We start from the raw sequence: 49,489 nt of genomic DNA on the forward strand, positions 1-49,489 counted from the left end.
ACTTCGGTTCGGACTGGGTAGGAGCGCTTTGGCAGCGCCGTTAAGGGTGAAAATCTCTTAAGAATCCCTGTCTCTTCTAGAGCAGGGAGTGTCAACTAGGAGCTAGAATTGTTACGATAATTTCAGATTAGATGTTGAAACCTTGATCCAATCTGAAACCTTAGAACTATTAGAATGGCATCGCCTCTGCCAGCACCTTGCCACATTTGCGGCAACTAAGCTGGGGGCGACAGCTGCGCGTCATCTGAAAATACCCGATTCTCAGATCCAAAGCCAAGAGTTGTTAGAGCAAACCAAAGAAGTCTACCAACTGGAAACTCGCCTAACCACGGGACTGTCATTTGAGGGAATTCAAGATATTGGCGATTCCTTAGAACGGGCAGAACGCAGTGGAGTTTTGGCCGGAGATGAACTGTTAGCGATCGCCACCACCCTCGCTGGTGCCAGAAATTTGCGCCGTGTGATTGACAATCAAGAAGATTTGCCCATACTGACTCTTTTGGTTGCCGATTTGCGGACTTATCCAGAATTAGAGCAAGAAATTCACCGATGTATTGATGAACGAGGCCAGGTAACTGACCGCGCGAGTCAAAAACTGGGAGAAATTCGCACAGATTTGCGCCGATTACGCACTCAGATTACTCAAAAACTGCAAAATATCTTACAAGCAAAATCTGGAGCAGTTCAAGAACAGCTAATTACGCAACGGGGCGATCGCTTTGTCATCCCCGTAAAAGCACCCCAAAAAGATGCCATCCCTGGTATTGTCCACGATACCTCTACTAGCGGTGCTACCCTGTACGTGGAACCGAATTCAGTAGTACCGTTGGGCAACCAATTGCGGCAGATAATTAGAAAAGAGCAAACCGAAGAAGAAGCAGTTCGCCGTGTTTTAACACAACTTGTAGCCGCAGTCAAACCAGATTTAGAAAGGTTGTTAGCGATCGCTACCACTTTGGATCTGGCAACAGCTAGATCGCGGTATAGTTACTGGCTAGGAGCGAATCCGCCGCGATTTATCCAGCGTGAAGATAGAGAAATCATAACCTTACGAAATTTGCGACATCCTCTGTTAGTGTGGCAGCAACAGCACGAACAGGGGCAACCAGTAGTTCCTGTAAATTTGCTGATAAGTCCGCAAATTCGGGTAGTGACAATTACCGGGCCAAATACTGGCGGTAAAACTGTAACCTTAAAAACTCTAGGGTTAGCAGCATTAATGGCCAAAGTGGGTTTATTTGTCCCCGCCCGCGAACCAGTAGAAATACCTTGGTTTGATAAAGTGCTGGCAGATATTGGCGATGAACAATCCTTACAGCAAAGTTTATCCACATTTTCTGGACACATCCGCCGCATTAGTCGAATTTTAGAAGCATTGGAGACTGTAGAATCGGGAATCGGGAATGGGGAAGAACAGAATTTAGACCACTCCCCACTCCCCACTCCCCAATCACTCGTATTACTCGATGAAGTCGGCGCAGGAACCGATCCAGTTGAAGGTAGCGCCCTAGCGATCGCCTTGTTGCAATATCTCGCCAACCACGCCCAACTAACGATCGCCACTACTCACTTCGGGGAATTAAAAGCCCTGAAATACGAAGACGATCGGTTTGAAAATGCCTCTGTAGAATTTAACGAAAGTACTCTCTCGCCTACTTACCGTCTGCTGTGGGGCATACCTGGACGTTCTAACGCCTTAACTATTGCTCTACGCTTGGGATTAAAACCAGAAGTGGTACAACAGGCGAAAACGCAAGTGGGAGAGGCCACAGATGAAGTTAACCAGGTAATTGCAGGGTTAGAAGCGCAACGCCGCCGTCAGGAAACCAAAGCAGCCGAAGCCCAAAGTTTGTTGCAGCAAGCGGAACGTTTATACAAACAAGTATCCGCAAAAGCCGCAAGTTTGGAAGAAAGAGAAAGCAGTTTGCGGGCTTCACAAGAAATAGCAGTCCAACAAGCGATCGCTCAAGCAAAAGGTGAAATTGCCCAAGTGATCCGCCGTTTGCAAAAAGGTACGCCCACAGCCCAAGAGGCGCAGCAAGCAACTAATGCTTTGAATCAAATTGGCCAACTTTATCAGCCAGCAACGCCAGCAAAACCAAAAGCTGGATTTATGCCCAAAGTAGGCGATCGCGTCCGCATTCCAAAATTAGGACAGATCGCGGATGTGATCGCCGCCCCTGATGAAGATGGCGAGTTAAGCGTTCGATTTGGGCTAATGAAGATGACTGTGAAGTTGCAAGATGTAGAATCTTTAGATGGTCAAAAAGCCGAACCAGTCGTCAAACCCAAGCCAGCCCCCGCAGCAGTAACCCCGCCACCGCAAAATGTCCCAGAAATTCGGACTTCCCAAAACACCATCGATTTGCGTGGTAAACGGGTAGCTGATGCCGAATACATTTTAGATAAAGCCATCTCGGAAGCTACAGGCCCAGTCTGGATTATTCATGGGTACGGCACTGGTAAGCTACGGCAAGGTGTTCACGCCTTTTTGCAACAGCATTCCAGAGTGAACAACTACGAACCAGCAGAACAAGCAGACGGCGGCACCGGTGTTACCGTAGCTCACATCAAATAAACTGGCAATAAATATAACTAGTACAGCACAGCGTAAATCCAGCTACCACATAGCATATCTTATGCTATATAGTATTTAAGAATTAAATAATGTAATTATCAATACCTTCGCCAATTTACGAGCCTTGATATAGAACAAACATAAGATTTTATACCCTTGTTTTTGCCGGATGGCAAAAAACTGAGCCAATAAAATCCTGTATTGCCATTAATAAAGAGCAGGAAATTTGCTATGTTACTTGAACTCAATCAACTAATTGTTAAAGCTGGTCATCAGTTGTTGATTAAGGATGTCTCCTGGTCGGCATACAAACGCATTTTAGCAGAATTGGGAGACAATCGCAGTTCTAGAATAGGTTACAGTCAAAGGATGCTGGAAATAATGGCTCCATTACTAGAGCATGAAGTAGCTAAAGTTATTATTGGCGACTTGGTAAAAGTTTTATTAGAAGAACTCGATCTGGAATTTTGGAGTTTGGGTTCTACTACTTTTGATAAGGAAAGTATGGATGCTGGAGTAGAACCCGATGATTGTTTCTATATCCAAAATGAAGCTAGAATTAGGGGCAAAGATCGAATCAATTTAGAAACTGATCCGCCTCCAGATTTGGCTATTGAAATTGATATTACCTCCCGCACTCGTTTCAATAATTATCAAGATTTGAGAGTACCGGAACTGTGGCGATGGAATGGAATAAAACTGGAAATAAACGTGCTGTTCAATGGTAAATATCTAGAATCAAATACCAGTTCTATTTTCCCCACTTTTCCAATTCAGCAAGTAATTCCCGAATATTTAATGCTGAGTAAAACCAATGGCAGAAATGCAACAATAAAAGTCTTTCGTGCCTGGATAAGGCAGCAAATTAGTAGCCAGATTTAGTTCAAATTGTTAGAATTAGCTACTCCAAAAGGTTGTGGATAGTGGTATAAAAGTATTGTTAGCTTCGGGGAATTAAAAGCCCTAAAATACGAAGATGATCGGTTTGAAAATGCCTCTGTAGAATTTGACGAAAGTACTCTATCGCCTACTTACCGTCTGCTGTGGGGCATACCTGGACGTTCTAACGCCTTAACTATTGCTCTACGCTTGGGATTAAAACCAGAAGTGGTACAACAGGCGAAAACGCAAGTGGGAGAGGCCACAGATGAAGTTAACCAGGTAATTGCAGGGTTAGAAGCGCAACGCCGCCGTCAGGAAACTAAAGCAGCCGAAGCCCAAAGTTTGTTGCAGCAAGCTAAACGTTTATACAAACAAGTATCCGCAAAAGCCGCAACTTTGGAACACCATCCCAGAGTCAATAACTATGAACCAGCAGAACAAGCAGACGGTGGCAGTGGTGTTACCGTTGCTTATATAAAAAAATAAAGTGGGAATAAATCTGAAGGCTGCTACTACCGCAGGGTAGCTATTGTATCCACCCCTACCTTAGAATAACCTTGAGCATCCCCCCCAATCAACTCAGTTTATGGTCTTGAAAGGCGAGACGCAAGGAATAGGGGGAGTAATCCCACAGAATGAGATTTATAATTTTTTAACTTTTACAAAATATCTAATGTTTAGTAATTACAAAAAGAGCGATAATTAGTCTTACGATACTTTTTTGCTAAAGCTTGATATTCCTTTTTGCTTGACAAAAGGGGTAATAGCCTCTTTGTGAAATGGCGATGAGGGTTTAGGCGATAACGAATATATTTAAGAGAAAAGTATTGATTTTTAATGTGAATGTGATTTAAGCGAATTTATTGAGAGCAGTTATACCAAAGGAGGTTGAGATGAGTCGTCTTATTTATGAAAATTCAGTCTCATACAAAGGATATCTCATCATTCCATTTGTTTTTGGGAAGCTTGATAATTACGAGATTTATTCGTATAAATTGCTATCAGAGGTTGGACACACAAGCCAATTTCATAAAGCAGAAAATCCAGCAAAAATCTATGGAAGTAGCGTTAGTAATATCATTGATATTGCTAAAGAACATATTGCTCAAAATTCAACGTTTGTTAGTAAGAGAGATAGTTTTAAGTCTCGCTACATTTACCGAAACAATTTGATCATCATTTTTCAAGAAGGAGACAAATATTTTTATGACCATTATCCACCAGACTTATTGAATAATATTGCAGCTCCAAAATTATTCAAATCCGAATATGAATGTCTGAGTTGGATTAAACAAGGGCTTAATGGGCAACATCTGCGCCAAAGAGCTATTTGAACAAAGCAGGAGTTAGTCCTTAAAACAAACTTATTCTGGTTTTGAAGACTAACTTCTGTACCTTACTAAGTTAAAATATGCTATGGATTTTAACTTTGAAGAAGAACCAGCACGAACCGAAGTTATTTGCTCCACACGTTGGCAATTAAGTATTTATACTGCTGCGATCGCTATCTCAATCGAGTCTCAATTTAGTTGATCAGCCTTGGTTTTGCTCTATTTAACTGGGATATTATAGCTGAATTCGGACGGTGAAACTGATGTTCTTTCGCTACCGCACAGCGAATGTTACTCAACGAATTTAACGAGCTATGCAAGAGCTAGACTTTCCAGTTTTAAAAAAGTTGTTTAATAACTTGTTTAACAACTTCACAGATTAGGCTTAGGGTGATAGAAGTGGTGAATTATCAGCATCAATTGAGCATGATAAACAGGTATAAAATAATGCTCAAAATATCTATTAAATCACTGAAAATAGCTGATTTGAGCATTATATGAGCATTTTAGGGGAAGTAAAAGCTGAAAATGTTGATATTATAGTTAATTTTTTATTCCATGAATAATGATTAAGAGAAACGAGTATAGACAAACATGATAAAAATGCTAGCTGAAAACTTGATGGGAATTAAGACAATATTACAAATTAATTGGGTTTGGTTAAATGCCAGCTTGCAGTTTGTTAGTTGGGGACTTTTTTCACTTTTACTCGCTGAGGTGTTGAGAGACAGCTACCATGCTTTGTGTCACCAAGTCAATTGGCTTGCTAAATGGCACAACAAGCACCACATGGCTTATCGCCGCGATTTATCAATAGTTTCGGTAAAAGTTTACCAAGAATCCCAGCTGTATCACGACATTTTAGAATCGAGTCTACTGCTAGTAGTATTGGTAGTCATTGCCTTAATTGTCCAACAAATGGGGTTATGGCTGGGAGTAGCTTATGGTTGCACGTTCTTGTATGGCGCGTCTGTGCGATATTTCCAGGGAAAAATTGATACAGACTACAACCATCTACCCGGCCCTTTAGAGACAATTCCATCCATTTGGTGGGTGAATCGGTCTTACCATTGGCGGCATCATTTTGATGATGTCAACGCTTACTACAGTGGTGTCTTTCCTGTAGTGGATAAAATTCTTGGTACAGGATTGTCTCTCAAGGGTAAAACCATCGCTTTAACCGGAGCATCAGGAGCGTTGGGACAAGCATTAGCGGCTGAACTTGTCAAGAATAATGCTAAAGTTGTCGCATTAACCACTAATCCAGAAAAATTAGTAGAGCTTGGGGTGAAGGTGGTTCCTTGGCAATTAGGTAATGAAGCCGAACTCAGAGATAGTTTAGAGAAAGTAGATATTTTAATTATCAACCACGGAATCAATGTCTACGCCAGCCGCACCTCGGAGGATATCAACTCTTCTTATGAGGTGAATACCTTTTCAGCATTGCGGTTGATGGATATATTTTTGACAACTGTAACAGGGCCACAAGCAAAAGCAACCAAGGAAATCTGGGTAAACACTTCTGAGGCTGAGGTTTCTCCAGCACTGAGTCCGCTTTATGAACTCAGCAAAAGAGCGCTAGGAGATATTGTTACCCTCAAGCGTTTGGACGGGGATTGTGTAATTCGCAAGTTAATTCTTGGCCCATTTAAGAGTCAACTGAATCCTTATGGAGTGATGTCTGCACAACAAGTTGCTCGTGCTATCTTATTTTTCGCTCGGCGCGACTTCCGAAATATTATTGTGGCAATAAATCCTCTCACCTATCTGTTGTTTCCCTTAAAGGAAATTAGTACGTCGCTATACTATCGAGTCTTCAGCCGGACAGCGAAAAGTGAACATAACTTAAGCAAACAATAGCCGAAAAGAATGATTTTCAGGTAGGGGCAATTCATGAATTGCCCCTATCGCGTGTAGTTTTGCTCTAAGTGAGTACTGATTATTTAATATCGTAATATAAGATATATTGCCCTAATGCATTTTCTCCAAAAATTATGAATAACCAAACAAATGCTCCTCCTGCTGTTGATTATGCACCCCTAGAATTACAAGGAGAATTAATTGCTATGCAAGAATTAACGATTGAGGAATTATTAACTGTTGGTCAAAGTCAAGTTCCAGAAACTCAACAAGAACTACATTTACAACTTTTAGAAAAAAATCAAAATCATCAGTTAAGTGAATCAGATAGATTATTGTTGCGATCGCTCCGAGTAAGTGCTGATTATTTAATGTTAAAAAAAGCATACTCTTATGCACTTTTAAAATGGAAAGGCTATTCTATTCCAGACTTTCAGCAATTAGTAGATTAATCCCAGTGTCATCTATCCCCAAATCGGTTCGTCAACAAGTTATTAATGAGGCTGGATATAGATGTGAATACTGTCGCACATCTAGCCGTTTAATAGGTATGCCTTTAGTTATGGATCATATTTTGCCTAGTTCATTAGGGGGAAGTGATGAACGAGAAAATTTATCTGCTTGTTGTTATCGCTGCAATGAATTTAAAGGAGCAAAAACAACTGCTAATGATCCTGTAACTAATGAGTCTGTATCTTTGTTTAATCCTCGTCAACAAAGATGGTTATATCATTTTCAGTGGGCAAATGGTGGTACTCATATTATTGGGATAACTGCTTGTGGAAGAGCAACGGTTTTAGTTTTAAGATTAAACAATGAAGATATTGTACAAGCTAGAGCAATTTGGATTAGTTTAAATTGGCATCCTCCTAATGATTAATGCTGGGGATATTTTTGGTTTTTATTTCGCGCAAAGGAAGAATGAGCATCTGTATAGGATCTAATAATAGTATAATGACAGATTACTTATTTGTGCGAAACGCAAAAAAAGGATAAGCCAAAAGCCTATCTCCAAAAAATCAACTATACTTTCCACTGTCAGAATTTAACGTCTTTGTCATTCTGACCAACCTTCAAGTTCAGTCGGTATAGAATGCAAAAAAATTAAACAGATGCAAAACCCGTAAATTGCCGGACATAAGGTGATCTAAAACCTAAAACAATATCTGTTGTCGGCACACCTAATTCTACTAACTGATTAGCTATTCCTTCTTCTGTAAAATCGCGCTGAATCCAAATTTTATCATCCTTGATGCTAATATGAATTGGGCATCCATAGACTCTTTCTTCATCATTCCATCCCACATATACTAATAAATAGCGATCGCGTTTTGTATCAAAGACAATTTCGGTATTTTCTAAATCTTCCTGGGGTTGTTCATTTGCATATTTATAGATGATTCTTGTCACTAATTCCTGATAATCTAATTTTTCCATAATACTATCTCCTGTTTCTGAACATGAAAAACAAATAATTTGATTTCATACCGTTCTAATACACTTTGAATAAAAGAATCTATAAAAAACTCTTGGTAGATGTCTTTAGATATTGCTAAATATAATACTCGTTCAGAGTCCTTTTGTTCTAATGCTACCCTATAGTTCAAAAATTGACCTATAGCTGTATGAAACTCTGAGATTGCTGACACCCCAATAAAACTTTTTACCTCTACTGCTATTTTTTGCTCATCTTTTTCAGCCGAAATTAACTTTTTCGCTCCTAAGTCTATTTTAATTCTAATTTGTTCAGAGAGTTTAAAAAACAAGGGATCATGTGTAATTTTCCAGCCATCTTTTTCTAAGGCTACTTTCACAATATTATGAAAAATATCTTTTGCTGACATAATATGCAAAAAATTAAACAGATGCAAAACCAGTAAACTGTCTCACATGAGGTGATCTAAAACCTAAAACTATATCTGTTTTCGGCACACCTAATTCTACTAATTCATTAGCTACACCTTCCTCTGTAAAATCGCACTGAATCCAGATTTTTCCATTGATAATATCTATATGAATCACCGAACCATAAGTCCGTTTTTCACCTTCCCAACCTAGATGAATTACTAAATAGTGATTTTTTTGATTATCAAATATTAATTGTATTTCCGTTCCCTTGGCTAAATGACTTTCTGTATGTCTTGCTAATACTGTCTGTACTAATTCAGGATAATTCATTCCTTCCATAAAATAATCTCCTCTTTGCTACTTTCAAATATCAATAATTTTAATTTATGTTCAGCAATTATTTCTTGAATCACAGGTATCAGAAAAAAAGCTGTATATATTTCATAACTAATTGCTAAATATAAAATACGATCAGGTTCTTCTTTTCTTAAAATAGAACGGTAATTAAGTGTTTGTCCTAAAGCTGTATGAAATTCACTAATCGCTGATTTTCCCAAAAAAGATTTTATTTCAACTGCTATTTTGTGTCCTTATTTTTCTGCTGCCAAAAGCCTTTCTGCACCTAAATCAAGACGAAATTCTATAGTATCTACTAGAAATATTAAAGGATCATCAGTAATTAACCAACCATCTTTCTCTAAAGCTAACTTAACAGCATTATGAAAAAAATCTTTTGCTGACATACAAACTTACAATAACACCCTCCATCCTATTATATCCTCGCTCTGTGCCTGTGCATCTCTGTGAGATAAACACAAAAAAAGGGATAAGCAAAATGCCTATCCCCTAAAAAATCAACTAATCAATGTATCAAGTTCCCGAAGTCCAAGAATTGATGTACTCAATTTGATCTGCTGTCAAACTATCAATCGTGATCCCAATAGCTTCCAACTTCAACCGAGCAATTTCTTGATCGACTTCAAGAGGAATTGAGTGCAAACCAGGTTCCAACTTACCTTTATTCTTCACCAGGAATTCACAAGCCAAAGCTTGGTTTGCAAAACTCATATCCATTACTGCGCTAGGGTGTCCTTCAGCCGCAGCTAGGTTAATCAAGCGTCCTTGTCCGAGAACGACAACTGATTTACCATTTTTCAATTTATACTCTTCAGTGAAAGGACGAACTTCTTTGACTTCCTTAGCTTGTGCAGCCAAGTATTTCAAATCAAGTTCCAAGTCAAAGTGACCGGAGTTACAAACGATCGCACCATCTTTCATGACATCGAAGTGTTCACCACGAACGACGTGCTTATTACCAGTCACAGTGATAAAGATATCACCTTCAGGTGCAGCTTTAGCCATTGGCAGGACGCGGAAACCATCCATTACGGCTTCAATTGCCTTGATGGGGTCGATTTCGGTAACAATGACGTTAGCACCCATTCCACGGGCGCGGAGGGCTGTACCTTTACCACACCAGCCATAACCGACGACGACAATGTTTTTACCAGCCAACAAAATATTTGTGGCGCGGATAATGCCATCTAAGGTTGATTGCCCAGTACCATAGCGATTATCAAAGAAGTGCTTGGTATCAGCGTCGTTGACGTTGACTGCGGGGAAGGTGAGAACGCCTTCTCTAAACATGGCGCGTAACCGCACAATACCAGTGGTGGTTTCTTCGGTGCTACCAATCAAATCAGCGATTTGGTGTTGGCGTTCTTGTATCAAAGTTGCAACCACATCGCTACCGTCATCAACAATAATGTTGGGGCGATGATCTAAAGCTATTTGAACGTGGCGGTTATAAGTTTCGTTATCTTCGCCTTTTTGAGCAAAGACGGGAATTTCATGATCGAGGACGAGGCTAGCGGCTACGTCATCTTGCGTTGATAAGGGATTGCTAGCAATTAAAAGCGCATCTGCACCACCGGCTTTCAGAGCGATCGCCAAATGTGCTGTTTCTGTTGTAATGTGGGCGCAAGCTACAAGGCGTAAACCAGCGAATGGTTTTTCGATAGCAAAGCGATCGCGGATTTGCCGCAAAACTGGCATTTCGCGTCCAGCCCATTCAATACGCTGTCTACCCAAGGCAGCTAGGCCGAGGTCTTTAACCTCGTGCTTTAATCGGGGAGAAGTTGCGGTCATCAAAAGTTACCTCAAAATATTAAAAAAGCTACGTAAATTTTACGCACTCTACTAGGTTATTCTACGACTGGCGATTTTTGCTTGTAAAAAAAGCAAACTACTAGTCAATAGTCCCCAAAACTAGCTTGACGTTTGATCGGCATAATGTCAACTTTATCCCCAGGTTCTTCCTTTTTGTTTTATCTTTGGCTAAGAGTCAGACACTTCTAGGCTTTTATGCGTAATCATAAGTACATTGTCACCTCTCTAAAGATAGAAGACACTCAAAAAAAACATCAAAATTTCATCATCTCAAGAGAAAACCTCAACTTTAGATAGGTACATCTACCCAAAGTAATTACGCAGGATAGTTGAAGTAATGATTAATAGATTTTACTCAAGGAGGTGTTTGAGTGCGCTTTCAATTTTTGGCGTTGGCTTTGCCCGCCGTAGGCATCGCTAGTTCAATGGCCATAGCTGTTGTATCTGTGCCAAAAGCCACAGCCCAGATTCCTTTGTTAACGCAGCTACTGCAATCTCCCAGCAGTGTGAGTAATGATGCAAATAATAGACTTGTTACAGGCTGGATTTATTTAGATGGTCGTCGGTTATTTCAGATAGCGGCATCAAAAAGCAATTTTCCTGAGCGTTCAGAAGATATCCAAAAGAAGTTGCAGAAAATTGCCCAAAATTACTTTCACTCACCAGCAAAAACACCAGTCAGGGTAGATATTCGCCAAGTAAACGAATTACCAGTAATTTATGTCAACGACCAATATTTAATGACCGTCACTTCCGAGGATGCTGGATTGCGAGAGGTAGATATATCGACATCGGCAAATCAAGTCAAAGAATCGTTACAAGAAGACTTGCAACAAGCAAAGCAAGAAAGACAAACTCCATTTTTAATCGACCAAGGCAAAATTGCTGCGGGCATTGGACTGACAATGATTGTGATCAGTTGGGGGGTATATAGCTGGCAAAGGCGTTCCAAAAACGATGCAATATACCCCTTTGCCTCCCAACCCCGCAGTGACTCCCTAAACTCCCCAACACCAGCAGCCCAACCAATTACAACACAACTGAATCAACAGCAACATCGACATATCCAAGAAGCCAAGAGACGATTGTTTCAGCTAACTCAAACCGGAATTTGGGGAGGTGGAAGTTTCATTATCTTGGGTCTATTTCCCTACACACGACCATTTCAGGTGGGGATTCTCACAGCAGCCCAATTTCCTTTGCGATTAGGTGTTGTGTTTCTGGGAACTTACGTAGCAATCCGTCTCATCTACGCCCTAATTGACCGCTTTACCACTACTCTGATTAGTAGTGGTGCTTTATTGACTCCAGAAAGTTCTGAACGGCTGCAACTGCGTGTTTCTACATTTTCTGGCGTGACTAAAAGCATTGCTACTTTCATGTGCGTAGGAGTAGGCTTTTTGCTCGCGCTAGTGTCATTGGGGATAGATATTGTTCCCTTGTTAGCGGGTGCGAGTTTAGTTGGTGTTGCAGTGTCTCTGGCTTCGCAAAACTTAATTAAAGATGCGATTAACGGTTTCTTAATTATTTTAGAAGACCAGTACGCTTTAGGGGATGTGATTACTGTCGGAAACGTGGGAGGCTTAGTAGAAAATCTAAATCTGCGGATGACCCAAGTCCGCGATTCCGAAGGGCGTTTGATTACGATTCCCAATGGTGAAATTAAAGTTGTTGCCAATCTTTCTAGCCGTTGGTCACGAGCCGATTTAACGATCCCTATCGCCTACCAAGCTGATATTGAAAAGGCTTTGAAGTTGATTGAAAGTATTGGCTTGGAGATGGATAAAGATCCGCAATGGGAGCGTCAAATTCTGGAAACACCACAAGTTTTGGGAATAGATCAATTTGGCGATCGCGGTTTGATTATTCGCGTCTGGATTAAAACACAGCCCCTCAAACAATGGGATGTAGCACGAGAGTTTCGCCGCCGTCTGAAAGTTGTCCTAGATGAAGCTGGAATTTCTATCTCTGTGCCTCAGCAAGCGATTTGGGTTAATGACGAGCAATCGTTAAATTTTCCGAGTAATGGCAATGGCAAAGCTCATTAGTTAGAAATTTGGATTCATTACCGCCTTTTTCAATTGATTAGACCAAACCCTGAGTTATCCTAGCTGGGGACTGGGGACAAGGAGAATAACATGCCAAATAACCAATGCCCAATGCCCAATTTTGTGCGATCGCCTACACTAAGCCTTAATAATCCTTATATTAATAAAAAGCTACTACCTCACTAACGAGTCTTGAACTTTTCCGTAATTTATGTTTGTCAATACCTTCATCAGACGTCCAGTACTGACGACGGTCTGCACGTTCATTATTTTGCTGTTGGGGAGTATTTGTATTCCGATCCTTCCCATTTCTCAGCTACCGGATCTCGCGCCGGTGCAAATCACGGTTAGCTCCAACAATACTGGTGCGGATGCTCAAACAACAGAAAGTACTGTCACCAACATCATTGAGCGACAAATTAATGGTGTTAAAGATGTATCCTATATATCTTCTAATACGGGTAATGATGGTTCCAGCAATATAACTGTCTCCTTCCCAACTGATGTCAATAGCGATATTGCTCAAGTAAACGTTCAAAATAAAGAAGGACTTGCTTCACCTCAATTGCCAGATACTATTCAGCGAACAGGTGTCACCGTTGAAACAGCATCAAGCAGTCTGCTTCTGGTTTATGGGTTTTACTCAGATAATAATGAGTATGACAACATTTTTATCAGTAACTATGTCGATCTGTATATTCTCGATCAGGTTAAACGGCTTCCGGGTGTAGGAAAAGCTACGATTTTTGGGGAGCGCAAATATGCGATGCGTCTTTGGCTTGATCCCAATAAGCTTGCCCAACATCAACTAACTCCTCAAGATGTGACAACTGCCCTGCAAGAACAAAATATACAGGTAGGTGCAGGGGCAATTGGTAAGGAACCAGCACCAGCTAATCAAAGCTTTGAATTTGCTTTACGGGCAACCAGTCGATTTAAAGATGCGGCTGAATTTGAGGATATGGTGCTGAAGGTAAGTCAAGGTGGCACTAGTAATAGCACCACTAATAATACCACCAATAGCACCAATAGCACCCTAGTAAAGGTCAGAGATATCGGTCGAGTTGAACTGGGAGCCGAGAGCTATCTGGCTGATGCTAAATTCACCATTCCAGGGAATGCTCCCAAGCCAGCCGTCGGTTTAGGGATATATCAACTTCCCGGTAGTAATGCCCTGGATGTTGCCCATGCTGTTGAAGACCAGATCAAAATACTAGAGAAGAATTTTCCACCTGGACTAAAAGGACAGGTGGCATTTGATACCACTCCATTTGTAGAAATTTCTTTAGAAGAAGTTCTCCAGACTCTGGTTGAAGCGATTATCCTGGTGGTCTTGGTAATTTTTGTCTTTTTGCAAGACTGGCGTACCACGATCATTCCCACTGTGGCAATCCCCGTTTCCCTGGTTGGGACGTGTGCGGCTCTGTTGGTATTAGGATTTCAGATTAATACACTAACTTTATTTGGTTTTGTGCTGGCGATCGGTCTTGTTGTCGATGATGCCATTATTGTGGTAGAGGCAGTTGCAGTCAAACTGGAGCAGGGGTTGAGGCCCTTGGAGGCTGCGATGGAAGCCATGAAAGAGTTAACTGGGGCAGTCATTGCTACTTCACTTGTACTCATGGCGGTATTCATTCCAGTTACATTCATTCCCGGCACAACTGGGATTGTCTACAAGCAATTTGGGTTAACCGTTGCTTGCTCTATTGCCATTTCGACCTTCAATGCTTTAACTTTCTCTCCGAGTATGGCAGCCATCCTCATGCGCCCGGCTCAGACTCCACGGGGGCCTTTGGGGTGGTTTTTTGGGCTGTTTAATCGCGGATTTAGCTGGTTTACGCGCCGCTATGTCGGGTTTGTTAGTTACCTTACCCATATTAAGCCGATTGTAATTGGGGTTTTCATTGCTGGTTTAGTAGCAACGGTTTTCATGTACAAAGCAGTGCCTACTGGATTTATTCCAGAGGAAGATCAGGGTTACTTCTTTGTAGTTGTGCAAGGGCCTGATGGGGTTTCTTTGAAATACACCGAATCTGTGATGGATCGGGTTGTCAAAGAAGTAACATCGATTCCTGAAGTTAGAGCTAGTTTTATGATCAGTGGCTTTGGTTTCGATGGCAATGCTTCTAATTTAGGCATTGCCTTTGCTAACCTGAAACCCTGGAAAGAGAGACCTGATGAATCTCAGTCTGTCTATGGAATCCTTCAGAGGATGAACAAAAAGCTCTCTACAATTACAGATGCTAGAGCGATCGCTGTGAATGCTCCTCCAGTTAGAGGATTAAGTAGTACAGGTGGTTTTGAGTTTATCATTCAAGATAAAACCGGGAGTGCGCCGATTCAAACCCTGCTTGATACTGCTCAAAAATTCATTGGGGCGGCCAATAAAAACCCTGCTCTGCAACGAGTCTTCACTCAGTTCACCGCAGATACTCCTCAGTTTGACATCCAAGTGAACCGCAATCAAGCCAAAGCTCTCGGCGTTGAACTCAACGACATCTTTGGGGCATTGCAAACTTACTTGGGGTCGCAATATGTGAATGACTTTGTGCAGGGACAGCGACAGTATCGAGTATATGTCCAAGCAGATGGAATTTTCCGCTCTAATCCAGATGATATTGGCAAGCTGTATGTTCGCTCTGCAAGTGGGGCGATGATTCCGTTGAGCAATCTGGTGAAAGTTACTCCCTTTGTAGGGCCGAAAACCATCTCCCATTACAACTTATACAGGTCAATCAAAGTTCAGGGTTCTCCGGCTCCTGGCGCTAGTTCTGGACAGGCGATTCAAGCGATGGAAAAACTAGCAGCAGAGGTCTTACCTCAGGGGTTTGGTTATGAGTGGACTGGGACTTATCTCCAGGAAAAGACATCTGGGGGATCTACCGGCTTGATTTTTGCCTTCGCCTTCGTTATTGTCTTTCTGGTGCTAGCGGCTCAGTATGAAAGCTACATTGACCCGATCATTATTTTGCTGACAGTTCCCCTCGCAGTATTGGGAGCAATGACGGCGATTTGGCTACGTTCTAATATTTTCATGGCAGGTAGCCTCTTCCCCAAAGTGGTGGATGATATTTATTGCCAGGTAGGTCTAGTGACTTTGATTGGTCTAGCCGCAAAGAACGCGATTTTAGTCGTAGAATTTGCCAATCAGCAGCATGAGCAAGGCATGAGCTACACACGGGCGGCGGTGAAAGCGGGGCAAGAACGTCTGCGACCGATCTTAATGACTTCCTTTGCAGCGCTGTTAGGATTTTTGCCCTTGGTGATTTCTCAAGGGGCTGGAGCCAGTAGCCGTTGGTCTTTAGGAACAGCGCTCTTTGGCGGGCTGATGCTTTCAACGTTCTTGAGTTTGTTCTTAGTGCCAATTTTGTATATTTTGGTTAAGAGCTTGGCTGAGGCTATATTTTATCAGAAGCGATCGGGTGGCTCAAAACCTCCAGATTCTCCAAATGGAGCTTCGGGATCTGAACATATTTTGCCTGCTGGCTCAAGTCACCCAGAGACACAGTTCAGGTCTCAGCAAGATGGGATAACCTAATTTTTGTCCCTACCTAAATCTCTCTAGCAAAGTGCCTAGTAATGAAAGGTTTGTAGTAAGGACTTTAGGGACTGACAATAAATAAATTACTCAAATAAACGAACCACAGAGGCACAGAGAACACAGAGGAATAAGGAGGAGAGAGTTTTTTCGCCAGTTTTTTGGTATTTTTTTATTTGTCAGTCCCTTAGTGCTTAGAAAATAAAGACTAAAGTCCTTACCCAACAGGTTCGTTAGTCGCTCATGGGGAAACCCCCGGGCTAACTCACTACGAACTTGCTTACTCAGCAGACTTAATATTGACACCAATTGACCTATGTACACCCAGACAGACAGCTTATATTCATAACATCCTCTAACTCTGATACGATTTTCTGTAATTTCCTGCTTGCTAAAAAAATTAGTCGAATAGAAATTAAGTACTTAGATAAGGAAAAATGAAATGGGACTTAGCGAAGGACTTTTGAACCCGACCAAAAAGGCTATGGTCATAGATGACTGTTGCAACATGATTGAAGGACAGCTTGCATCCAAGTCAGGCATGAGTGGCATCGCTTTAAAAACTGCGTTCGCCGCTCTGAAAGGGGTTAAGCCAGGGTATATCCCCTACGTGGTTGAGCAGATTTTACCGCAGTGCTTCACAGCACTTGATCCCATCTGGAGTGAAGGCGTACAGAAAGGCGATCCGGTTGAATACCTGAATGCAAATCGTTCTCAGACGGCAGACGCGCTACTGGGTGTCACCGATGCTAGAGTCAAGAACGCCAAGCGCCAAATCGTCCGAGGAACCTATGAAAAACTTCGCGGTTCAGCCAAAAAGCACGTAGAAGAAGCAGTGCCAGACTTCGCCAAGGTAATCGATAATTACACTAAGTCCTGAGCCAGAAGGGAAGAATCACAATAAACCTATGCCACCGTTCGATGCGTCGGTGGCTGGCATACGGTAAAAAGATTATACTTGTAGCGCCAAGGTGTTATATCTGCTAAATTTCCTGATATTTACCGAGTCAGCTTGAAACAGCAAGTAATCATGAATTGCTGAGTTTCCCGCATCGCGTGTATTCCTATGAAAAAAGTTACCTTTTATCGATACCGCACTTATGGACTAATTGGGTTAATATCCTTAACCGCCGTATTAAGTACAACTACATCTGCCTTAACACAGTTAGCAGCCGATTCTCCAATTAGGCAAACTCCTATCCCTGCTTCTAACTTAATCTGGCCGACTCAAGGGTTTATTTCTCAAGGCTTCCGCAAATATCAACATGAAGGAATTGATATAGCAGGGGTATCTGGTACTCCTATTGTTGCTGCTGCATCTGGTACAGTCATCAAAGCAGGTTGGGATAATTGGGGATTAGGCAATGCTATAACTATTAAACATGTTGACGGCAGTATCACTGTTTATGGTCACAATCGCCGTTTGTTGGTGAACAAAGGTCAACAGGTTATTCAAGGTCAAATTATTGCTGAGATGGGATCTACAGGCAATAGTACAGCGCCTCATCTGCACTTTGAAGTTCATCCAAATGGTCTAATAGCAGTTGACCCCCTTCGGGTGTTAACATCTTTAACTGCAAGTGTTAATTCTGCTGCTATTCAGCAAATGGATAACCTGAACCACCCAGTCTCAACACCCCCACTAGCAAAGCAAGTTTCACCTTCACAGTCAATTCCAATAGGTTTTGCACCTGTTAGCACTGATACTAAATGCAATGGAGTTACCATTATTCAGGGTGAGACTGCAAGTATTCGTGTAAAAGTCTGTGAAGAAAATGGTCAGTTATTTTATATTGGGCAGTTGAAACAAGACCCTACCAAGCCTATAAAAATTGCAGCTTTAAATATTGGCAAAGGCAGATATCGAGCAGATAATGGTAGTTTTTATTATTTAGTCAGCCCTGAAAAAGTGGAAGTTTGGCGAAATGGCACTCAGATGCGTTCTGACAAGTTTTATAATTTAACAAAATCGCCATAAAGTTATCATCAAATATTTGACTATAGTGCAACCGATCGCTTGAGTTGATCGATTTGCTAACTCAGCCTATTTGAAGCTCTTTCAATCCCTATAGCGCTTCTCGTTTGGATGCAATACACTTTGACCTCTCTCCAAACCTCTCTCCTAAAAGGAGAAAGGCTTTGAATTTTACTCCCCAACGCTAGAAGGGAAGGGGCTGGGGGTTAGGTCTGTATTCTATGCAATTGAGAACCGCTATAATAGGGATTTTAGTTGATTGCAATGCCAAGAAAACGAACAGGAGCAGGAAGCCTTTAGTTTCAATCCCTAATAGGGATTTTAGTTGATTGCAATTTTAGTGGAATCCAGAAGTACCTCTGTAGCGGTCTTCTGTTTCAATCCCTAATAGGGATTTTAGTTGATTGCAATCTACACCATACACGGCAATTCAGGCATTTTTGTAGTCACTTCTTTACCAACACCTACCCATTCGCGCACTGATCCAAAAAAATTAGTCTGATTGAAAAGCAGTTTATTATCCATGAGCTTAGTACAGACTTTCTTTGATTTCTAGCGAAAACAATTGCCATCTATTAAACCTCTGCGTTTTACTTTTAACCCTTAATTCGTGATAAAACTTAAAATTTTTCCTTAGCAGCTAACATCTGTAAAATCTTTTCTACATGATCCAACTCTCCAACGATTCGCCGAATTGGGTGCGGCCAAACTTTGACAAGGGTAGGAGTTGCAGAAACCTGATTGAGTTCTGCTTGTTCTGGATGAGTTAAAACATCAATCACTTTTAGAGTATAAGGATGTCCCAGCGATCGCTCCAATAATTCGTGTAAATTTTGCAGAATGCGTTCGGTAGTACTGCTATGTCCAGCAACAAACAATCGCAGAACATAGCCTTGTGTGATCGCTTCCTTTTTTGGTACAATTACTGGCTGGTGGTATTTTGGCACAGGTTCAGAAAGGTCTAGACGGACAATTAAATCGTGATCCTCCCAAAGCTGCGGGAATGAAGAACGATAAGTTGTTAACACCATGCGATCGCACAACCCCTCTTGCCAAGGTGCTGCTTGCCATACTAACTCCCCTGTGCCAAAAATGGCATTAAGTAAAGCTTGATGTCTAATGACAGCCGGATAAGCTTCAGCAAAAGTACGCACTTTTTGAGTCCGTGGATCTAACCAATGGTCAATAGTCGCAGTATAACAAGGCACTAAAAAGTGGGGTGGCTCTGGTAAATCTAGGATTTCTTGCAAAGCCGAACACAAATGCAAATGCCATCGACCTTGCTTGCTAGGGTCGATGCAGTAAATCAAATCTCCTCCAGGTGTAAATAGGGCAATGCCTTTAAACAACTGGGGTGTAGATAGTTTGTTTGTCGTCAAATTATTCACAGAGGTTAAGAAGCTAAAAGTAAAAAACTCTCTCTTTTACCTTTTACCTTAGCTATAACCGCAACCAGGATGACAAAGATATTTGGGAGTGGAGAGTAAGAATTTTAGATTTTAGATTTTGGATTTTGGATTAAATTTCAATCAGGACTTACGCAAACAATAGCCGAAACGCTTATTTTAACGTAGGGGCAATTCATGAATTGCCCCAGAGCGCGTTTACTTTTGCGTAAGTCGTATCAATCTAAAATCGTCAATCCAAAATCTAAAATTGAATTGCCCAATGCCCAATCTTAAACTCGACCTCTGAGAAACTGTGCCATTTCGTTTGGAGTTGGCGACATTTCTAAAGCAGTTTCTTCAGTGATGCGACCGTCTTGATAGAGATTGAGCAACGACTGATTCATCGTAATCATGCCGTCAAAGCCAGCTTGTTTCATCAACTCGCCAATTTCATCATACTTACCGTCTTTGATCCATTCTTTAATAGCCTCAGTTTTAATCAGCACATCGTGGAAAGCAGCCCGCTTCCCGTCAGTTGTGCGACACAAACCTTGGGCAATTACAGCCACTAAAGACTCAGATATTGCCACCCGCATTGCATCCTGTTCGTCACCAGAGTAGAGATTGAGAATCCGCTCAATGGTTTTGACGGCGCTATTGGTGTGCAGGGTTCCCATAACTAAGTGACCAGTCTGAGCGGCTTTTAGGGCGGTGTTAACTGTTTCCTTATCCCGCATTTCCCCCACCAGAATCAAATCTGGATCTTCCCGCAAAGCTGCTTTCAAAGCGTTGTCAAATTTCCGGGTATGCATTCCTACTTCCCGTTGTTTGACTAAAGACTTGCGGCTTTGATGGATAAATTCTATCGGGTCTTCAATGGTGATGATATGCTTGGCCATCTCCTTATTGATGTAGTCAACCATCGCCGCCATTGTGGTGGACTTACCAGAACCAGTCGGCCCAGTCACTAAAATTAAACCTTTGTGATGATGGCAAATATCCCGAAAAATTGGGGGTAATCTCAACTGTTCCATAGTTAAGATTTTTAGCGGAATCAACCGCAACACCATCGCAGGCCCTCTAAGGGTACCAAAAATATTAATCCGCACGCGAGCAAAGTCATATTGAGTTGCTCCGTCAAATTCTAAGTGTTCTTCAAAGCGCTGAATTTCCGCCTCACTCATCACCTCCCGCAACCAACTCATAAAAGCTTCTTTATCTGTTTCTGGATAATCCCATGATTGAATTTCTCCTCGGCTGCGGAAGCGGGGTACTTCACCTACACCTAAGTGCAAGTCAGAATATCCCTCATCGTAAGCTTCCCTGATTAACTTCTCTAAAGTGGGCCCGGTACTGCTGTTTTTAGAGAGAACTGAAGTAGGTATTGGCGGTGGACTAACCGGACGATGACCTGCAACAGGCGGGTTGTTACTCCTATCTGACATATCCAATGTTTGTGTCATCTGCCTCTGGGTACTAGAGGTTGGCGGTGGTGGCGGCGGCATTGGTGGCAGGTTACGGGGAGCAGCATTAGAATTTGATGGAGACTGTGATTGTGTCATATATCTTCACATTTGGCAGTTAAAAAGTTGAATTAACGAGAAGTCAAGTCACTTACTTTGATGACTTTTGGAGAGTGCTTGCACGCCAGCTTTAGTGGTGATGGGAGGTGATTGAAACTCTAGAAGCATGTTCAATCCATTTCATCGACCTCAATTTGTATCTTTTTTTCGTGAAATTCCACTAGTCAGATTATTTAGATAAATTATTTAACTTATCTACACTGGTTTAACACACGCAAGGACTCAAACTCCTTCAGGAAAAATACAGAGATTATTCAGTAATTTATAATACTTATAGCTAAACATAAATATTCTGAGCTTTTTAGATGAGAAATTTATCCCCCGCATGGACACGAATTGCCAGCAATTAACAGCACAAACACCAGCAGATCATTTATTCAGCCCATCTAAGAATTATGAGAACCAATACTAGTTTTTATAACAAATGTTAAGTTGAATAAGAGTAATATGGTGGGGATCAAAGTTAAAAGCTCATACCTTTTAGCTTATATACCTGAAGATGGATGCAGAAAATAAGTTTTTTTAATAGATATAGACTTGACTTTATATTCACAATTAGAAAAAATTAACTGTAAAGTTTAGTAAATAAATGCTCATTTTCCCCATTAGTTTTTATATACTGAATTTCACGTAGAGAAACAAAATCAGTTTACTCGCCAAAAGCGAGATATGACTGAAAATTAAAATTCGTTGTGTATTTTTGGGAGGAAAAGTCATGGTTTCTGCTCAAAGCTCTAATCTAGGAAAGACCTACTCCTTGTTGATGATTAAAAGCTTTTTAATATGGACTTTTACATTAGCAGTATGTTTGTTGGTTGTGGGTTTTCCACTAGTTGTCTTGATGGCTACGGTCGGATGTTTGTTGTCGATCATCTTACAATCTGTGATGCCTGTTAGTGCTGTTTTGCTTGTAGCAGGCGCTTTAATCATGTTTAATGTCATGGCAGTTGTATTAGCTGCGGGTGTACTAACTCTTAAAGGAGTTCATCCCACTGAAATTAAATGGTTAAGCTGGCTGCATGGAGAGGCAGACCAAATGCAGACTACTGTTTACGCTGCTTGCCCTTTAACTTGTGAGATTAAATAATCGTTACAGGTGAATTCGACAAACAGTGCGTCTGCCCGGTTAAGCCGGGTTTTTTCATGCTGTTTGTGATTTTACTTATGATATCAAAATGTAGTAATTACAGAGAAATTCGATAAACAGTGCATCTACCCGATTAAGGAATGTGAATTAAATAACATCCAAATATGGTTTTTAACTAGTTCCGTGGGTTTAAGTCCCCCGGTTCTAAAATCGGTAAGTAATGCGATTGGGGACTGCGAATGCAAAGTTGCTCCTGTAGTGCGCTCCGCGCATCCTGCGGCGGGGGAAACCCCAAGACCGCACTTTGCGCTAAATCGCACGTTGTAATGCGAGTCGGAAACCGTCCCCACAACAGCACTCTTCATTACAAAACAAAATTGACGTACAGCCCAAAGGCCCATGAAAACCGCGCAGCGTGCCGGAGGCTCTATTACGAATTACGAATTACGAATTACGAATTACGAATTATTTTAACCTCACCCCGGCTTTGACTTTCGTCAAAGTCTCCCCTCTCCAAACTCACGGAGAGGGGTTGGGGGTGAGGTTTTGTACTTTATTAAATCCGCGTTCCTAAGTTGGGTTTTTTCATGCTTATTGTGTGATTTGTGCTTTTATCTTTTATATTTATGGTTTGTGTGATGATTGCTCGCTGACTATTGACCATAGACCATTGACTATATCCATTGGCAAATCACAGATGACTAATGACTAATCAAAAACGTGTTTGCATTATTTTGGGTACTCGTCCAGAAGCGATTAAATTAGCTCCTGTGATTCAGATTTTCCAAAAGTCTTCAAGTTTTGAGTCGCAAGTAATTCTAACTGGACAGCATCGAGAGATGGTTGAGCAAGTTATGCATCTGTTCAACATTAAGGCAGATTATAACTTGGAAATTATGCAGGTTCAGCAATCTCTAAATGATATTACCTGCCGTACTTTACAAGGGTTAGAAGCGTTATTTAAGGAGAATAAACCAGATTTGGTGGTGGTGCAGGGAGACACTACCACGGCTTTCGCCGCAGCTTTGGCAGCTTTTTATCAAAAAATCCCTATCGGTCATGTAGAAGCCGGTTTAAGAACTGATGATATCTTAAATCCTTACCCAGAAGAAGCTAATCGGCGGTTGATTTCTCAAATTACTCAGTTGCACTTTGCGCCGACTGCTTGGGCTGTGGAAAATTTGCACCGTTCTGGTGTTTTGGGTGAAATTCACATGACGGGTAACACGGTAATTGATGCACTGTTGAATGTAGCTGCAACCCAAGTAGTTTGTAATGTACCCGGCTTAGACTGGGATTCATACCGGGTTCTGTTAGCAACAGTTCATCGTCGGGAGAATTGGGGAGAACCTCTGTTAGCGATCGCTCAAGGCTTTTTACAGATATTAGACAAGTTTCCTGATACAGCAATCCTCTTACCATTACACCGCAATCCGACGGTGCGAGTTCCGTTACAAGAACTTTTAGGGAATCATCCCCGAATTTTCTTGACAGATCCTCTAGATTATGGGGAATTGGTGGGTGCAATTGGGCGATCGCATCTTTTGCTGACTGATTCTGGTGGCTTGCAAGAAGAAGCCCCCAGCTTGGGAAAACCAGTATTAGTTTTAAGAGATACCACCGAAAGACCAGAAGCTGTTGCAGCCGGTACAGCCAAACTTGTAGGGACTACGAGTGAGAACATTTTTGCAAATGCTGCTGAGTTACTTAGCGATCCAGATGCTTATGAAGCAATGGCAAATGCAATTAATCCCTTTGGGGATGGTCATGCAGCAGAGCGGATTTTGCAGATTGTACAAAATTACCTGGGTCTTTCATCAGAAACATCAACTTAGGAACTTAGATTAAACAAAATGCAAAATTTCTGTTTTTCAGAGTGCATAAAATCGGCTTTTCTGCCAGTTTTTTTTAATCTAAGACTTCCTTAGCTTAGATTTCTCTGCATCCCACAAGAAAATAGTACAGGACTTACGCAAACAATTCAACTAGGGGCAATTCATGAATTGCTCCTACGATAAATCTATATGTATCAAGATTTTCGTGAATTGCTATAAGTCCTATATTAGAATCTAGAAACGATATTTTCAAAAGGTGACTTTTGGTTAAATACCCAGAGAGGCTCGTGTTTCTGGCCCCACCGTACCATCTACAAGTAAACCTTTACTTGCCTGAAAGCTTCGGACTTGGTTAACAGTTTCTTGACCGTAAATTCCATCAACTTTGAGACTACCTAAAGCTGTCTGAACGTCTCTGACAAGCTGACCTCTAGAACCAGGGGTAAGAATCACCGAACCGCCAACACCACCAGGTCTAGTTACAGAAGGATTGTTAGGTCTATCACCAACCCATCGCGCGAAAACATATCTACCCGTAGAAAGTCTAGCAAAACCGTTTTCATACCTTTCAATGGCTGGAAGTGTTGCCCCATTTGGTACACAATCTACATAAGAGTAGTTAGAGCTTGGACCTGTACGGATACGTAAACAACTGCCGTTAGTCTTGACAAATGCAGCCGAACTTATTTTAATTTGGGCAGCAGCAATAAGTAATACACCAACACCAGCTAAAGCTAACCAAGCTGAAGATTTAAGCAGTTTTTTCCAATTAAATTTAGCTTTGGTGATTCCAGATGCCTCTTCTTTAGTAATAATTATGTCAGAAGATTTAAGAGGTTTTTTGGGATCTAATTGAGATTTAGACGAATTATATTTGGTGTTTCCAGATGCCTCTTCTTGAGCAATAAACATCTGAGAATAAGCAAGATATTCCATAATACACCCCAATATATGAAAAAAATGAGTAAATATAGAGAACTATTTCAGTTTTCTCTGTATTTACTCTTAGTATATTTTATATCCCTATGTTTTCAAAAGGTTTTTGCTGCGATCGCAATTAAGAAAGAATAAAATTAAAGATTCCTAAGAAAATGCGATGTCTACCACGGGCTACGCCAAGGCGCTGATTTATGATGAAAATCACCAGGCGTTGGCATAATCCGTCGTAGACATCGCATTTTCAAAATAAATAAAATTTAGTTAAAACTTTCTTGTTCACTCCCTCCCCCCCTTATGCACCCAAATAGGTCAAGCGTATTTTTCGAGTTTAGTTAAACTAGCAACCGTAGCAGCTAATTCCTCTAAGTCTATCGGCTTGCAACGGTATATATCATAACCTGCTAATAAGGCACGATTTCGGTCTTCGTCGAAAGCAGATGCCGTCATAGCAATAGCTGGAATGTTTCTCCCTCGCTTTGCTTCCAATTTTCTGATCTTTGTGAGCAGTGAGTAGCCGTTCTCATCTGGTAAATAAATGTCACTAATCAGGATGTCTGGTTTAAAAAATGACATTATTTCTAAAGCATCACTTGCCGAAGCAGCTGTAATAATCTCTGCTCCATCTATTTCAAATAGAAAGGTAAGCAAGGTTCTCGTATCAGCGTCGTCATCTACTACGAGCAATCGCAGACCTTTAAAAGACATCGACTGATTAGACATTATTCTCACCGCCGTGTAGCTAGAAGACTTTGAGTAGCCAATGCAATGCATCAAATCGCATATATTCTTAAATGCCATTTGATGCCTACTTTACTAAATCTTAATGGAACTAACTGGCAAGCGTCTGTCCGGTTTCAGACATAGTAGGTTAAAATTATTCACTAGCGATGTCTACGACGGGCTATTCGGCGTCGCGCCTTGGCTGATTCCCCAGCAACCGAGCAAATTCGTTTTGGATGACTCGATAACACTCGCAAGAAGTTGCTTCTAAATCCTTTCGATTCAGGATGTTAATTTGACCACGCTGATAGCGAATCATTCCGGCTCGGCTGAGGGTGCTAGCCGCTACTGTCACACCGGAACGCCGTACACCCAGCATCTGGGCAATAAATTCTTGCGTGAGCGGAAATTCTTCTGATTCCAAACGGTCAGATACTGTCAGAAGCCAACGAGCTAGCCGTTCTTCTAGTGTATGAAGACGGTTACAGGCACATGATTGTGTAAGTTCGGTATATATACCTCGTACATAGCGCAGCAGCAGGTTTTGAATAGCTCCGCCCCGTTTGAATTCGGTTCTCAAAACATCTGCATCTATCTGCATTCCAGCGCCCGCAACTTGAACAAACGCTTTTGTGGTTGTTGTCTTGCCTCCTAAAATTACTGGGATACCCACCATGCCTTCATTACTGACTATCCCAACTTCCACCGTCGAGCCATCTTTCATACTAGTGACTATAGAAATCACTGCGTGTTGGGGAAAATAAATCTGTGTGATGGGTTCTCCTGGTTCGTAAATGACTTGCCGAGTAGGAAGCGAAACTAACTTCAGGTGCGGGACAAGGCGCTCATAATCACTGGTTGGCAAAGCCGCTAGTAACTTATTTACTTGCGGCTTAAGAATGTTTTCGCTCACTGAATATTAAAAGAGAAATTTGATCGTAATATTTTAAATTAAGTTACTTTTGTGAGTCTGTTCGGTTTCGCACACATAATATTATGTCCGCTTCATTAGACCTCTTGCATAAATCAAAAATAAAGAACCTCACCCCGCATTTGCTGACGCAAACGCTCCCCTCCCCTTACCATGGGGAGGGGTTGGGGATGGGGTTCTTTTATTATGGGTAATTTGGCGGACATGATATATCAAAAAAATTTTTTGGCTCGCTTACTGGGCAAAAAGCCCAGTAAGCGAGCAAATTCCTTTTGGATGAGTTGATAACACTCGCAGGAAGTTGCTTCTAAATCCTCTCGGTTCAGGATGCTAATATGACCACGTTGGTAGCTAATCATTCCAGCGCGGCTGAGGGTGCTAGCCGCTACTGTCACGCCGGAACGACGTACACCTAGCATTTGGGAGATAAATTCTTGCGTGAGCAGAAAATCTTCTGATTCTAAACGGTCAGAAACTGTCAGTAGCCAGCGAGCCAGCCGTTCTTCCAGTGTATGGAGACGGTTACAGGCAGATCCTTGCGCCATTTCAGAGTATACAGCTTGTACATAGCGCAGCAGCACGGTTTGAATAGCTCCGCTCCGATTGAATTCGGCTCTGAGTACATCTGCATTGATTTGCATAGCCGCGCCCGCAATCTGCACAAACGCTGTTGTGGTTGTGGTGTTGTCTCCTAAAATTACCGGGATACCCACCATGCCTTCATTGCTCACTAAACCAGCTTCCACAGTCGAACCATCTTGCATAGTAGTGACTATAGAAACCACTGCTTTATCAGGAAAATATACCTGTGCGATCGGTTCGCCTGCTTGGTAAAGGATTTGCCCAACTGGGAGCGGAACTAGCTTTAAATGGGGGACAACACGTTCATAATCACTGGCTGGCAAAGCTGCCAGCAGCTTATTTGGTGGTTGCTGAAAAAGGCTTTTATCTAATGACATTAGAAGTCACTCTCCTTAAGGTAGGTGACTCTAGAAAAGCCAACTCAAGGCACAAGGAAAGGATTTAAGGTTCTGCTCCTAATGTCGAAAGGTGTATTCTCTAAAGGAACACAGGGAAAATCTAAAGAATATTAAATTAACAGACTTATGAGAGTCTGTACGGTTTCGTACATAGCAGTTTGAAAAAAAATTATTTTCGCCCTTTATTGGGCAAAGCTTAATAAACGGACATATTCATCTTCTATAATCTGATAACATTCGCACGAGGTTTGTTTTAAAGCCTCTCGATTCAAGATGTTAATCTGACCACGGTGGTAGGTGATGATTCTGGCTTCGCTGAGGATGTTAGCTGCTTCGGTGACACCAGCGCGACGTACACCCAGCATCTGTGAGATAAATTCTTGTGTGAGTGGAAATTGTTCTGATTCTAAACGGTCAGAAACTGTTAATAGCCACCGAGCCAGCCGCCTTTCTAGCTTATGAAGACGGTTGCAGGCAGATCCTTGGGCAATTTGAGTGTACATACCTTGCACGTAGCGCAGCAACACGCTCTGAAGGGCTGTACCCCGATTGAACTCGCTTCTGAGTATATCCGCATCCATCTGCATAGCGCTGTCTGGAATCTGCACTAATGCTGTTGTGCTTGTGATGTTGTCTCCTAAAATTACTGAGACACCCACCATGCCTTCATTGCTCACTAAACCAGCTTCTACAGTCGAGCCATCTTGCATAGTGGTGATTATAGAAACCACTGCTTTATTAGGAAAATACACCTGTGCGATCGCTTCTCGTGCTTCGTAAAGTATTTGCCGACTTGAAAGCGAAACTAGCTTTAGGTGCGGGACAAGACGCTCATAATCACTGGGTGGCAAAGCAGCCAGCAGATTATTTGCTGGCTGCTCAAGGGCATTTTTATTTAATGACATTGGGATTCTCCTAAATGTAGCCGTCTCTAGAAAAGGCAACTCGCAGCATAAGGAGAAAAATCAATAATTTGAATCCTATATGTCAAAAGGTGTATTCCCTAAAAAAGTTGTAATAAAAGATTAGATTTCTATATTTATTTCTAATATAACATAATTAAATGAGAGATTTTCAATAGCAAATAAATTCTGATGTAAATACAAAAAGTTTGTATAGCCCGATAAATCATCTATCTAAAGGTTGAGAGCAAAATAATAGAAATTGCATAGCAAAATAGCCGATTTCAGAATTCATTCTGAGTCTAATAGCGAAAGTTGTCTTAAGACGACTGAGAAAATGTTATAGTCCGTTTTAACGAGCCTTCTGATAGACATTCCCATCCGGGAGAGCATCGCAATGAGTGCTTAAATCTTTTCCCTCACCCCCAGCCCCTCTCCCAAATATGGGAGAGGGGAGACATAATTCTAGTTTCTAGTTCCCCGAATGCCAAATGATAGGATTCGGGGTTAGGGAATGAGGGCTATCAAGGTGTTTTGCACCTGACGGGATGCTCCCCCATCCGGTGCATAGGAACGAATTACGAATTACGAATTACGAATTACGAATTACGACTTTCCCAAAGTGAGCCGCACTTTTGAGATAATGATAAGCTTCTCGTGCTTCAATGAAGGGGAAAACTTGATCAATAATCGGTTTAATTTGATGTTGTTGCATCGCCTGATTCATCGCCTCAAACATTTCCCGACTGCCAACATAAATGCCCTGAACTGTTAAACTTTTAAAGAGTATTGGCATAGGATCAATTTCATTTCCTCTACCTGATAATACGCCAATCAAATTAATACGTCCTCCAATACGGACTGCTTGTAGTGATTTTGGCAAAGTGCCTGCACCGCCTACTTCTACTACATGATCTACACCCGTGCGATTAGTCAATTGGTAAACTTGTTTTTCCCAATCTGGTGTTGTTTTGTAGTTGATTGTTTCGTCAGCACCAAGCTGTTTAGCTCGTGCCAATTTTTCGTCACTGCTGGAAGTAATAATCGCTCTAGCACCATGTATCTTGGCGAACTGGAGAGCAAAAATCGAAACTCCTCCAGTACCGAGTAATAAAACACTATCACCTGCGCGAATATTGCCTTTTGTGACTAGTCCATGCCAAGGTGTAACTGCTGCACAAGTTAAGGTTGCGCCTTCAATGTAGGAGAGGTGGTCAGGTAATATTACTAAACCATCTTGGTGTAATACGACATACTCAGCCAGCATTCCATTGATGCCACCTCCGAGATCGGATTTCATTTTCTCTTTGGTTAAAGAGCCATAAATCCAGTCTTGGAAGAAAATACCAGCGACGCGATCGCCTATTTTAATTCGTGTCACACCTTCGCCTACCGCCACGACTTCCCCCGCACCGTCAGACAGGGGAATTAAGGGATATTTCTGTCCAGAACCGTAAGAACCTTCAATGACAAGCAAATCGCGGTAATTTAGGGATGTTGCTTTTACTTGAATGAGAACTTGTCCCACAGTTGGTTTTGGTTCAGGGCGATCGACTAATGCGAGGGCATCAATCCCAGCGTTGCTTTGAATTTCGTAAGCTTTCATTGGCGGAATCCTTTTGCCAAAATAATAGTGTAGAGAAATTTTGTGCTGCTTTTCTATAGCAAAATAATTACTGGTAAGTAGGTAGGCGTAATTAAATATAAGATAAAACCTCACCCTCAATCCCTCTCCGATATTTTGGAGAGGGAAGCCGGAGGCAGGGTGAGGTTTTATATTTAATTTGATAGACTTACTTAGAAATTCTGTATGAAGATGCGCTAAATCATATTTAAGTAGAAGAAGGAAGTAAGAAAAACGAACCGCAAAGGAGAGGCAGCGCGTTGCGGGGGTTCCCCCCGTTGTAGCGACTGCCGTCGCAAAGGACACGAAGAAAGAAAGAAAGAAGTTAAAAGGGTTTGGTGCAGCCTCACAAAGAACTGACTTTTCACGTATCTGGAAAACCTCACTTCTATTTCTCTCTCCTCAAAGGAAGAGAGACTTTGAATTTTCCCCCTTCCCGCGACGAGTTGGGGGTTAGGGGGTTAGGTCAATCGTTGGCTTTTTCACATAACCTGAATTGTCAGCACAAAGAAATGCTATTAGGAGGGAAAAATTTATAATTAAAAAGCAGTAGTTTAATTTCATATTAAACTACTGCTGTTTATTGTAATAGATAAATAATGACTACTCTGAGTTGATAGTCATTATCGCTTTATGAGCTTGGTTGTTGATCGGGAAACATACACTTGTCAGAATCACAACCACTAGGGCCAGCCTCTGCCATTTCGCCTAAATCGTAGCGGCTTAAGACTGCACAGAAATCATCTGTTTTACGCCGTGCTTTTACTTCTTGATTTAAGCGATCGTAGGTTGGTTTATCTATCGGTTCAAATGGCAAACGGGGGAATGATTGCAAATCGTCAAAACGAGCTAAAAGAGCGGCTGAAATATATCCCTCATCATTTTGGATAGTTTCGTAGATGCGCTGTGCTAAAGGTTCGATTTCATCAGATCGAAGTTCTAAAGTTGCTGATGTGTTGTGAGTCACATACCAACGTTGAACCTGGAGGACAAAATCAAATTGGGCTAAGGCTGAAAACTTAGAAACATCAATTTTATCAGCCCCTAGTAAATCAGCCCAAGATACAGAAACAGGAATTTCTACTAACCACTCACTCACCCGTGAATCAAAGGGATCGTTGAGCAAATTACCCTGTTCATCTTTATCTGATTGAGAGGGAATGACGTTGTAACCGTAGTCAATACAAGCTAAGGCTACTGGGTCATTTTTACCGAAGGTGATACGGCGAATAAATCTTTGCGCTTTCGGGGGATGCCATCCTGAACTAGCATTAGTTAATAATGCCTTTGTGCCACTTGGTTGGACTGTGGTACAACGATTTGGACGCTTGAAATTGTGGCGATCGCAATAATCCCAAACTACCCGATGTACAATATCTTTCCAGAAACTTAGATATTTTTCTTCCTGACGCTTAAAAGCTAATCCTTGTGCAGTTGCCGGTCTTCCTTGTTCCCACCAGCGCAGCCAATCAACACCAAAAGCATGGACAAAGAAATCAAATAAACCTGTAAAAGAAACTCCCACAATCGGGTCTAATTCACGGCTGTATTGATAGCGTGGTTCCAGGAATTTGTGATTTAAAAGTGCTGCTACAGATAGCGCCCCAGCAGTGAAAGCTTCCTCCTGTTCTTTGTAGTTATGTGGGTCAATTTGATTAAGGTGAACCTCTGACAAATTGCAATGAAAATTACTACCGATGATTTCCTTTCTTTGTTACCCTAGAGGCTTTTTATCCCCTAGTTCTACTGCTTGATTATTTGCAGTAGCTCCGCGTACATTTTGCAGATGTGACTTCTGATAATAAAAGTGTTTTTCACATCCGCCCCCGCACTCTTGGAGAGATTATATTCTAGACAACAATTTTGGATGTAATCTAGTTTCACTCTCTACGCTGTACGGTGTTAAAGACTTTTTAGTTCCTTTAATTACCACGGGATTAGCATCTCAGCTTTCCCCGTTTTTGCGAGGTTTTTAACGTGAGGCAAAATCACTTACCACACGGATTTAGCCCATAACGAGCCAAACGATGTTCTAGCTCATTAGCATCAAGCTGAGGATAGCGTTCCTGTAACCATTGTTTTGCTGTTCCTTCTTCATAAGCTTGCAAAAAATTAACTTTTAAAGCTTGTGTTGGCAGCAAATCAATGTTTGATCGCGCCACGGCTTCTCCAGCCCATTGAATTGCTCCCTCGCCACTATAATATTGTTTGCCGACAGCATCAAGACATTCTTCTAAAGTTGGCTTGCGGTGAAAAACTCTGGTATGGTTTGCCATCCTGAGTGCATCACGCTCTGGATCGATTCGCCAGTTGCCACTTTCATCTTGCTGCCATAAATTATCTTTGGCGGAGGCTGCTAGGCGATCGCCAGAATCAAACTGACGCATCCCCGCACTTCTTCGGATGTTTCCTGCAACAATTGTTACAGCACCTTGATCGATTAACAGACAGCATTCAACTGAATTTAATTGTCGTCCTAAAGCTTTATTCAGGATGGAAGCACAACGCTGATAAAGTCCAGGCAATTTAACAGGATTAGCAACTCCTCCAAAGCCGTTGAGAGTTTCTCCTGCTTTTCGGACATCGCTGATATCAACTAATACTTCAACTTCTGCTGAAAATTGTTTATTAGTGGAGAGTTCTAAGAGGGCTTGATATGATTCAACCCAACCTTCACGGCTATCTCCAACGTGAATAGTGACGTTGTTGCCTTCTATATGAGTTTCAGTATATTCACGCCGTTTTTGCACAGGAGTGCTGCCAATTTCGCCTTGTACAGTGACATTCAGTTGATTACGGATGGCGGGTAACTGGTTAATAAATTGTGGTTCTAGGACGGCTCCAGTACCACAGCCCATCATTGCCAAATCCATCATTAATCCGAACGCGCTCCAGTCTTGGAGATTGGTAGAGGTGCAATTATAAGCCCCAGAAAAATTCTTTGGCCTGGTTATCCAGTCTGTACCACCTACCCATAGCCAGCGCCCACTGGGCATAGCTTTCAAGTTGCGCTGCATCTTATCGAGTATGACAGCTTCTTCTGGAGTGAGCTTTCCTAACTCGACTAAGCCGAGTAGAGTGCGATCGCATACTTCATCCCATGTTTCCCTTAGTCCGGCCTTTGTGCGGCGGCTATAGGTTCTAAAAAATACGGGATTGGCAGCCGGTGCAGTTTCGGGAAACTTTGCACTCTGGCGTTTTCTTTCGAGTTCTCGAACCATATACTAAGTGTCTTGCGTTCTTGTTGCGTGCGGACAGATTATGACTATACGCCAAGTGGTTTGAGTATTAAAGATTGTCAAATTGTCCACTTTACGCTACCTATAGGCTATATTATTTGTAATATAAATTAATGATGTATAATGTCCTTCACCCTTGGGTAGCATCTCAAACTCAAGTTTTAATTAGCACATACAAATTTATAAAGGGAAAGTTGTTTATCCCTTAACTTTTCATGGATTGTAGTATTATTTCCGACTAATCAAGAATTCAGGAAGTTGAAAAAATGCTATTCTGCCTATATTACTTGTGTCATCTCTAGCAAAAGAATTAGAATAACGTTGAGCTTTCAATTTCTAAAGTTTGAGCTATGTTTGCATTAGTCTCGCTTGAGAAAATTCAGCTACCTGTGGGAGCAGTTGTGCGTTTGCCTGCAACGTGGCAAGATTATCAGAGTTTGTGTCAGCAACGAGGTGGCAATTCAATTCCCCGCATAAAATACCAAGATGGAGAAGTCTTACTCATGTCTCCTCTTCCCAAACATGGACGTGATGCCCATTTAATCGCAAATATCATTACAGTTCTGCTGGATTATGTTGGACGTGAGTATGATGCTTTTACTCCTGTGACAATGGAATTACCAGAAAAGAGGGGAATCGAACCAGACTATTGTTTTTACATTGACCATTGGGAAGCCGTATCTGGTAAGGAGCGAATTGACTGGAGTGTTGATCCTCCTCCTGATTTGGTGCTGGAAATTGATGTAACGAGTTATTCTGATGTGAATGATTACCTCCCTTATCAAGTTCCAGAAGTCTGGCTATACCGCAAAAAACAACTGTGTATTTATCAGTTACAAGGTACAGAATATCTTGCTCAAACTCAAAGCCAATATTTCCCAGATATAAACCTCCAGGATATAGTTGCTAGGTGCTTTGAAGTTGCCTACGATCGCAATACCAGTGCCGCAATTCGTGAACTCAAACAGCGCTTAGTTTGAAGAAGGGGAGCAGGGAGCTATTAGTAATTGAAAATCACTGGTGCTGAAACTACACCCTTTGCCTCTAACGCAGCTGCAACCCGTAAAATTAAAGCTTCATTATATGGCGCTGCTATCAATTGCACACCCAAAGGTAAAGCATTTGGGCGCTGAATTGGTACTGATAAAACTGGTAAACCAATAAAAGATAATGGTTGAGTAAATAATCCCAAATGAGGACGGACAAGAATTTCTTCACCATCCAAAATCATGGTTTGTTGACCGATTAGCGGTGCAGAAATTGGTGTAGTTGGGGCAAGAATTACATCCACATTTTGAAACACTTCCCGAACGCGATCGCGGTACCATTTCCGAAAGCGTTGGGCTTGCAGATACCAGCTACTAGGAATTAACGCCCCTGCTAAAAAGCGATCGCGTGTTGCTGAATCAAAATCTTGAGGATGCGATCGCAATTTATCTAAATGCAGATTTGCGCCCTCGCTAGCTGTAATCACAAACGCCGCAGCCCGGGCGCGGTTTGCTTCTGGGATGGTTACATATTCAGTGACTTCTATTGCATCAGCTACCTTTTGGACTGCTGCTAAAGCTTCCGGTTCTGCGCCTTTGGTAAAATAATCAGATGCAATAGCAATTCTTATACCAGAAATATCTTGTTTGAATTGTGGTAAAACCAAATCAGGCGGACGCTTTGTACAAATTGGATCGCGATCGTCTTCTCCCTGAAGCACATCAAACACCGTAGCAATATCTTGCACCGAACGCGCAAAAGGGCCAATGTGGTCAAAACTGCTAGAAAATAAAGCTACCCCAGCCCGAGATAACCTTCCGTAAGTCGGCTTAAAACCAAAAACGCCACACAACGCCGCTGGAACGCGAATTGAACCATTTGTATCAGAACCCAATGTCAACGGTACCAACCCAGCAGCAACAGCCGCCGCCGAACCACCCGATGAACCACCAGCAACTCGCTGTAAATCATGAGGGTTGTGAGTAGCACCGTAATGGGAGTTTTCCGTCACAAACCCATAAGCGTACTCATCCATATTCAAAGCGCCAACCAGCACAGCACCCGCTTGTTTCAGCTTTGCTACTGCGGTTGCATCTTGGGCGGCTGCTGGGTTCTCTGCATTGATTTTCGATCCCGCCAGAGTCGTTAGCCCTGCGATATCAAAGAGATTTTTCACCGCAAAAGGCACACCAGCAAGCGTTCCCGGATTATTCCCTTGGGCAATTTCCCTGTCAATGCGGGCTGCATCTGTTAAAGCTGTTTCAGCAGTCACAGCCGTAAAACAGTTGAGTTGATGATCTCGCGCTGCGATTCGTGCTAACGCAGCCTTGGTAACTTCCACCGCGCTAACTTTACCTTCACGGATATCAGCAGCTATTGATACAGCATCATTCATGGTTCAAAAACTGGTGCAACTTCAATATCTTCTGGTAGGGGAAAAGAATTTACAAGATTAGCGATCGCATTAATTCTCTCAAAATTTGCCACCACAGCATCACGATACTCATCTCTTAGCTGCAAATTCAATAACAACGCCATTTGATCAACATACTCACCCACATCAAACTCGTCTTTTGGCATCTCTCTTCTTTTGCGTCCTTTGTGAAAATTATATATCTCTTCCTTCTTTCTTCCCTTTGGGTCCAACTCTTAAAGACGCACTCGCGTTTACGGTTCGTTTCTTATCTATATTTTTCACGAATCAAATAGGACTAATATAATTAAATTGTGCCAATTATTAGCAAGATATGTTGCTGATAATTGGCACAATCACTATCTGAATATTTTGTAATATCAAGTCCCCCAAATTACCCATAATAAAAGAACCCCACCCCCAACCCCTCCCCGCCTGCGGGGAGGGGAGACAAAGCATAGCTTTGGCGGGGTGGGGTTCTTCGGGTTTAATAAGCAATCAAGCGGACATGATATAACTTTAAGCAACGAAACCTGCAAAAAAGTCCAGAGTTTCTTTCAGTGATTTGATGAAAATATCAATTTCCTCGCGGGTATTGTAGAAAGATAGACTTGCTCGTGCGGTTGCAGCAAGACCTAAATAGCGGTGTAATGGTTGAGTGCAGTGGTGTCCAGAACGGATAGCAACGCCTTCTTGATCTAATAATGTAGATAAGTCGTTGGCGTGAACTTCTCCGGCTGTGAACGACGCAAGAGCGGCTCTCCCTTCACCTTTAGCGTTTGGTTTGGGGCCGTAAATTCTAATTTGGGGAATTTGCTCTAATTCTTGGAACAAATAAGCTGTTAATTCTGCTTCGTAGGCGTGGATTTTATCCATACCGATTAGCTTAAGATAATCTATCGCAGCACCAAGTGCGATCGCTTCTCCAATTGCAGGTGTACCAGCTTCAAATTTATGGGGTAATTCTGCATAGGTAGAATGGTCTAAATACACTTCTGCAATCATCTCACCACCACCAAAAAATGGTGGCATTGATTCCAATAATTCTAACTTGCCATACAGAAATCCTATCCCAGTTGGGGCGCACATTTTGTGACCGGAAGCTACCAACCAGTCACAATCTATTTTCTGTACATCGACAGGGAAGTGGGGAACACTTTGACAAGCATCAACTAAGAATTTAGCACCGTAACTGTGAGCGATCGCACCAATTTCTTCTACTGGGTTAATGCAACCCAAAGCATTAGAAATATGCACCACTGACACTAACTTTGTTTTTTCAGAAATCAGTTTTTTAAACTGTTCTAAATCAAAAGTTTCTTCTGGTGTTAATTCTACAAATTTCAGTACTGCACCCGTTTTTTGGGCCACCAATTGCCAAGGAACAATATTACTGTGGTGTTCCATCACCGAGAGAATAATTTCATCTCCCGGTTGCAAATTATTCATTCCCCAGCTATAAGCTACTAGGTTAATCGCCTCACTTGCATTGCGCGTGTAGACGATTTCCTGACGCGATGCAGCATTAATGAATTTGGCAACTTTATCTCTAGCACCTTCATAAGCATCAGTAGCTTTAGCACTCAGAGAATGAGCACCTCTATGCACGTTAGCATTATATTGTTCGTAATAATCCCGCAGGGTATTTAATACGAACAAAGGCTTTTGTGATGTCGCAGCATTATCGAGATAAACCAGGGGTTTATCGTTGACTTTCTGATGCAATATCGGGAAGTCAGCGCGAACTTTATCAGCAAGGGTTTTGGTAGGAGTAAAAGTCATTGGTAGATTAGTTATTAGTCATTTGTCAGAGACTTAAGATTATTGACTGTGTTTAAGAGGATTTGTCGTAGAGAAGGAACTGGTATTTGGTTGATGACTTCAGCAGCGAAGGCGTTAATTAACAACTTCCGAGCATCATTTTCATCAATTCCGCGACTTTGCAGATAGAATATTTCGTCATCTTCCAATTGGCTAACGGTAGCACCGTGGGCGCATTTGACATTATCCGCAGTAATTTCTAATTGGGGTTTGGTATCAACTCTGGCTTTAGGTGATAACAGCAAATTGCGATTCAACTGGGCTGCATTTGTCAACTGGGCTAGTTTGGGTACAAAAACTTTACCATTGAATACCGCATGAGCGCGATCGCCTACAATACATTTATGCAATTGGTCACTTGTACCGTGAGGATAGTTAAGTGCGATCGCACTGTGAGTATCAGCCAACTGCTTACCAGAAATCACCGTCAACCCATTGAGAGTAGTTTCTGTCTGCTCACCAGTTTGCAAAATTTCCAAATTGTGCCGTGACAACTTCGCACCTAAAGTTATAGCATGACTTGTATATCGACTATCACGAGATTGTGCGATCGCAGTTTTCCCAATATGAAAAGCCTCTGCACCTTCTTGCTCAACCCTAGTGTGACTCACCTGAGCATTATCACCAACCCAAACTTCCGTAACCGCGTTAGTTAAATAAACTCCGTCCTCCGCGCTCTCTGCGCCTCTGCGGTTCGTATACTCTTCAACCAACGTCACCTGCGAACCACTTTCGGCCACCACCAAACAACGCGGCTGCGAAATCGTCGCCCTCTCCCCCGCAACCGAAATAAACACCAAATGAATTGGCGTTTCAACTACCACATTCTTCTTCACCCATACCACAGCTGCATCAGTTATCCCAGCCGTATTCAGAGCAGTAAAAACCTCCTGCGCTCCCTCCGCTTGAGCTAAATACTGGCGTACACCCTCCTGCTCAACCGCAGACAAACCAGCCAAATTACTCACCACAATCTCAGATGGTAAATCTGAAACTGCTGATAACTCCGGTGCAAAAACACCATTAACAAATACCAAACGACTATTAGCCGCCTCTGGCAAAATATCAAATTCTAGAGACGCAAAATTTCCCGCCTCTAGATTAAATTCCACCTTTCGCAAAGACGACAAATCAGTAAATCGCCATTCTTCCTCGCGGGTAGTCGGGATAATTGAGTGACGTACCCAATTAGCAGCACTTTGGCGTAATTCCTGCAACCAACCTTCTGTTTTATTTGCAGTTACTTGATTTAACAACCCAACCAGATAATCATCTCTATTTAATAGAGTCGATGTCAAACTGACTAAATTTGAATTAGGTATTGGACTGGGAGAAACTTGAATACTCATTAGATACTCGTCAACTGGTTTACAATGTTAAGTAGTGCTGGAATTAAAAATCCCTATCAGGGATTAAAACTCATGGGATTGAAACATTACACACCCACCTCAGCTGCAAATTCTTCCAGCACCCAGTCATAACCACGAGACTCTAATTCCAGCGCCAATTCCTTACCGCCACTGGTAATAATTCGCCCCTGTGCCATCACATGCACAAAATCAGGCACAATATAATCGAGTAACCGTTGATAGTGAGTAATCAAAATTGTCGAATTTTCTGGAGTTGCCAGTTGATTTACTCCATTCGCCACAATTCGGAGCGCGTCAATATCCAAACCCGAATCAGTCTCATCCAAAATTCCTAACTTTGGTTCTAGCAGCGCCATTTGCAGAATTTCATTCCGCTTCTTCTCCCCACCAGAAAACCCTTCATTCAAACTGCGACTGAGAAAACTGGGATTCATCTTCACCACATCCAGCTTTTCCTCAATCAAATCGTCAAAATCAAAAGCGTCTATTTCCTCCAAACCTTGCGCCTTACGCCGGGAATTGTACGCCACCCGTAAGAAATCCAAATTGCTCACACCGGGAATTTCTAACGGATACTGAAACGCCAAAAACACACCACTTCTGGCGCGTTCCTCCGGTTCCAACTCCAGTAAATTTTGCCCCTGAAAAATCACCTCACCACCAGTCACCTGATATGCTGGATGCCCAGCCAACACCTTAGAAAAAGTACTCTTACCAGAACCATTCGGCCCCATGATCGCATGAATTTCACCCGATCGCACATCAATATTCACACCCTTCAAAATCGGTGTCCCATCAACATTAGCCGCCAGATTCCGTACTGACAGCACAACTTCACTATTTTCAATAATCATCTTCTCTCTTCTCTCTCTGCGCTCTCTGCGCCTCTGCGGTTCGTTATTCTTCCAGATAAACACAGAAACACCGATGTCTCTGTGTTCATCCTTCCTTCCATTTATCCCACACTGCCTTCCAACTTCAAACTCAACAACTTATCAGCTTCCACAGCAAACTCCATCGGTAGCTGATTAAAAACATCCTTACAGAAGCCGCTAATCATCATCGAAATAGCATCTTCCGAAGAAATACCGCGTTGAGCAAAGTAAAATAACTGATCTTCCCCAATCTTAGAAGTAGAAGCTTCATGCTCTACCTTCGCACCGTTATTTTGCACCTGAATATAAGGGAAAGTATTCGCGTGGGCATTATCCCCAATTAGCATCGAGTCGCACTGAGAATAATTTCTCGCCCCAATAGCTGTCGGATTGACTTTCACCAAACCCCGATAGCTATTACTAGAATTACCTGCGGAGATTCCCTTAGAAATAATTGTACTACGAGTATTCTTACCTACGTGAATCATCTTACTACCCGTATCGGCTTGCTGCTGATGATTTGTCAGCGCCACCGAGTAGAACTCACCCACAGAGTTATCACCCACCAACACACAGCTAGGATATTTCCAAGTAATTGCCGAACCTGTTTCTACTTGAGTCCAGGAAATCTTAGAATTTACGCCCTGACATAAACCGCGCTTGGTGACAAAGTTGTAAATACCGCCTTTACCGTTAGCATCGCCAGCGTACCAGTTTTGCACAGTGGAGTATTTAATTTCGGCGTTGTCGAGGGCGACAAGTTCTACAACGGCGGCGTGTAGCTGGTTGCTGTCATACATCGGTGCAGTGCAACCTTCGAGGTAAGAAACATAACTACCTTCTTCAGCGACAATCAAAGTCCGCTCAAATTGTCCCGTATCACCAGAGTTGATGCGGAAGTAGGTAGACAGTTCCATTGGGCATTTTACGCCTTTAGGAATATAGACAAAAGAACCATCGCTAAATACAGCGGCGTTCAAGGCGGCAAAATAATTATCAGCGATGGGAACAACGCTACCCAAATATTTTTTGATTAATTCTGGGTGTTCTTGCAACGCTTCGGAAAACGAACAGAAAATAACGCCGTCTTCCGCTAGCTTTTCTTTAAATGTAGTAGCGACAGAAACGCTATCGAAAATTGCATCGACGGCGACATTTGCCAGTCGCTTCTGTTCAGATAGAGAAATGCCTAACTTCTCAAAGGTTTCTAAAAGGGTTGGATCGACTTCATCCAGACTGTTTAGTTTTTCTTTCTTGCGTTTTGGTGCTGAGTAATAAATGATATCCTGATAATTAATTGGCGGATACTTGACATTAGGCCAAGTTGGTTCCGTCATTTTTTGCCACTGGCGATAAGCTCTCAGGCGAAAGTCCAGCATGAACTGCGGCTCGTTCTTCTTAGAGGAGATCAAGCGGATAACGTCCTCGTCTAGTCCACGCTCAATTGTGTCGGCTTCAATATCTGTAACAAAGCCGTACTTGTAGGGTTGGTTGACTAAGGTTTTGACAGTGGCACTCATCAGTAATAATCTCTCGTGTTCTGAACTCTTTTAGGATGGGAGACGGGCTGCGGCTAACCGATTCCCATTTCCCGTTACGGAATGGTTACACGGCTGCTAGAATAGTGGTGGAGAGTAAAACAACAGCTATGTTGTTTAATCTATCTTCATTTTACGCTAAATTAACAACAACAATGTTGTCAAAGTCAAACAATTTTGGATTTTAGATTTGTAATTTTAGATTGAAAGAAAGCAAAAGGGTACTTGGCTCAAGGGTTTTAGATTGACGATCGCGCAGCCTCTTGTTTACCAGAGGCATAAAGTAAGTGGCATTGGGGCATGTACCAAAAAACTTTTTTAATCCCAAATCCCAAATCCCAAATCCCAAATCGGTACGGTCAAATTTTCAAATAAATTTTTGGGACGTTCGCTGAACGTCTTGCAGCAACTATAAGATGGCGACTACCCACCAGTCCTCAACCAAGCAAGATATCCTAGAATATCTGCACAAACACGAAAAAGCAACGGCTTTAGAGCTAGCTGAACTTTTAGAGGTTACCCCCCAAGCGATTCGTCGCCATCTCAAAGATTTGGAGACGGAGGAGCTAGTTTTGTATGCGACATCAGTGCAGGCTCAGGGAATGGGGCGTCCGCAGCATCTTTATCAGCTGAGTCGTCAGGGACGCGATCGCTTGCATCGAACAATGAGCGATCGCTTTGGTGATGCAAGCGGCAATTTTGCGGTTTCGTTGCTAGACACCTTAGCCGAAACAGTAGGACACGATCAATTTAAATCGATTTTAGAGAAACAGTGGCAACGCAAAGCCCTAGAATACCGCGATCGCGTGGGTAACGGTTCACTGCGAGAACGTGTAGCCAACTTAGTAGAGTTGAGAAAAGCGGAAGGCTTCATGGCGGAGTATCACCCTGTTGATGTGAATGACTGTGTGAAGAGCGATCGCTTTATCTTAATGGAGCATAACTGCGCCATTTCCAACGTTGCCGAGTCTTTCCCCAGCATCTGTGGTCATGAATTAGAAATGTTTGCAGCCGTCTTACCAGATTGTACCGTAGAACGCACCCACTGGATTATTGATGGCGAACATCGTTGTGGCTATTTGGTACAAATTCGTAATTCGTAATTCGTCATTTTCTAATACCGAATCCCCAATCCCCAATCCCCAACTAAGTTTGAGATAGCATTTCATTTATGGATGTACCAACCCAGCAACCATCAACACAATTTTTAACTTTAGAAGAATCAGCAAAAGTTGACGCGGCTTTGTTGTCTTCCCCAGAAAAGTTTTTAACAAGATTGACAATTTCATCACTTAAGCTTTTGAAACATATCGCTCAAGAGTACGCTGTTGCTATTGAAGATTTGACAACACAACAAGTAATTGCCTGGTTTGAAAAAGATGGTAAAATTCGACGTGAACAGGGCATTGAAGGTTCATACCTGAAATGGTAAAGTTTGCATTTCATTGAAAAATAGCCATAAAGAATATCTCGCTTCTAAAAAAGTCTCATTTAAATGAGGGACACAGCATTGCCGTATCCCTACGAATAACTATGTTTATCTGTGATTAATTATTTTTTTCTGTACTTTATACCATTTCTTTGTGAGGCTGCGCCAAACTCTTTTAACTTCTTTCTTTCTTTGTGTCCTTTGCGCCCTTTGCGGTTCGTTCTTCTTTCTTCTACTTAAATAGGTTTAGCGCATCTCAATACTGCGTATGTTTTTATGACTTACGCAAAATGACCAAAAAACGAACCGCAGAGGACGCAGAGAACACAGAGTAATAAGAGTTTGAGAGAATTTTTGCGTAAGTCCTGATTTTGAATCTTCGTAGGTTGTATGTGTGAACCGCTATAAACAAAAAGCACCTTGGAAAAGGTGCTTTTAAAGTTGATAACATTTTGTTTGTCAAACAATTATTTAAGCATTGTAATTGTTAGTCCGAGGACTACGAGCGCCAGTTGCGGCTCCAATCATTGAGGCTATTAAACCTAACAAAGAACCAAACACAAACCACCACAATCCCGAACGTAAATTAGCTGCTGCATCACGAGCTTGTTGGGCGCTGATGTTTGCTTGTGGCACATTAACACCACCTTGCTGTTGTACCTGGTTTATCACTGCCCCAGCGTTAGAAGCAGCAACACCAAAAGCACCAGATACTCCACTTGCTAACAGCCATGAGCTAACGGCTAAAGTCGTTGCCCAAAGAATTGCGCCGTTAAGAAGAGCTGTATTGCGGTTCATCGGGCCACAAGCACGGGCTGTAACCCAACCACCTGTAAATAGGGAAATTAGTAAAGCGATAGTTGACCAAAGCCCCGCATTACCCGCAGCGTTAGGGGCAATTGATCTGGGTGCACCTGAACCTTCAACTGCGCCTGCTGCAAAAGCACCAATGATAGCGCTCAAAATTAATTGAGTAGCTAAAGCAACCAACAAACCAGAAATAATCGGCCCCCAGCGAACAAGATCGTGATATTCTGCTACTCGACCTGCTACCACAGGCTCAGTAGCAATACCTTCATTACCTGTCCGATTTACGTATGACATAGCTTATGTTCTCCAGTGCTGTTTCAGCAAAGCTTATTTCAGGTATATTCATGCTTTATGCTTAAAATTAAATAACTAAATCCTCTGCTTTTATATCTATCAATAGAAAGAGTTAATAGGTATATCTTTAGTGAGAAAAAACAGATTTATTTAACAAAAATCTATGCCTCTTAGTATTTATTAAAATATTCATAAATTTTTATAAAATAAATTTTAAATTTTTAAATTAAAACATAATTAATTATTAAGTTTTATGAAAAGCCAGTTTTAATTGTGTAGACAATTAGACTAAAAAAAAAATTTGTAACGATTGTCAAAAGTAAGGATAATCAAAAATTAACGCATTCTCACAGCAGTACCTGTGGCAGTAATCAGCAAAAGAACTCCTGACTGGTCAAGATTGATTGTGCCAGTATCAATTTCAATCCCAATCACAGCATTTGCTCCTAAACGTTGTGCTCGTTGTTCTAATTCTTCTAATGCCTTGCGTTGACCCTGCTCAAATAGACGCTCATAGCTACCAGTGCGTCCACCAATAATATCTCGAATACCCGCCAAAAAATCCCGCAAAAAATTGCTGCCGTAGACTACTTCTGCTGTCACAACGCCTAAGTAGGACTCAATAACGGGTCCTTGAATTACATCAGTGGTAGTTATAATCATAAATTAGCCTCCGAGATGGTATATAGGTTGATATTTATTATTAAAATCCCCAGCCAAAACTAGTTGGTATTGATATAAGCTTGATAAACATTCTCTCACACTATTTTAGATTGCGATCGCATTTGCGCTTTCACTTGCTGGCTAAAAACCAGCATTTGAAAAACATTTAGCTTGCTAAATTTATCTTACCGTGTCATGTCCAAAAAAGGATATAAACACCTGGATAGAGGGTTACTAAAGGTAGTATCATGTGAGCAATTGGACACAGACTCAACAAATTATTAAATAAAACAACTGAAATTTGCGGGTCGCTTTCTCAAATTGAGCTAAACGCCTGTTGGATTCTGAGTCACACGTATAACTACTGACAAAAAAAGTGTTATTTTGCTAGCTTAGTGATTTATATGTAGGTAACTTCATCTAAACTTGATATCTTACACTTGAGAATTCAGTAAAAACTCTGTGATGTGTGCCGATTGTAAAGGAAAAGTCAATGAATTATTAACATCTTAATCAATACGAAGAAATACAGTTTTCAAAAGTCCATATTTTTGTTTTAATGTACAAGAAAAAAGTCCTCTAAAATTTCAGGAAATTTACTGTGTACAAGCCAACATCAATTGTGCTGAGTGTGGTGTTATTAGGATGTTTTTCCTTGACTATACCTTCTGTGGCTCAGGCTCAGGTATTAGTAGCGCAAGGCAAAAACCCGGAGTTAAAGCAACTATTAGAAGAAGGACGGAGGTTAGTGGATACAGGCGATTATGGTGGTGCGATCGCAGCTTATCAGCGAGCAGCTAGCCTAGATCCCAAAAATGCTAAAATTCATTCAGGTATTGGGTATTTATACGCTCAACAGGGAAATTACCAGGCGGCATTAACATCTTATCGTCGTGCGATCGCCATCAGCCCGAACAATAGTGATTTTTACTACGCCGTGGCTTACATCAAAGCGAATTTGGGCGACACGCCTGGGGCAAAAGAAGGCTACCGTCGGGCGATCCAGCTGAACCGTAACAACGTTAACGCCTATTTAGGATTGGCTGTAACCCAATCTCGGATGGGAGACTATAGTGCTGCTAGCTGGGCATATCAACAAGCAATCGACTTGGATAAGAACAACGCCCAGACTTATGAGTTAATGGGTTCAATGTATAAACAGCGCCGACAAACCAAACAAGCAAACAGCTTGCTTCAGAAAGCCCGCGACTTGTACAAGCGGCGCAATGACTCAGATGGCGTCAACAGAGTAGAAGCCATGCTGCGACAGTTAGGAGGATGAGGTTAATCTAACTGGCGTTTTGTTAATTCGACAAAAATATTTTCCAGATTAGAGGGTTAATCAACAGCAGGCAATAAGCTAACAATTACTCACTTTTTCTAACTTTCTTTGACAACTCACGAATAAACTCACGTAACACGTCAGTCTTACTCTTTTATGTCTGCTGACAATATGTGTTTGTGGAAGGAAGTGTTAAATCACAACCGCACTAATCCTGACGATAAAATTAAATTTCCGTCAGAGATTGATCTGCACAAATGGCTAGTAATATCAATCAAGTTTGCTAATCTTGATAAGCTGCCCTTGCTTTAATTTGCACAACTAGGGCGCTCATGTTGCCCACCCCACAAGAGATTAATTTTTTTGAGGATGCAAATTAAAAGATTTTTAGCTTATTAGGAAGTATCTAAATGCGCTCCTCAATATGCGCTCAGAGCTTAATTTCCCTTGGCGATCATATCTAGAATGACTGCAATTAATGCGTCTGGGTCGATTGGCTTGGCAACGTGCTGCTGAAATCCCGAGGCTAAAGCTTGTTGGCGATTAACTTCTCCAGCATAAGCCGACAGGGCTAAAGCCAAAATTTGCCCACCTTGTTCGGGTGGCATAGCTCGAATTTGTCGAATCAGCATATAGCCATCCATCTCTGGCATTCCAATGTCACTCAACAAAATATCTGGTCGTGATTGCTCTACCGCTTGCAGTGCTTCTATTGCCGATGTCACAATAGAAACCTCTGCTCCTGCCTGCTCAAGGACAAAGCCCAAAAAATCACGGATATCTACATCATCATCAACGATTAGTATCCGTATTCCTGTCAGAGGTGAGGTGTTAAAAGTAAAAAATGAGCAGTCCTCTTCTGCTTTCTGGCTAGAACCTTGTGCTTTCATCAAAGGAAACCTGACATTAAAGATGGCTCCCTGTCCTTCTCCAGGACTGTCTACTTCAACAGTACCGCCATGCAGTTCAACTAGATGACGGACGATCGCCAGCCCTAACCCTAGTCCGCCAAACTTCCTAGTTGTTGTTGCATCTGCCTGACGAAAGGATTCAAACACGTAGGGGAGAAAGTCAGGATTAATACCTTTACCCGTGTCGCTAACAGTAATTTGAGCCTGGCAGTCTCGGCACTCTAAGCGAATTTCGACCCGTCCACCAGCGAAACTAAATTTTACAGCGTTAGTAAGCAAATTCCAAATCACTTGCTGTAACCGAGCAGAATCTCCCAAAATCTGCCCAATATTTGGGTCAAATACTCTCTGAATTTGAATTGACTTCGCTTCTGCTGCTAAACGCACGGTTTCAATAGCCGCTTCAATGGTTGATGCTAAGTTAACAGGAGCCATTTCTAAATTGAGTTTGCCAGACAAAATGCGAGAAATATCTAACAAATCTTCAATTAATTGTGCTTGGAGTTTGGCATTGCGCTCGATTGTTTCCAAAGCAGTAGCCGTTTTTGCGACATTTAATGTCCCATTGCGAAGTAACTTAGACCAACCGAGGATGGGATTGAGGGGCGATCGCAATTCATGTGATAGCACTGCCAAAAACTCATCTTTAATTCGATTCGCTGTCTGAGCTTGTTCACGCGCCGCTTGCTCACGCAATAAAAGCTGTTCGCGTTCAGCTTCTGCTTGCTTTTGCTTTGTGATATCGCGTGAGACGACTAAGAGTTGTGCAATAATTCCTGATGCATTTCGCACCGAAGTAATAATTACATCCCACCACTTCGGCTTACCCTTTGTTGTGGCACAATAACCCTGAAATTGACCGACATTACCTATTTTGGCCGCAGCGATCGCTCCTTTAGCATTTTCTTGGTCTTCGCCTTGCCATAAACTAATCCACTCGGTGTTAAGAAAGGACGCAGGATCATCAATTTCTAAAAGATGCAGCCCGCCTTGATTCAAGTAGAGTACCCGCCCATCTAACGTTAAAACTTTGATACAATCATGACTGCTGTCCAAAATTCGTTGCTTTAACTCTTCACTTTCTCGCAAAGCTGCTTCGGCAAGTTTGGGAGCGCTGATATCCTTGAAAAGGACGGCAACTTGTCGCTGCTGCGGCTGCCCAATGCGGAATGCATAAACGTCGAACCAACGTTCTAGGGCAACAGCGCGATTCTCAAAGCGGATGGGTTCGCCCGTCATGGCGACTTTGCCGTAAATTTCAAACCAATGCTTTTCCAGATTTGGAGCTAGCTCGCGTATCCTTTTGCCTTGTACGTCTTTTAGTCCCGTTTGTTTTTCAAAGGACGGATTGATTTCTAAAAAGCGGTAATCGTTCGGCGTGTCGTTTTCATCAAACAGCATTTCGATCACGCAAAATCCTTCGTCAATGGACTCAAACAGCGTTCGATAGCGTTCTTCAGATTGGCGTAAGGCAGATTCTGCAACTTTTTGCTCACTGATATCTGTGCAAGTGCCATACCAGCGAATAATTTGACTATTTTCATTGAGCATCGCTAAAGCACGGGTGAGATGCCAACGATAGGTTCCATCTGCCTGTCTCAAGCGATGTTCAACCTCGTAGCTGTTGCCCATTTTAACGGCTTGAGTCCACGCCGAGATACTGTGTTCTCGCTCCTCTGGATGGATAAGGTTGTGCCAACCGAACCCCTGGATTTGCTCTAGCGTCAACCCAGTGTAATCAAGGTAGCGGGGGCTGCAATAATCTACCCGACCAATTGTATCAGCCGTCCATACCATTTGGGGAATGGATTCAGCCAGAAAACGAAAGCGTTGCTGACTGGAAGCAAGGCGCACTCGTCCTAACTCTAGATTGGCGGCAACCCTTGCCAGTAATTCCCGTCGGCTGAATGGCTTCACCAAATAATCATCTGCCCCAGACTCCAATCCTTCCACTGCCGATTCTTCTCCAGCCCGGGCAGACAGTAGCAGAATCGGAATTTCACGCGTTCTTAAATCAGCCCGCAACTGCCCCAGCAACTCAATACCATTCATTCCTGGCATCATGACATCGCTGAGGATCAAATCAGGCGGATTGTTATACGCGGCAGCTAGAGCGGTTTCACCATCAATTGCCACGTCCACTTTGTAGTACTCGCTAAGAATCCGTCGCAAATAATTTCGCATATCGGTGTTGTCATCCACCAGCAGAATCCGGGCAGAAGAAGCAAAGGGGCAAAGCGACGCAGAAGAGAATTCTTCCTGCTCAAGAGTTTCTTTCGGGAGCCACCCTAAAGCTTCCTCAACATAAGACATTGCTCCAGAAGCGGTAGAAACACTGTTTTGGCTAGCATTAAGGCAATCTACGGGTAAGTGAGCTTTTCCAGTTGGCAATTGCACAGTAAAGGTACTGCCTTGACCGAAGGTGCTGTCAACGGTGATTGTCCCACCATGCATTTTGACTAATTCTTGCACTAGCGACAGCCCAATGCCCGTACCCTCAAAGGTGCGACCTTTCACACCTTTAACTTGATAAAACCGCTCAAATAAGGGACTTCCAGAGAATAAAATATACAGTTACCAATAATGATAATCATTGTTAGGGGGGTAGGAGAGGCTGCTTACGGCAGCCTCTCCTACC

General features: G+C 42.1%; 36 protein-coding genes and 5 pseudogenes. 17 read left to right on the plus strand and 24 right to left on the minus strand.

All coding sequences use genetic code 11. The annotated features are described in order from the left end of the window. Window positions 1-142: 142 nt before the first annotated feature. The 7 genes and pseudogenes from V7K73_RS18170 (at window position 143) to V7K73_RS18200 (ending at window position 7,531) form a co-directional block, all read left to right on the plus strand. Window positions 143-2,578 carry an endonuclease MutS2 gene (locus tag V7K73_RS18170; protein WP_334881968.1) on the plus strand — a complete coding sequence of 812 codons (2,436 nt, stop codon included), beginning with the start codon at window positions 143-145 and terminating at the stop codon, window positions 2,576-2,578. Window positions 2,579-2,809: 231 nt separating this feature from the next. Further along, window positions 2,810-3,460 (plus strand): Uma2 family endonuclease, encoded by a 651-nt coding sequence (locus tag V7K73_RS18175; RefSeq protein WP_334881969.1) that lies wholly within the window; start codon window positions 2,810-2,812, stop codon window positions 3,458-3,460. Between the two features lie 63 nt (window positions 3,461-3,523). Further along, window positions 3,524-3,862: pseudogene (locus tag V7K73_RS18180) on the plus strand (endonuclease MutS2); the annotation flags it as partial. Window positions 3,863-4,353: 491 nt separating this feature from the next. After that, on the plus strand, window positions 4,354-4,794 hold the full coding sequence (locus V7K73_RS18185; protein WP_334881970.1) for a hypothetical protein: 441 nt from the start codon (window positions 4,354-4,356) through the stop codon (window positions 4,792-4,794). A gap of 591 nt (window positions 4,795-5,385) precedes the next feature. Further along, window positions 5,386-6,651, plus strand: a complete 1,266-nt coding sequence (locus V7K73_RS18190) for a bifunctional sterol desaturase/short chain dehydrogenase (RefSeq protein ID WP_334881971.1) — start codon at window positions 5,386-5,388, stop codon at window positions 6,649-6,651. A 134-nt stretch (window positions 6,652-6,785) separates the two neighbouring features. After that, a complete protein-coding gene (locus tag V7K73_RS18195) occupies window positions 6,786-7,103 on the plus strand; it encodes a hypothetical protein (RefSeq protein WP_334881972.1) in 318 nt (105 codons plus the stop codon). A 5-nt stretch (window positions 7,104-7,108) separates the two neighbouring features. After that, entirely contained in the window at window positions 7,109-7,531 is a 423-nt protein-coding gene (locus tag V7K73_RS18200) for an HNH endonuclease (RefSeq protein ID WP_334881973.1), read from the plus strand. Window positions 7,532-7,755: 224 nt separating this feature from the next. Here the strand turns inward: V7K73_RS18200 and V7K73_RS18205 are convergent, their stop codons facing one another. The 5 genes and pseudogenes from V7K73_RS18205 to ahcY form a co-directional block, all read right to left on the minus strand. Next, window positions 7,756-8,088, minus strand: a complete 333-nt coding sequence (locus tag V7K73_RS18205; protein WP_334881974.1) for a XisI protein — start codon at window positions 8,086-8,088, stop codon at window positions 7,756-7,758. Beyond that, entirely contained in the window at window positions 8,076-8,495 is a 420-nt protein-coding gene (locus V7K73_RS18210) for a XisH family protein (RefSeq protein ID WP_334881975.1), read from the minus strand. Before V7K73_RS18210 ends, V7K73_RS18205 begins: the two co-directional genes overlap by 13 nt. Before the next feature lie 13 nt (window positions 8,496-8,508). Then, on the minus strand, window positions 8,509-8,838 hold the full coding sequence (locus V7K73_RS18215) for a XisI protein (RefSeq protein ID WP_094353376.1): 330 nt from the start codon (window positions 8,836-8,838) through the stop codon (window positions 8,509-8,511). After that, window positions 8,826-9,242, minus strand: a pseudogene (locus V7K73_RS18220) (XisH family protein). The gene V7K73_RS18215 and the pseudogene V7K73_RS18220 overlap by 13 nt, the downstream one beginning before the upstream one ends. Window positions 9,243-9,369: 127 nt before the next feature. Next, entirely contained in the window at window positions 9,370-10,647 is a 1,278-nt protein-coding gene (ahcY, locus tag V7K73_RS18225; protein ID WP_196526494.1) for an adenosylhomocysteinase, read from the minus strand. 392 nt (window positions 10,648-11,039) lie between these two features. Here ahcY and V7K73_RS18230 point away from each other — a divergent pair, with 392 nt between their 5' ends. The 4 genes from V7K73_RS18230 to V7K73_RS18245 all read left to right on the plus strand — a co-directional run bounded on the left by V7K73_RS18230 (window position 11,040) and on the right by V7K73_RS18245 (window position 18,232). Continuing rightward, the gene (locus tag V7K73_RS18230) at window positions 11,040-12,716 is read left to right on the plus strand and encodes a mechanosensitive ion channel family protein (RefSeq protein WP_442936778.1); all 1,677 of its coding nucleotides are present in this window, start codon (window positions 11,040-11,042) and stop codon (window positions 12,714-12,716) included. A gap of 211 nt (window positions 12,717-12,927) precedes the next feature. After that, entirely contained in the window at window positions 12,928-16,254 is a 3,327-nt protein-coding gene (locus tag V7K73_RS18235; RefSeq protein WP_334881976.1) for an efflux RND transporter permease subunit, read from the plus strand. A gap of 442 nt (window positions 16,255-16,696) precedes the next feature. Then, window positions 16,697-17,134, plus strand: coding sequence for a DUF6918 family protein (locus V7K73_RS18240; protein ID WP_334881977.1), 438 nt, complete (start codon window positions 16,697-16,699; stop codon window positions 17,132-17,134). A 186-nt stretch (window positions 17,135-17,320) separates the two neighbouring features. After that, on the plus strand, window positions 17,321-18,232 hold the full coding sequence (locus V7K73_RS18245; protein WP_334881978.1) for a M23 family metallopeptidase: 912 nt from the start codon (window positions 17,321-17,323) through the stop codon (window positions 18,230-18,232). A 617-nt stretch (window positions 18,233-18,849) separates the two neighbouring features. On the opposite strand, the gene V7K73_RS18250 is transcribed toward V7K73_RS18245, so the two are convergent. Beyond that, complete coding sequence (locus V7K73_RS18250; protein WP_334881979.1) at window positions 18,850-19,617, minus strand: circadian clock KaiB family protein; 768 nt, start codon at window positions 19,615-19,617, stop codon at window positions 18,850-18,852. A gap of 290 nt (window positions 19,618-19,907) precedes the next feature. Next, the gene (locus V7K73_RS18255) at window positions 19,908-21,179 is read right to left on the minus strand and encodes a type IV pilus twitching motility protein PilT (RefSeq protein WP_334881980.1); all 1,272 of its coding nucleotides are present in this window, start codon (window positions 21,177-21,179) and stop codon (window positions 19,908-19,910) included. A gap of 736 nt (window positions 21,180-21,915) precedes the next feature. On the opposite strand from V7K73_RS18255, the gene V7K73_RS18260 reads away from it, so the two are divergent. Together V7K73_RS18260 and wecB are read left to right on the plus strand one after the other, a co-directional pair. Then, window positions 21,916-22,287, plus strand: a complete 372-nt coding sequence (locus tag V7K73_RS18260; protein WP_334881981.1) for a hypothetical protein — start codon at window positions 21,916-21,918, stop codon at window positions 22,285-22,287. Between the two features lie 704 nt (window positions 22,288-22,991). Continuing rightward, the gene (gene wecB / locus V7K73_RS18265; protein WP_334881982.1) at window positions 22,992-24,122 is read left to right on the plus strand and encodes a non-hydrolyzing UDP-N-acetylglucosamine 2-epimerase; all 1,131 of its coding nucleotides are present in this window, start codon (window positions 22,992-22,994) and stop codon (window positions 24,120-24,122) included. 267 nt (window positions 24,123-24,389) lie between these two features. Here wecB and V7K73_RS18270 read toward each other — a convergent pair whose 3' ends face one another. The 8 genes and pseudogenes from V7K73_RS18270 to nrdJ (V7K73_RS18305) all read right to left on the minus strand — a co-directional run. Further along, the gene (locus tag V7K73_RS18270) at window positions 24,390-25,058 is read right to left on the minus strand and encodes a peptidoglycan-binding protein (protein ID WP_334881983.1); all 669 of its coding nucleotides are present in this window, start codon (window positions 25,056-25,058) and stop codon (window positions 24,390-24,392) included. Between the two features lie 312 nt (window positions 25,059-25,370). Next, complete coding sequence (locus tag V7K73_RS18275) at window positions 25,371-25,859, minus strand: response regulator (RefSeq protein ID WP_334881984.1); 489 nt, start codon at window positions 25,857-25,859, stop codon at window positions 25,371-25,373. A 103-nt stretch (window positions 25,860-25,962) separates the two neighbouring features. Then, complete coding sequence (locus V7K73_RS18280) at window positions 25,963-26,694, minus strand: Crp/Fnr family transcriptional regulator (protein ID WP_334881985.1); 732 nt, start codon at window positions 26,692-26,694, stop codon at window positions 25,963-25,965. Window positions 26,695-26,924: 230 nt separating this feature from the next. Next, window positions 26,925-27,671: a Crp/Fnr family transcriptional regulator gene (locus tag V7K73_RS18285; RefSeq protein ID WP_334881986.1), complete on the minus strand. Its 747-nt coding sequence runs from the start codon at window positions 27,669-27,671 to the stop codon at window positions 26,925-26,927. A gap of 203 nt (window positions 27,672-27,874) precedes the next feature. Continuing rightward, window positions 27,875-28,597 (minus strand): Crp/Fnr family transcriptional regulator, encoded by a 723-nt coding sequence (locus V7K73_RS18290; protein WP_334881987.1) that lies wholly within the window; start codon window positions 28,595-28,597, stop codon window positions 27,875-27,877. A 589-nt stretch (window positions 28,598-29,186) separates the two neighbouring features. After that, complete coding sequence (locus V7K73_RS18295; protein ID WP_334881988.1) at window positions 29,187-30,200, minus strand: zinc-dependent alcohol dehydrogenase family protein; 1,014 nt, start codon at window positions 30,198-30,200, stop codon at window positions 29,187-29,189. Window positions 30,201-30,849: 649 nt separating this feature from the next. Beyond that, window positions 30,850-31,923, minus strand: a pseudogene (gene nrdJ, locus V7K73_RS18300) (ribonucleoside-triphosphate reductase, adenosylcobalamin-dependent); the annotation flags it as partial. Between the two features lie 286 nt (window positions 31,924-32,209). Next, window positions 32,210-33,439, minus strand: a pseudogene (nrdJ, locus tag V7K73_RS18305) (ribonucleoside-triphosphate reductase, adenosylcobalamin-dependent); the annotation flags it as partial. Window positions 33,440-33,807: 368 nt separating this feature from the next. Between nrdJ (V7K73_RS18305) and V7K73_RS18310 the strand changes: the two are divergent. Beyond that, window positions 33,808-34,437, plus strand: coding sequence for a Uma2 family endonuclease (locus V7K73_RS18310; RefSeq protein ID WP_334881989.1), 630 nt, complete (start codon window positions 33,808-33,810; stop codon window positions 34,435-34,437). Window positions 34,438-34,457: 20 nt separating this feature from the next. On the opposite strand, the gene V7K73_RS18315 is transcribed toward V7K73_RS18310, so the two are convergent. The 6 genes from V7K73_RS18315 to sufB all read right to left on the minus strand — a co-directional run bounded on the left by V7K73_RS18315 (window position 34,458) and on the right by sufB (window position 41,444). After that, complete coding sequence (locus V7K73_RS18315) at window positions 34,458-35,840, minus strand: AtzE family amidohydrolase (RefSeq protein ID WP_334881990.1); 1,383 nt, start codon at window positions 35,838-35,840, stop codon at window positions 34,458-34,460. After that, window positions 35,837-36,025 (minus strand): DUF4089 domain-containing protein, encoded by a 189-nt coding sequence (locus V7K73_RS18320; protein WP_334881991.1) that lies wholly within the window; start codon window positions 36,023-36,025, stop codon window positions 35,837-35,839. The genes V7K73_RS18315 and V7K73_RS18320 overlap by 4 nt, the downstream gene beginning before the upstream one ends. A gap of 352 nt (window positions 36,026-36,377) precedes the next feature. After that, window positions 36,378-37,640 (minus strand): cysteine desulfurase, encoded by a 1,263-nt coding sequence (locus V7K73_RS18325; RefSeq protein WP_334881992.1) that lies wholly within the window; start codon window positions 37,638-37,640, stop codon window positions 36,378-36,380. A gap of 14 nt (window positions 37,641-37,654) precedes the next feature. Then, window positions 37,655-39,028 carry a Fe-S cluster assembly protein SufD gene (sufD, locus tag V7K73_RS18330; protein ID WP_334881993.1) on the minus strand — a complete coding sequence of 458 codons (1,374 nt, stop codon included), beginning with the start codon at window positions 39,026-39,028 and terminating at the stop codon, window positions 37,655-37,657. An 86-nt stretch (window positions 39,029-39,114) separates the two neighbouring features. Continuing rightward, window positions 39,115-39,903 (minus strand): Fe-S cluster assembly ATPase SufC, encoded by a 789-nt coding sequence (gene sufC, locus V7K73_RS18335; protein WP_334881994.1) that lies wholly within the window; start codon window positions 39,901-39,903, stop codon window positions 39,115-39,117. 101 nt (window positions 39,904-40,004) lie between these two features. Next, on the minus strand, window positions 40,005-41,444 hold the full coding sequence (gene sufB, locus V7K73_RS18340; RefSeq protein WP_334881995.1) for a Fe-S cluster assembly protein SufB: 1,440 nt from the start codon (window positions 41,442-41,444) through the stop codon (window positions 40,005-40,007). A 434-nt stretch (window positions 41,445-41,878) separates the two neighbouring features. On the opposite strand from sufB, the gene sufR reads away from it, so the two are divergent. Beyond that, window positions 41,879-42,565, plus strand: a complete 687-nt coding sequence (sufR, locus tag V7K73_RS18345; RefSeq protein WP_334881996.1) for an iron-sulfur cluster biosynthesis transcriptional regulator SufR — start codon at window positions 41,879-41,881, stop codon at window positions 42,563-42,565. 68 nt (window positions 42,566-42,633) lie between these two features. Further along, window positions 42,634-42,894, plus strand: a complete 261-nt coding sequence (locus tag V7K73_RS18350) for a hypothetical protein (RefSeq protein ID WP_334881997.1) — start codon at window positions 42,634-42,636, stop codon at window positions 42,892-42,894. Window positions 42,895-43,362: 468 nt separating this feature from the next. Here the strand turns inward: V7K73_RS18350 and V7K73_RS18355 are convergent, their stop codons facing one another. Then, on the minus strand, window positions 43,363-43,995 hold the full coding sequence (locus V7K73_RS18355; protein WP_334881998.1) for a hypothetical protein: 633 nt from the start codon (window positions 43,993-43,995) through the stop codon (window positions 43,363-43,365). 336 nt (window positions 43,996-44,331) lie between these two features. Continuing rightward, complete coding sequence (locus tag V7K73_RS18360; protein WP_334881999.1) at window positions 44,332-44,658, minus strand: YbjQ family protein; 327 nt, start codon at window positions 44,656-44,658, stop codon at window positions 44,332-44,334. Between the two features lie 601 nt (window positions 44,659-45,259). On the opposite strand from V7K73_RS18360, the gene V7K73_RS18365 reads away from it, so the two are divergent. Beyond that, window positions 45,260-45,940: a tetratricopeptide repeat protein gene (locus V7K73_RS18365; protein WP_334882000.1), complete on the plus strand. Its 681-nt coding sequence runs from the start codon at window positions 45,260-45,262 to the stop codon at window positions 45,938-45,940. A gap of 437 nt (window positions 45,941-46,377) precedes the next feature. Here the strand turns inward: V7K73_RS18365 and V7K73_RS18370 are convergent. Continuing rightward, window positions 46,378-49,398 (minus strand): annotated as a pseudogene (locus tag V7K73_RS18370) (response regulator); the annotation flags it as partial. Window positions 49,399-49,489: the final 91 nt, after the last annotated feature.

It is taken from the genome of Nostoc sp. (assembly GCF_036916975.1).
GTDB lineage: Bacteria > Cyanobacteriota > Cyanobacteriia > Cyanobacteriales > Nostocaceae > Nostoc.

Bases quoted from the DNA above. Each gene is read 5' to 3' on its own strand.
- V7K73_RS18175 (WP_334881969.1), top strand. From the start codon at position 2,810: ATGTTACTTGAACTCAATCAACTAATTGTTAAAGCTGGTCATCAGTTG.
- V7K73_RS18185 (WP_334881970.1), top strand. From the start codon at position 4,354: ATGAGTCGTCTTATTTATGAAAATTCAGTCTCATACAAAGGATATCTC.
- V7K73_RS18190 (WP_334881971.1), top strand. From the start codon at position 5,386: ATGATAAAAATGCTAGCTGAAAACTTGATGGGAATTAAGACAATATTA.
- V7K73_RS18195 (WP_334881972.1), top strand. From the start codon at position 6,786: ATGAATAACCAAACAAATGCTCCTCCTGCTGTTGATTATGCACCCCTA.
- V7K73_RS18205 (WP_334881974.1), bottom strand. From the start codon at position 8,088: ATGGAAAAATTAGATTATCAGGAATTAGTGACAAGAATCATCTATAAA.
- V7K73_RS18210 (WP_334881975.1), bottom strand. From the start codon at position 8,495: ATGTCAGCAAAAGATATTTTTCATAATATTGTGAAAGTAGCCTTAGAA.
- V7K73_RS18215 (WP_094353376.1), bottom strand. From the start codon at position 8,838: ATGGAAGGAATGAATTATCCTGAATTAGTACAGACAGTATTAGCAAGA.
- ahcY (WP_196526494.1), bottom strand. From the start codon at position 10,647: ATGACCGCAACTTCTCCCCGATTAAAGCACGAGGTTAAAGACCTCGGC.
- V7K73_RS18235 (WP_334881976.1), top strand. From the start codon at position 12,928: ATGTTTGTCAATACCTTCATCAGACGTCCAGTACTGACGACGGTCTGC.
- V7K73_RS18240 (WP_334881977.1), top strand. From the start codon at position 16,697: ATGGGACTTAGCGAAGGACTTTTGAACCCGACCAAAAAGGCTATGGTC.
- V7K73_RS18245 (WP_334881978.1), top strand. From the start codon at position 17,321: ATGAAAAAAGTTACCTTTTATCGATACCGCACTTATGGACTAATTGGG.
- V7K73_RS18255 (WP_334881980.1), bottom strand. From the start codon at position 21,179: ATGACACAATCACAGTCTCCATCAAATTCTAATGCTGCTCCCCGTAAC.
- V7K73_RS18260 (WP_334881981.1), top strand. From the start codon at position 21,916: ATGGTTTCTGCTCAAAGCTCTAATCTAGGAAAGACCTACTCCTTGTTG.
- wecB (WP_334881982.1), top strand. From the start codon at position 22,992: ATGACTAATCAAAAACGTGTTTGCATTATTTTGGGTACTCGTCCAGAA.
- V7K73_RS18270 (WP_334881983.1), bottom strand. From the start codon at position 25,058: ATGGAATATCTTGCTTATTCTCAGATGTTTATTGCTCAAGAAGAGGCA.
- V7K73_RS18275 (WP_334881984.1), bottom strand. From the start codon at position 25,859: ATGGCATTTAAGAATATATGCGATTTGATGCATTGCATTGGCTACTCA.
- V7K73_RS18285 (WP_334881986.1), bottom strand. From the start codon at position 27,671: ATGTCATTAGATAAAAGCCTTTTTCAGCAACCACCAAATAAGCTGCTG.
- V7K73_RS18290 (WP_334881987.1), bottom strand. From the start codon at position 28,597: ATGTCATTAAATAAAAATGCCCTTGAGCAGCCAGCAAATAATCTGCTG.
- V7K73_RS18295 (WP_334881988.1), bottom strand. From the start codon at position 30,200: ATGAAAGCTTACGAAATTCAAAGCAACGCTGGGATTGATGCCCTCGCA.
- V7K73_RS18310 (WP_334881989.1), top strand. From the start codon at position 33,808: ATGTTTGCATTAGTCTCGCTTGAGAAAATTCAGCTACCTGTGGGAGCA.
- V7K73_RS18315 (WP_334881990.1), bottom strand. From the start codon at position 35,840: ATGAATGATGCTGTATCAATAGCTGCTGATATCCGTGAAGGTAAAGTT.
- V7K73_RS18320 (WP_334881991.1), bottom strand. From the start codon at position 36,025: ATGCCAAAAGACGAGTTTGATGTGGGTGAGTATGTTGATCAAATGGCG.
- V7K73_RS18325 (WP_334881992.1), bottom strand. From the start codon at position 37,640: ATGACTTTTACTCCTACCAAAACCCTTGCTGATAAAGTTCGCGCTGAC.
- sufD (WP_334881993.1), bottom strand. From the start codon at position 39,028: ATGAGTATTCAAGTTTCTCCCAGTCCAATACCTAATTCAAATTTAGTC.
- sufC (WP_334881994.1), bottom strand. From the start codon at position 39,903: ATGATTATTGAAAATAGTGAAGTTGTGCTGTCAGTACGGAATCTGGCG.
- sufB (WP_334881995.1), bottom strand. From the start codon at position 41,444: ATGAGTGCCACTGTCAAAACCTTAGTCAACCAACCCTACAAGTACGGC.
- sufR (WP_334881996.1), top strand. From the start codon at position 41,879: ATGGCGACTACCCACCAGTCCTCAACCAAGCAAGATATCCTAGAATAT.
- V7K73_RS18350 (WP_334881997.1), top strand. From the start codon at position 42,634: ATGGATGTACCAACCCAGCAACCATCAACACAATTTTTAACTTTAGAA.
- V7K73_RS18355 (WP_334881998.1), bottom strand. From the start codon at position 43,995: ATGTCATACGTAAATCGGACAGGTAATGAAGGTATTGCTACTGAGCCT.
- V7K73_RS18360 (WP_334881999.1), bottom strand. From the start codon at position 44,658: ATGATTATAACTACCACTGATGTAATTCAAGGACCCGTTATTGAGTCC.